Annotated in this window: 55 protein-coding genes and 3 pseudogenes (2 of these 58 only partly in view); 35 read left to right on the forward strand and 23 right to left on the reverse strand. The window is 63.2% G+C overall.

The features are described 5' to 3' along the window. Positions 1-757: the 3' portion of a formate dehydrogenase subunit gamma gene (locus tag AKN84_RS12880; protein ID WP_050421074.1), read on the forward strand. The gene continues 242 nt to the left of window position 1, outside the view; 757 of the gene's 999 nt are visible here — the last part of the coding sequence; its start codon lies off the left edge, out of view; its stop codon occupies positions 755-757. Positions 758-793: 36 nt separating this feature from the next. On the opposite strand, the gene AKN84_RS49945 is transcribed toward AKN84_RS12880, so the two are convergent. The 3 genes and pseudogenes from AKN84_RS49945 to AKN84_RS12890 all read right to left on the reverse strand — a co-directional run bounded on the left by AKN84_RS49945 (position 794) and on the right by AKN84_RS12890 (position 2,136). Then, on the reverse strand, positions 794-916 hold the full coding sequence (locus tag AKN84_RS49945) for a hypothetical protein (RefSeq protein WP_283805509.1): 123 nt from the start codon (positions 914-916) through the stop codon (positions 794-796). A gap of 530 nt (positions 917-1,446) precedes the next feature. Beyond that, positions 1,447-1,791, reverse strand: a pseudogene (locus AKN84_RS12885) (TolC family protein); the annotation flags it as partial. Positions 1,792-1,845: 54 nt separating this feature from the next. Next, entirely contained in the window at positions 1,846-2,136 is a 291-nt protein-coding gene (locus tag AKN84_RS12890) for a hypothetical protein (protein ID WP_128970724.1), read from the reverse strand. Positions 2,137-2,344: 208 nt separating this feature from the next. Between AKN84_RS12890 and AKN84_RS12895 the strand changes: the two genes are divergently transcribed. Then, entirely contained in the window at positions 2,345-3,121 is a 777-nt protein-coding gene (locus tag AKN84_RS12895; RefSeq protein ID WP_162240873.1) for an ABC transporter substrate-binding protein, read from the forward strand. On the opposite strand, the gene AKN84_RS12900 is transcribed toward AKN84_RS12895, so the two are convergent. From AKN84_RS12900 to AKN84_RS12915, 5 genes are all read right to left on the reverse strand, one after another. After that, on the reverse strand, positions 3,095-3,793 hold the full coding sequence (locus AKN84_RS12900; protein ID WP_050421129.1) for an ABC transporter permease: 699 nt from the start codon (positions 3,791-3,793) through the stop codon (positions 3,095-3,097). The genes AKN84_RS12895 and AKN84_RS12900 overlap by 27 nt on opposite strands. Positions 3,794-4,031: 238 nt before the next feature. Next, positions 4,032-4,799 (reverse strand): Qat anti-phage system TatD family nuclease QatD, encoded by a 768-nt coding sequence (gene qatD, locus AKN84_RS45140; RefSeq protein WP_128970726.1) that lies wholly within the window; start codon positions 4,797-4,799, stop codon positions 4,032-4,034. Next, positions 4,796-6,106, reverse strand: a complete 1,311-nt coding sequence (gene qatC, locus AKN84_RS12905) for a Qat anti-phage system QueC-like protein QatC (protein WP_050421078.1) — start codon at positions 6,104-6,106, stop codon at positions 4,796-4,798. The genes qatD and qatC overlap by 4 nt, the downstream gene beginning before the upstream one ends. Further along, complete coding sequence (locus AKN84_RS50975) at positions 6,103-6,867, reverse strand: hypothetical protein (protein ID WP_128970727.1); 765 nt, start codon at positions 6,865-6,867, stop codon at positions 6,103-6,105. Before AKN84_RS50975 ends, qatC begins: the two co-directional genes overlap by 4 nt. Before the next feature lies 1 nt (position 6,868). Further along, the gene (locus AKN84_RS12915) at positions 6,869-8,632 is read right to left on the reverse strand and encodes a KAP family P-loop NTPase fold protein (RefSeq protein ID WP_050421080.1); all 1,764 of its coding nucleotides are present in this window, start codon (positions 8,630-8,632) and stop codon (positions 6,869-6,871) included. A gap of 256 nt (positions 8,633-8,888) precedes the next feature. On the opposite strand from AKN84_RS12915, the gene AKN84_RS45150 reads away from it, so the two are divergent. Continuing rightward, complete coding sequence (locus AKN84_RS45150; protein ID WP_128970728.1) at positions 8,889-9,821, forward strand: helix-turn-helix domain-containing protein; 933 nt, start codon at positions 8,889-8,891, stop codon at positions 9,819-9,821. 484 nt (positions 9,822-10,305) lie between these two features. Here AKN84_RS45150 and AKN84_RS48645 read toward each other — a convergent pair whose 3' ends face one another. Genes AKN84_RS48645 through AKN84_RS12930 form a run of 3 tightly spaced genes read right to left on the reverse strand, consistent with a single transcriptional unit; the run spans position 10,306 to position 12,105 of the window. Then, positions 10,306-10,647, reverse strand: coding sequence for a hypothetical protein (locus AKN84_RS48645; protein ID WP_244485067.1), 342 nt, complete (start codon positions 10,645-10,647; stop codon positions 10,306-10,308). Then, a complete protein-coding gene (locus AKN84_RS45160; protein ID WP_128970729.1) occupies positions 10,644-11,273 on the reverse strand; it encodes a hypothetical protein in 630 nt (209 codons plus the stop codon). The genes AKN84_RS48645 and AKN84_RS45160 overlap by 4 nt, the downstream gene beginning before the upstream one ends. Further along, entirely contained in the window at positions 11,263-12,105 is an 843-nt protein-coding gene (locus AKN84_RS12930; protein ID WP_050421082.1) for a metallophosphoesterase family protein, read from the reverse strand. The genes AKN84_RS45160 and AKN84_RS12930 overlap by 11 nt, the downstream gene beginning before the upstream one ends. Positions 12,106-12,200: 95 nt before the next feature. On the opposite strand from AKN84_RS12930, the gene AKN84_RS12935 reads away from it, so the two are divergent. The 8 genes and pseudogenes from AKN84_RS12935 to AKN84_RS12970 all read left to right on the forward strand — a co-directional run bounded on the left by AKN84_RS12935 (position 12,201) and on the right by AKN84_RS12970 (position 18,662). Then, the gene (locus AKN84_RS12935; protein WP_050421083.1) at positions 12,201-12,908 is read left to right on the forward strand and encodes a helix-turn-helix domain-containing protein; all 708 of its coding nucleotides are present in this window, start codon (positions 12,201-12,203) and stop codon (positions 12,906-12,908) included. 316 nt (positions 12,909-13,224) lie between these two features. Next, a pseudogene (gene thyA, locus AKN84_RS12940) lies at positions 13,225-13,497 on the forward strand (thymidylate synthase); the annotation flags it as partial. Then, positions 13,497-13,982: a GNAT family N-acetyltransferase gene (locus AKN84_RS12945; RefSeq protein WP_050421085.1), complete on the forward strand. Its 486-nt coding sequence runs from the start codon at positions 13,497-13,499 to the stop codon at positions 13,980-13,982. The pseudogene thyA and the gene AKN84_RS12945, both read left to right, overlap by 1 nt. Next, a complete protein-coding gene (locus tag AKN84_RS12950; RefSeq protein ID WP_050421086.1) occupies positions 13,982-14,494 on the forward strand; it encodes a dihydrofolate reductase in 513 nt (170 codons plus the stop codon). Before AKN84_RS12945 ends, AKN84_RS12950 begins: the two co-directional genes overlap by 1 nt. 144 nt (positions 14,495-14,638) lie before the next feature. Further along, positions 14,639-15,780: pseudogene (gene hflK / locus AKN84_RS12955) on the forward strand (FtsH protease activity modulator HflK). Beyond that, positions 15,777-16,676: a protease modulator HflC gene (gene hflC, locus AKN84_RS12960; protein ID WP_050421087.1), complete on the forward strand. Its 900-nt coding sequence runs from the start codon at positions 15,777-15,779 to the stop codon at positions 16,674-16,676. Before hflK ends, hflC begins: the two are co-directional and overlap by 4 nt. Before the next feature lie 81 nt (positions 16,677-16,757). Continuing rightward, complete coding sequence (locus AKN84_RS12965) at positions 16,758-16,958, forward strand: DUF2065 domain-containing protein (protein WP_050421088.1); 201 nt, start codon at positions 16,758-16,760, stop codon at positions 16,956-16,958. Positions 16,959-17,165: 207 nt separating this feature from the next. Further along, on the forward strand, positions 17,166-18,662 hold the full coding sequence (locus AKN84_RS12970) for a Do family serine endopeptidase (RefSeq protein ID WP_050421089.1): 1,497 nt from the start codon (positions 17,166-17,168) through the stop codon (positions 18,660-18,662). 142 nt (positions 18,663-18,804) lie between these two features. On the opposite strand, the gene serB is transcribed toward AKN84_RS12970, so the two are convergent. Continuing rightward, positions 18,805-19,710, reverse strand: a complete 906-nt coding sequence (gene serB / locus AKN84_RS12975; protein WP_050421090.1) for a phosphoserine phosphatase SerB — start codon at positions 19,708-19,710, stop codon at positions 18,805-18,807. Here serB and miaA point away from each other — a divergent pair. The 8 genes from miaA (at position 19,709) to ilvC (ending at position 28,012) form a co-directional block, all read left to right on the forward strand. Beyond that, the gene (gene miaA / locus AKN84_RS12980; protein ID WP_050421091.1) at positions 19,709-20,638 is read left to right on the forward strand and encodes a tRNA (adenosine(37)-N6)-dimethylallyltransferase MiaA; all 930 of its coding nucleotides are present in this window, start codon (positions 19,709-19,711) and stop codon (positions 20,636-20,638) included. The genes serB and miaA overlap by 2 nt on opposite strands. Positions 20,639-21,066: 428 nt before the next feature. Beyond that, positions 21,067-22,842 (forward strand): acetolactate synthase 3 large subunit, encoded by a 1,776-nt coding sequence (locus tag AKN84_RS12985; RefSeq protein WP_050421092.1) that lies wholly within the window; start codon positions 21,067-21,069, stop codon positions 22,840-22,842. Between the two features lie 220 nt (positions 22,843-23,062). After that, positions 23,063-24,049, forward strand: coding sequence for a threonine dehydratase (locus AKN84_RS12990; RefSeq protein WP_050421093.1), 987 nt, complete (start codon positions 23,063-23,065; stop codon positions 24,047-24,049). Between the two features lie 21 nt (positions 24,050-24,070). After that, complete coding sequence (gene ilvN, locus AKN84_RS12995) at positions 24,071-24,613, forward strand: acetolactate synthase small subunit (RefSeq protein WP_016841057.1); 543 nt, start codon at positions 24,071-24,073, stop codon at positions 24,611-24,613. Between the two features lie 3 nt (positions 24,614-24,616). Beyond that, the gene (locus AKN84_RS13000; RefSeq protein ID WP_050421094.1) at positions 24,617-25,312 is read left to right on the forward strand and encodes a class I SAM-dependent methyltransferase; all 696 of its coding nucleotides are present in this window, start codon (positions 24,617-24,619) and stop codon (positions 25,310-25,312) included. A gap of 38 nt (positions 25,313-25,350) precedes the next feature. Next, complete coding sequence (locus AKN84_RS13005) at positions 25,351-26,226, forward strand: EamA family transporter (RefSeq protein WP_050421095.1); 876 nt, start codon at positions 25,351-25,353, stop codon at positions 26,224-26,226. Between the two features lie 7 nt (positions 26,227-26,233). After that, positions 26,234-26,842: a LysE family translocator gene (locus tag AKN84_RS13010; RefSeq protein ID WP_050421096.1), complete on the forward strand. Its 609-nt coding sequence runs from the start codon at positions 26,234-26,236 to the stop codon at positions 26,840-26,842. A gap of 150 nt (positions 26,843-26,992) precedes the next feature. Continuing rightward, positions 26,993-28,012: a ketol-acid reductoisomerase gene (ilvC, locus tag AKN84_RS13015; RefSeq protein WP_050421097.1), complete on the forward strand. Its 1,020-nt coding sequence runs from the start codon at positions 26,993-26,995 to the stop codon at positions 28,010-28,012. Positions 28,013-28,175: 163 nt separating this feature from the next. On the opposite strand, the gene AKN84_RS13020 is transcribed toward ilvC, so the two are convergent. Further along, complete coding sequence (locus tag AKN84_RS13020; protein WP_050421098.1) at positions 28,176-29,282, reverse strand: DUF2336 domain-containing protein; 1,107 nt, start codon at positions 29,280-29,282, stop codon at positions 28,176-28,178. A gap of 194 nt (positions 29,283-29,476) precedes the next feature. After that, complete coding sequence (locus AKN84_RS13025) at positions 29,477-30,496, reverse strand: adenylate/guanylate cyclase domain-containing protein (RefSeq protein WP_050421099.1); 1,020 nt, start codon at positions 30,494-30,496, stop codon at positions 29,477-29,479. A gap of 135 nt (positions 30,497-30,631) precedes the next feature. Here AKN84_RS13025 and AKN84_RS13030 point away from each other — a divergent pair, with 135 nt between their 5' ends. Further along, positions 30,632-31,030 carry a lysozyme inhibitor LprI family protein gene (locus tag AKN84_RS13030; protein WP_244485068.1) on the forward strand — a complete coding sequence of 133 codons (399 nt, stop codon included), beginning with the start codon at positions 30,632-30,634 and terminating at the stop codon, positions 31,028-31,030. A 28-nt stretch (positions 31,031-31,058) separates the two neighbouring features. Beyond that, positions 31,059-31,292 carry a hypothetical protein gene (locus tag AKN84_RS13035; RefSeq protein ID WP_050421100.1) on the forward strand — a complete coding sequence of 78 codons (234 nt, stop codon included), beginning with the start codon at positions 31,059-31,061 and terminating at the stop codon, positions 31,290-31,292. A 12-nt stretch (positions 31,293-31,304) separates the two neighbouring features. On the opposite strand, the gene AKN84_RS13040 is transcribed toward AKN84_RS13035, so the two are convergent. Next, the gene (locus tag AKN84_RS13040) at positions 31,305-31,925 is read right to left on the reverse strand and encodes a hypothetical protein (RefSeq protein ID WP_050421101.1); all 621 of its coding nucleotides are present in this window, start codon (positions 31,923-31,925) and stop codon (positions 31,305-31,307) included. A 170-nt stretch (positions 31,926-32,095) separates the two neighbouring features. Here AKN84_RS13040 and AKN84_RS13045 point away from each other — a divergent pair, with 170 nt between their 5' ends. Both AKN84_RS13045 and AKN84_RS13050 read left to right on the forward strand, forming a co-directional pair. Beyond that, positions 32,096-32,806: a TetR/AcrR family transcriptional regulator gene (locus AKN84_RS13045; RefSeq protein ID WP_050421102.1), complete on the forward strand. Its 711-nt coding sequence runs from the start codon at positions 32,096-32,098 to the stop codon at positions 32,804-32,806. Positions 32,807-32,963: 157 nt separating this feature from the next. After that, entirely contained in the window at positions 32,964-34,676 is a 1,713-nt protein-coding gene (locus tag AKN84_RS13050) for a sulfatase-like hydrolase/transferase (protein ID WP_050421103.1), read from the forward strand. Between the two features lie 113 nt (positions 34,677-34,789). Here AKN84_RS13050 and AKN84_RS13055 read toward each other — a convergent pair whose 3' ends face one another. From AKN84_RS13055 to AKN84_RS13065, 3 genes are all read right to left on the reverse strand, one after another. Next, positions 34,790-36,340: an ABC transporter permease/substrate-binding protein gene (locus tag AKN84_RS13055; RefSeq protein ID WP_050421104.1), complete on the reverse strand. Its 1,551-nt coding sequence runs from the start codon at positions 36,338-36,340 to the stop codon at positions 34,790-34,792. Then, the gene (locus AKN84_RS13060; RefSeq protein ID WP_050421105.1) at positions 36,337-37,125 is read right to left on the reverse strand and encodes an ATP-binding cassette domain-containing protein; all 789 of its coding nucleotides are present in this window, start codon (positions 37,123-37,125) and stop codon (positions 36,337-36,339) included. Before AKN84_RS13060 ends, AKN84_RS13055 begins: the two co-directional genes overlap by 4 nt. A gap of 169 nt (positions 37,126-37,294) precedes the next feature. Beyond that, positions 37,295-37,510, reverse strand: coding sequence for a hypothetical protein (locus AKN84_RS13065; RefSeq protein ID WP_021077148.1), 216 nt, complete (start codon positions 37,508-37,510; stop codon positions 37,295-37,297). 228 nt (positions 37,511-37,738) lie between these two features. On the opposite strand from AKN84_RS13065, the gene AKN84_RS13070 reads away from it, so the two are divergent. The 5 genes from AKN84_RS13070 to AKN84_RS13090 all read left to right on the forward strand — a co-directional run bounded on the left by AKN84_RS13070 (position 37,739) and on the right by AKN84_RS13090 (position 44,166). Further along, positions 37,739-38,575 (forward strand): hypothetical protein, encoded by an 837-nt coding sequence (locus tag AKN84_RS13070; protein WP_050421106.1) that lies wholly within the window; start codon positions 37,739-37,741, stop codon positions 38,573-38,575. 125 nt (positions 38,576-38,700) lie between these two features. After that, the gene (locus tag AKN84_RS13075; protein WP_244485069.1) at positions 38,701-39,411 is read left to right on the forward strand and encodes a hypothetical protein; all 711 of its coding nucleotides are present in this window, start codon (positions 38,701-38,703) and stop codon (positions 39,409-39,411) included. Positions 39,412-39,451: 40 nt separating this feature from the next. Further along, positions 39,452-39,724 (forward strand): DUF3551 domain-containing protein, encoded by a 273-nt coding sequence (locus tag AKN84_RS13080; protein ID WP_050421132.1) that lies wholly within the window; start codon positions 39,452-39,454, stop codon positions 39,722-39,724. A gap of 119 nt (positions 39,725-39,843) precedes the next feature. Continuing rightward, positions 39,844-40,113: a DUF3551 domain-containing protein gene (locus AKN84_RS13085; protein WP_050421107.1), complete on the forward strand. Its 270-nt coding sequence runs from the start codon at positions 39,844-39,846 to the stop codon at positions 40,111-40,113. 285 nt (positions 40,114-40,398) lie between these two features. Next, entirely contained in the window at positions 40,399-44,166 is a 3,768-nt protein-coding gene (locus AKN84_RS13090; protein ID WP_050421108.1) for a C2 family cysteine protease, read from the forward strand. A gap of 33 nt (positions 44,167-44,199) precedes the next feature. On the opposite strand, the gene AKN84_RS13095 is transcribed toward AKN84_RS13090, so the two are convergent. Then, entirely contained in the window at positions 44,200-45,123 is a 924-nt protein-coding gene (locus AKN84_RS13095; RefSeq protein WP_244485070.1) for a ketopantoate reductase family protein, read from the reverse strand. 170 nt (positions 45,124-45,293) lie between these two features. Between AKN84_RS13095 and AKN84_RS13100 the strand changes: the two genes are divergently transcribed. Beyond that, complete coding sequence (locus AKN84_RS13100; RefSeq protein ID WP_050421110.1) at positions 45,294-46,109, forward strand: ABC transporter ATP-binding protein; 816 nt, start codon at positions 45,294-45,296, stop codon at positions 46,107-46,109. Next, positions 46,109-46,894 carry an ABC transporter permease gene (locus AKN84_RS13105; RefSeq protein WP_050421111.1) on the forward strand — a complete coding sequence of 262 codons (786 nt, stop codon included), beginning with the start codon at positions 46,109-46,111 and terminating at the stop codon, positions 46,892-46,894. The genes AKN84_RS13100 and AKN84_RS13105 overlap by 1 nt, the downstream gene beginning before the upstream one ends. On the opposite strand, the gene AKN84_RS13110 is transcribed toward AKN84_RS13105, so the two are convergent. After that, entirely contained in the window at positions 46,815-47,732 is a 918-nt protein-coding gene (locus AKN84_RS13110) for a helix-turn-helix transcriptional regulator (RefSeq protein WP_128970730.1), read from the reverse strand. The genes AKN84_RS13105 and AKN84_RS13110 overlap by 80 nt on opposite strands. A gap of 92 nt (positions 47,733-47,824) precedes the next feature. Here AKN84_RS13110 and AKN84_RS13115 point away from each other — a divergent pair, with 92 nt between their 5' ends. Further along, positions 47,825-48,715: an SDR family oxidoreductase gene (locus tag AKN84_RS13115; protein WP_050421112.1), complete on the forward strand. Its 891-nt coding sequence runs from the start codon at positions 47,825-47,827 to the stop codon at positions 48,713-48,715. 19 nt (positions 48,716-48,734) lie between these two features. Next, complete coding sequence (locus AKN84_RS13120; RefSeq protein WP_202814683.1) at positions 48,735-49,460, forward strand: SDR family oxidoreductase; 726 nt, start codon at positions 48,735-48,737, stop codon at positions 49,458-49,460. Positions 49,461-49,578: 118 nt separating this feature from the next. Here AKN84_RS13120 and AKN84_RS13125 read toward each other — a convergent pair whose 3' ends face one another. Further along, complete coding sequence (locus tag AKN84_RS13125; protein ID WP_050421133.1) at positions 49,579-50,904, reverse strand: 4Fe-4S binding protein; 1,326 nt, start codon at positions 50,902-50,904, stop codon at positions 49,579-49,581. 302 nt (positions 50,905-51,206) lie between these two features. Next, positions 51,207-51,656: a cupin domain-containing protein gene (locus tag AKN84_RS13130; RefSeq protein ID WP_050421114.1), complete on the reverse strand. Its 450-nt coding sequence runs from the start codon at positions 51,654-51,656 to the stop codon at positions 51,207-51,209. Positions 51,657-51,838: 182 nt separating this feature from the next. Here AKN84_RS13130 and AKN84_RS13135 point away from each other — a divergent pair, with 182 nt between their 5' ends. The 3 genes from AKN84_RS13135 (at position 51,839) to AKN84_RS13145 (ending at position 54,718) form a co-directional block, all read left to right on the forward strand. After that, complete coding sequence (locus AKN84_RS13135) at positions 51,839-52,864, forward strand: ABC transporter substrate-binding protein (protein ID WP_050421115.1); 1,026 nt, start codon at positions 51,839-51,841, stop codon at positions 52,862-52,864. A 15-nt stretch (positions 52,865-52,879) separates the two neighbouring features. Beyond that, on the forward strand, positions 52,880-53,581 hold the full coding sequence (locus tag AKN84_RS13140) for a hypothetical protein (RefSeq protein WP_050421116.1): 702 nt from the start codon (positions 52,880-52,882) through the stop codon (positions 53,579-53,581). A 204-nt stretch (positions 53,582-53,785) separates the two neighbouring features. Continuing rightward, the gene (locus AKN84_RS13145; protein WP_050421117.1) at positions 53,786-54,718 is read left to right on the forward strand and encodes a division plane positioning ATPase MipZ; all 933 of its coding nucleotides are present in this window, start codon (positions 53,786-53,788) and stop codon (positions 54,716-54,718) included. Between the two features lie 7 nt (positions 54,719-54,725). Here the strand turns inward: AKN84_RS13145 and AKN84_RS13150 are convergent, their stop codons facing one another. After that, positions 54,726-55,093 carry the 3' portion of a RidA family protein gene (locus AKN84_RS13150; protein WP_244485071.1) on the reverse strand. 199 nt of this gene lie beyond the right edge of the window, so only the last 368 of its 567 coding nucleotides appear in the window; the start codon falls outside the window, past its right edge; it ends in the stop codon at positions 54,726-54,728.

The following is a 55,093-nucleotide window of genomic DNA, read 5'->3' on the forward strand; positions in this document are numbered from 1 at the left end:
GCACTGGATAGGCGGTATCGCCATTCTTGGCATGCTTGCGGCGTTGATCATCTTCTATCTGAGCCGCGGCATGGTGCGGCTTCAGAGCGGTCGTTCGGGTCGGACCCTTGTGCGTTTCAGCTCATTCGAACGCTTCGTGCACTGGATGACGGCGACCTGCTTCATCATTCTCGCGCTTTCGGGATTGAACATCACCTTCGGCCGTACGCTGCTTCTGCCCTTGATGGGTCACGAAGCGTTTTCCGAATGGTCGCAATGGGCGAAGTATGCGCACAACTATTTGAGCTTTCCGTTCACGATTGGCGTCGTTCTGATCTTCCTGATGTGGCTCGCTGGCAATCTCCCGAATAAGGTGGATGTCGCGTGGCTCAAGCGCGGCGGCGGCATCGTGGGTCACGACCATCCGCCGGCCTATCGTTTCAACGCCGGCCAGAAGGCAATCTATTGGGTCGTTGTCATCGGCGGGGGCCTGGTGGCAGCCACCGGATATGAGCTGATGTTCCCCTTCTATCTATCGGGTATCGAAGGGATGCAGCTCGCGCAGGTCGTCCACGCCACCGCGGCGATGCTGTTCATGGCTGTGATGCTGGCCCACATCTATATCGGCACGATCGGTATGGAGGGTGCGTTCGAGGCGATGGGTAGCGGCACCGTCGACGTCAACTGGGCGAGGGAGCACCATAGCCTCTGGCTCGAAGAGGAGAATGCGCGGACCGGCGCAAACGACGCGCGAACTCAGCCCTCTGCCGCGGAGTAGGTGGCGCACGCAGCCCGAGACGTTTAGCGCATCCCGCTAAAGCCGCACGCCCGTCGTTGCAAAGGCCTGTTGGACCGGCTCCTGTAGACCGTTTAGAACCGCGGCCGCGAGCACTGCCAAGACGATGGCGGCCGTGCAGGCGAGCAAGAAGGACTTCATCGCTGTTCTCCCAAAAGCCGGGATGTTGTGAGCTTACACAAAACGGCTCTTCGCGGATAGCGTTGTGATGCCATCAAGTAGTCCTGGCTCGAAACGGTCGTAGAACAATCCCGTCCTTGTGCAGGGCACAATGTGCGCACCGGCGAGATCAAAGCTGCTTCTTGTCGTTGACGGTATCGCAAGAATTCGAGTGCGATGGGCCATTTTGACTTCAGTCGCACAGCCGCTTAGTCGATTGCCTCCAATACTTCCCGAGTAGTGGGAACAGTCGCTACCGCGTGGTTTGGCGTAGGTTTGGGTGTGCCGATTCTACGCTTCCTTTCATCGCCGGGCACTCTCCAAAGCTATGACTTCCACTTAACCTGATCCGGGGCAGACTTTCATCCTGCTTCAGCCAGGTGAGTATTGTGGCGCATTGCAGCGTGCAGAAAGGTCGGAGGTCGGTGGACCAAAGCTTCAGTCGAAGGAAGGCGGCTCTTGGCGCAAACCAGACCTTCGGCCGGTGCCGTATGTCTCAGAAGGTGTCAATCGGCTTGCCCCGCCGCGATACGCGCCTCGCGCTTCCCGAACCATTCGAAGGCCTGGCTAATCTGGAGCGTGGTTTCTGCTGATTTCGTGCCGCGGTAGGGGCCGCTTCCGAAGGAATTGTCCTGCTCGTACGACAGATCGGGATTCAGCAGCGCTCCGGCCTGAATACGCTGGCCGGTGGCGATGCCCACGTCGCGGTCAGCGGCAGTTAAACGGGGGCTGGCGACGAGCGCGCGCGCCAGCGCGCCTCTCATCGTGAGGGTCTGCGAATACGACGCACATGCGAGCCACGGGCTGGCTAGAAATGCGGCCGCGCACGCAAGACGCGTGACTGTCTTGACGAACATGAAGAGCTACCTGACGAACCCAATCGATCGAGCGCTTGCGCTCCGAAGACGCGTTCAGACCAGGCGTTTGGGCGGTGGCGTGTCAAGCCGGGGATGGTCTTCCAGGACGAACATCGGCGTCGTAAAGGCCGGGGCCATTGGCTTCGCCTGCGGCGCCACGATCAGCACCAGTGCCGGCAGCAGGAGAGGCACGCAGGTGTAGCAATGATCGACTACGGTGACGGATTTCTTGGTCCCTGGGTCGGCCTTTTCCTGGGCAACGTCCGCAACGACCTGACCGGCGACTTCCAGCGTCTCCTCTGCACAGGAAATCTCTCCGCCAATTCCGACCAGGACATAGGCCATCGCGAGGAACCCTGTCAGGAACCCCCGCAGAACAGATAGTCTCCGCCCGCTTTTCCGCCTCATATGCTCACCGATAGCAAGGTTCGGCTGGTGGTACCATCATAAACATAGAGTTTTATGCGGCCGAACTGCTATCGCAGACGCGGAGTGGCTGGGGTCCAGGGAGAGCATGATTATGCGAATTGTCGTGATCGTTGCCGCGCTCGTCATGGGGCTTTTTGGCGGTGTCCAAGCCGAGGAGCGTTCGATCACTGTCGCATCGACGACGTCGACCGAACAATCAGGTCTGTTCGGGTATCTGCTGCCGCAGTTCTCGAAGACCGAGGGTATCAAGGTGAAGGTCGTCGCGGTCGGCACCGGCCAGGCGTTGGATATCGGCCGCCGGGGCGACGCCGACGTGGTGTTCGTCCATGATCGGCCGGCAGAAGACAAGTTCATGGCCGAGGGTGAGGGCGTGAAGCGCTTCGACGTCATGTACAACGATTTCGTCATCGTCGGACCGAAGGCCGATCCTGCGCACATCGCCGGCGACACGGACGTTGTCGACGCCCTACGCAAGATTGCAGCCGCAAGGGTACAATTCATCTCGCGCGGCGATCATTCCGGTACCCATGAGGCAGAACTGCGGCTCTGGAAACAGGCGGGGATCGATGTCGCCAGCAAGGGCGATTGGTATCGCGAGATCGGACAGGGCATGGGCCCGGCGCTGAACATGGCCGCCTCGTCAAATGCTTATCTGCTGTCCGATCGCGGCACCTGGTTGTCATTCAAGAACCGCGGCGATCTGGCAATCCTGACCCAGGCCGACAAGCGGCTGTTTAATCAATACGGGGTCATGCTGGTAAATCCGGAAAAGCATCCAACCGTGAAGGCAAAGGACGGACAAGCCTTCGTCGACTGGCTCATCTCACCGAAGGGACAAGAGACCATCGCCGGTTACAAGGTCGGCGGTGAGCAGCTATTTTTCCCCAACGCGTCCCATTAGGAGGAACGCGACCGTCGAGACTGCCACGCTAAGGGCCAGCAGGATCAATCCGAGCCCGAGCGCCAGCGGTAGATCGCCCTTGCTGGTTTCCAGCGCGATCGCGGTCGTCATTGTCCGTGTGAAGCCCCGGATGTTCCCGCCCACGATGATGATGGCGCCGACCTCGGCGATAGCTCGGCCGAAGGCGGCAAGAAAAGCCGTCAGCAACGAGGCCCGGCCCAGGGCGAACAGCAGGGCGACGCTCCGGACGATCGATAGACCGTCAATACGCGCCAAGTCGCCATATTCGGCCCACAGCAGCGTCGACGGCCGGTGTACCAGGGCGACTACGATCGGCGTCGCCAACAACATCTGAGCGATCACCATGGCCGTCGGCGTGAACAGTATGCCGGCTGACCCGAGCGGCCCCGACCGAGATAGCAGTAGGTAGAGTACGAGACCCACGACCACCGGCGGAAGGCCCAGGAATGCGTTGGTGAGCACGATGATGGCTTGCCGCCCCCGGAAACGAGCGATGGCTAACCAGGCTCCGATCGGCGCACCAATCAGCAATGCTACGACGCTCGCCGTCAGGCTGACGCGCAGCGATAGGGCAACGATACCGAGGAGTTCTGGGTCAGCCTCGCCAAATAGCGCCAGTGCAGCGGCTATGGATCGCGTGAAGTCGCTCATTTGCCGGGGCGTTTCAACGCGGTCCGTAGGCAACCGCGCCATCCGCGGCGGACCGAAGACTTCTGGGTGTGGTTTGGGGGAGGCCTTGGACGCAATTCATGGGTTGGAACCTACCACAGTCAGGAGCGGCCCGGTCGCGTTCCGTAAGCACGCGCCGGGCCTGACCAGACCGCAGGGTTCAGTGGTGCCCGCTCCTCAATCGAGTAGAGCTAAATTTTAACGGCCTTTTACCCAATGCCTAGCTTCCGAGGGCTGGCTCGCGCGACCCGCCTCTTGCCGCGATCGTCCCGATCTCCCTGAGGTTCGACGCCAGCCGATCCTGAACCTCTTCGGTCGTCATGCCCCAAACTCCAGCAAGGCCTGAAACGACTAATGGGATATCTGACGGTGTAAAAGGACGGCTGCCAATTTGCACGAAAGGACCATCGCTTTCAGTAAGAACGCGGTCACGCGGCAGCGCCGCCAATATGGCTCGTCCACGTTCAGAGCGGGTCATAGGCAATCCGACGGAAAACCAGCACCCTTGATCTGCTGCGCGCCGCATCTGAGAGGCGGAGCCAGTAAACCAATGAAGGACTGGAATCCCAGCATCGGGCTGCCGTGCAAGGCTTTCAAGGAGGGGCTCGACGGCAGCTCGGCTGTGGAGTGATAGCACCCGTCCGCCAGCTCTGGCTGACATAGAGAGCACGCTTTCGAAAACACGCTTCTGCACTGCAGAATGCATTTTGAATTCAGCACTTCCATCTAGACCTACTTCGCCGACGTAATCCGTTTCCGGCAAGAGGGCCTCGAATAGCGCCAACTCGCGATGCCGTTCGTGAGCGACCTGCGGATGCAGTCCGAGCGCAGTACGAATTCGGGAAGCTCCTTTAGCCAGACGCAATGTGTTTCGCCAGGCCTTTGGAGTTGTTGTGACAGATAGGACGTATGCGCGGCACAGCGAGGTCTGGCGAGTGACTTCGACTGGGTCAGGATAGAGGTCGAGGTGACAATGAAAATCGATCAAGGGAAGCCACTCGCGCGCAGAAAGTTGCCAAGCTCGCTGATACCACGCGTGAATACGTCGACGCACGCGAAACGTTCTTGCTCGTCTTCAGGCAGTGGTCCTGCTTGTATGACCCAAGGTTCCATTCGGGCGGTGCGCGAACGAGAGACTGCAGTCAAAACAGAGATGAGGTCGTCACGAATCTGCGGATCGTTTGCGATCTTCTCAAGATCTGGCTCGCGATAGTCCGTGTCATCAGCAATTGCGGCCGCGTGAAACGCAGCTCGACGGATCAGGCACGGTACGCAGTGACCACACTGCTTATTCTTCCGCTTCCATTTTCCGCATGAGACCGTGCCGGCAGCCGCTAGTGCGAAGTCAGCCGTCGTTGTTGCATGCCGTGCCATTATTTCTCCCTTCGTCTGATGCCGCAGCGGATTGCTGATGACGACGGGAAGACCGACCCCTTCCATGATGCGCTGGATCGCATTCAGAAAGAATGGGTGGGTAGTTCTCGTACTATGCGACCCGATGCGGCGTGGTGTCAAAGGGGGATTTAGTGCGATGTGTCCGTTTTCAGGAACAATCAGGTCGACGCGCGATAGTCCTCTGAATTCGGCGATGGCCGTAGCTGTCAGCGCTCCATAGGTCAGAAAATTGAGGCTTCTGGTGCGCATACTAATCTCGGTTGCACCACTCCAAGTCGGATGCGCGTTCGCTGCGAACCGGGGACACGAAGTCGGCAGGAAGGTTGCGACATTGGCTTGGTATTTCCGATCGCCCCTGTAGGCGTGGCTAACAAGCATTGGGCGACGGCCTTCGGAGAGCAGGTCGAGAACTCCAACGTAGCTGTCGAGGCCACCAGAAAAAAGGCAGGCGCATTCTGCCTTCGAAAGGTCGATAAAGATCCTTCGACGATCTCGAATGGCCTTGCTGGGAGGACGAGGACCACCGCGCTTGAACCGTAGGCTCCAGTGGTCTCCGCTCAAGAAATTGAGAGCGTGTTCGAGCATTGAACGTACGGCGTTCCATGGCCTGGGGTCGATCAGGGGAATTGTCAGCTCTAGGCGTCGGCACCACCTATCATCGGCATCGCTTCGGAGCACGAACGTGTCAGCGGCGGTTACCGCAAGACCGATGGTCAGGAAGTCGAACGCGTTGCTCCTGATTCCAAGTTTCAGTCGACTAATCGGATCGAGCAACATTGAGCCGATACGCGCGACCTTGGGCGGCATAGCTCCTTTCCCGTACAGGATGACGTGAACGTCTGAGGCTTTACGAGTAGCCGGCAGACCCGATGCGTCGGCATGGCAGATCACCTTCGTCATTCGAAAGTCTCCCATTCCCGCCAAACTTCCTGCATAGCATTGAGCTGCGCGCGCTCGACATCTACCTTCGACATCCTTCCGACGCCGTTTGCCAGTTTTGGACCTAATTGCCGATCCATCGCGATTTTGATCAGATCGAAAAGTTCATTCTCTGCTTCAATGGTCCGAGCTTCGGACGGGGACCTATTCCAAGCCGACCCGGCATCTTCCGTCACTTGATGAAAGAGAATACGTGCGAGATAATCGACAAGGACTTCTACGATTTGATCCGCGGATAAGGCGCTCGGGTCGAAGATCTCTTCGTCCACTAATACTTCGGTCATCGCCTCATTGATCGCAACAGCAACCCGGTCTGCATCAATGCCCTCGGGCGCCAAAGCCCGTGCAATCTCCTGAACTGCGAGCGTTAGAGGGCGTCCGACAAGCCTCGAGAGGTCCACTCCAACCGAGGCAGAGCCAGTTCCCCCGCCCTGCATCTCGCCGAGGAGCGCAAACAGATTACCGCCGGACGAGTAAGCGGGACCGAAGCGTCTCGGACCAACGCGAGCGCCACCAGTTGCTGTCCTAGCGTATCGGCCTAGCGCAGACTTTAGAAATGAGCCTTTTCCAATTCCTCTGGTATGGTGGCCAAACGCGATCCGAAAGGGCTGAAACCGATTAGGTTCCGGCGTTGGTACTGGCGCGCCAGGCGTGGCATCAGTACCGGCTGGAATGAGTGGTGACTTCCCACCAGCTCCCGCACTAGACGAAGAGGTACCCACGTTAAGCCTCTTTCGCTTTGCCGCTCATCATCGTCATCCATCGTGGTGGCTTCTCGCCGAGCGAACTCACAAACGACGCGAGCATCTTGCCGGCGTCCTCGTTCGCTCTCGCCAGCAGCACAGCACCGCGGAAGTCGTCCCGAGGACGCGACCACTCCGGATTCAACCTCATGCGCCTGATGAGAGCTTCCATAACGGCCCGCTCTTCGGTCGCGATAGATTCGATGGCAGTTTTGGCGGTCGGAGATGCTTCAGTTCGAACTTGTCGCAACACGTCGATTGCCCTCAGCGCGGCCTCTGACATTTTCGCGGCAGTCGCACGGAGCGGGACAGTTTCGCGCGCCAGATAAACAGCAGGCCTCAAGTCCACTTCGCTTAGCGTTGGTTCAAGCGCGGCCCAATCGCGGACGAAGTCAATGTGCTTCAAGATTTCCGGAGGGCATCCTTCGGTCACCTGATCGCCATCGATACGTCCGGATTCAAGAGTGGCAAGAAAGTCAGGTTTTCCTGCAGAGGCGTTGATTGCGGTGTGCAAAGCATCAACAGCCTTTGCATCGGTGCATCGCTCAAAGAGTGCCAACTTGGCGATGACGGATTCATCGAGCTCCATCTTTCGCTTTCGAGCGACCGACGCCCGCATGCGAACGACGTTCAGCATCCGTTTAATGATACGGGGATTGCCGTTGACGTTAGCGGAATACGCGAGAAGAGGAGCCATTCGGTCGGCGAGATCGAGCGCCGAGCGGAGCGTCGTCGGATCGTCCGGCTTGAGGATGGAGAGCACGTCATCGACACCAAATTTGGCATCTGGCTTCCAAGCTTGTCGCAGTTGATCAACGAGAAAAGCTCGGAGCTGCTCCAGCCTATCGCCTTTCGCTCCGGAGGCCTCAGCAAACAACAGCAGCATGTAGGCTCTGACGTCCTGGACGCCGAGCTTTGGGACCCTGATCGGCACCTGGATCAACTTATCGAGGTAGTCCTCGACCAGACGAAGCGATGGGTTCTTGAAATGCGTGGCGACGGCATGACGGACCATGTCCTCGTCTGCCGCGATAACGAAGGCAGTGCGTGGCAAGAAGAGGAAGAGACGTATGGCCTCTAGCGTGTGAATGGTATTCGGAGGCGTGCAGCGATCGATATTGTCGATCAAGACGACTAGGGTCTTGCCGAGACCCGACAGGACCTCGCCGAACTCCTGCCTAAAGGCTACGATCTCTTCGGGTGGACTTTTCTTAGTCTCTGGAGTGATCAAGCCTTCTGACTTGATCTTTGCATCTTTAGCACCTTCTTCGATAGCTTTGACGTCCTCTTCGTTGGCATCACCGGACAGAATGTCCCCGAGTCCTTCGACTCCCTTGCGGATCAAACCGAACGTCGGGACGCCCCAAAAAGCGGCTGCACCTTCAGCGGCATACCCGAGAACCCGGAGTTTGTTGGTGCGCTTGAATAGGCTCCGTGCCTTTTCGCGCAAGCCCTCGGGAGCTTCATCGAGCAACGCTTTTGCGATCACGGACATGAGCGCAGCCCGTGCGTCATCGTAATCTTGGTGTAACCAGGCATCAAACTCGACGAAGAGGAATTTATCCTTGTGCTGGGACAGCTCCCCCCTCATGAGGTTGAGCACAGTGGATTTTCCCGTACCCCAAGTGCCGAAAATTCCGAGGGAGAGAGGAAGCAAGCGCTCAGTCCCCACCATTTCGGCGGCGAGTTCAGCGACCTCGGAAAAATTCAAGTAGTCAACCTTGGCGTCTGCGTCAGCCCACATAGTCCCCTCGATGGGGACGATGTTCTTGATCGGACCTGGTTCATTGATCCGCCGCCTGGTGCCCCCTTTGGAACGAAATTAGTAGCCCAAGAGAGACCCGGCAATCATCGGTTGTGTCGCCTAGAACCAAAGTCTTGTTCAAAGCCGGATCTGTTCACGCGAGGGTCCGAAGGACCACTAAAAGATCGCACTCTTCCTTGAAATTACTTATTTAGTGTAATATAATAAATCAATGTATTACATTTTTGGAGCAACAATGATCACCCCTTCCCAATGCCGGGCTGCGCGAGCTCTCCTTGGTTGGTCCCAGGAAGAACTAGAGACAGCCGCGAGAGTGTCGAAGAAGACGATTGCCGACTTTGAGCGCGATCAACGCAATCAGCAGGCGCGAACCATTGATGCAATCGAAGTAGCCCTGAACTCGGCCGGCATCATTTTCATCCCGCAGAACGGCGGCGGCGAAGGTGTACGAAAGCGAGGAGCAATGCCTCGTCTTTTTCGACGCGATGACGTTGAGCATCGCGAATGGGTCGCCTTTGCGTTCGACTACAAACAGCAACGCTTTACCGGCTTCGTGAGCTATCAGGCGTTGGTAGGCATTGCGCTGTCCAACATCGCGCCGATCGCAGCCTTTGACCGGGACGTGGCGCGAATCCTGATAGCCGCAGCCGACAAGGTGGATAAATCTGACTTCGACCCCGAGGGTCGTGTGCTCTTAACTCGCAACGATCTGCCGCCGATAGAGTTCGACCCGAATGTCGCTCGAAAGACGATCGGCAGAACGAGGCTTCATCTTATCGGACGTCGGAGGTTCACGGCGGTTACCGGCGCGGTAGTGGATCCTATCGACTATAACGGCTTTCGCGTTCGGTTCGGTGACGGTAGCACCAAGACATACCTTAAGCTCCGCGCGGGCGACGGGGATCATGACGCTTTAGATGTTAGCGCCGAGATCGTTGCGGGCTTTTTCATTGTCAGCGAGCGCAACGACTGCCCCTTCTCGGTTGGAGACCGAGTCCGACTGATCCGCGGGCAACAGAGGCCGGAGATTAGTGCTGGCGACATCGGTACCGTCTGTGAGGTCGAGGACTATCCCATTATGATGGGTCCAGCACCTCGCATCCGGGTTGGATTTGGAAGTCACATCACAGCGTGGGAAACCCCGACGCAGTTTGAGATGGCAATTTAGTCGCGAGGCTCGCAAACTCATAGTTGGGTCGAGCTACCTAGCCGCTACCGCTCAGGGGAAGCGCGTCGAATGCTGCTTGCCGTTGTAGTCGGCGATCGGAGTATCGACGCCCAGTAGGTAACCGCTCCTGCCCATGAGCGCGTCATTCACCTCAACGGACTCCGAGGAGACACGAGCACAGCTATCCAGCTCGGATTGACTCAAACTGGACTCCAAGGGAACCATTACCCCTGGGCTGAACATCAAAACCATCTTGCGGCCAGACCGAGACCAAACGGAAACGACAGATCTAGCCAGGGTCTTTAGCGGATGCGTACTACTCGGCAACGCTAGGGGCCATAAGCCACGGCCGTTGCGCGATCCTGGAGGGATCGCTCGTACAGCGCAAATTGTACAACACGACGAGTGCAGCTTGGTGATTCGAGGAAGTTGGCCCGGCCAACCCGACTCTGGCCATAACGCTTGCGCCGGGTTGCCTGGATCATCATGTTGTCTTTGCAGCTTCCTCCGCAGCCCAGGCGGCGACCTTCGCGATAAGCTTCCAAACGGATGTGTTGCGTTCATGCCGAAGAACATGTCCGTCGCGAGTCCAAGGCGGTGTTCCTGCGATTGGGTTCTGTGCTTCAGTGACACGTATCGCATAGTCGCTTACCTCCGATAGGTCACTGATGTTTGCGATATTCGCGATAGCAATCGCGCGAGCGCGCGCCTGGTCGCCGCCTGGCCAGACTTCAATTTTTACGTGTAGCATTTGAGCCTCCGAAAGAAGTGCATGCTGCGTAGATTGGTTCGCATCTTTGTTTTTTTTGCCATAACGTCTGATCAATGACTCAGCCCGCCATGGTGGCGCTCACTCTGCGAAAGCAGCTCCTCAACGGAAATCTCGAGACCATCGGGGGGCACGTCGGCGAAGCAGTCGCACTCGCGATCGTATTGCCGGCATGATAGAATCTGGCGTTCTCCTCCTATCATTCCATGCACAACGCGAACGGCGGCGGCCTTACGTTTCCACGGCGCAGGCTTGCCCTTGCCGTGCCCGGTGCAGGCGGTGATAAGCCAACCCGCGCAGGTGTAGAGCCGTCCCTCGAATCCGCAGGATTCGCAGGTCTGTGCGGATTCAACATATGCACATTCTATCGCGCGTTCGACGGCAGTCCTGGTACACCCAGATAATGCACCTTCCCAAAAGATGTTGAGAACGCCGTACCTTTGCTTGATCAGAGTTACCTTGAGTACGTTGGTTGCATTTTCCTTGAGGGCAGCTCTAATTTCGCTGCAGGCTTGCTCTATCAAATGCCTCCATCCCTCTCCGCATTCTGGCAAGCCGCGCGGCGGGTCGAATAGTTCAGGATACGCCCGAGCGATGTCGGCTCTCCAATCGTCACGCCCTCCGTTTTCCAGATTCGGGTCGATCGCCGTGCAACGTATCGGGAGCCGCGACTCATCTTTCATTCTCAATCTCGATCACCAAGTTTGGGTTGAAGTTTCCGCCTTCGACAGGATTGCAGATCACGCGAGTTCGACCGAACTGATTGTCGAAGGGGGCGTGGACATGCCCGCATATCCAGACGTCCGGCTGGATATGTTCTGCTAACGTCGGAAGGATATCCGATGCGTAGAAGGCGGGGGCCCACCAAGGAGCGATGTTTCGATAGGCATCAACGCACTGACCCAGCGGCGGGTGATGCGTTACAACGACCGTCGGACCGTCGTGCGATGCAACGAGCTCGTCAAGCAGAACCGCCTTTTCACGCGCATGCTCCGCGACCGCATCGTACGGGGTCCATGCTCCTCGTTCGGTTGTTATCGCTCCATACTCACGGGGACGACTCCTCATGTGACTAGCCAGCGCCCGAGCGCGCGCCGGCCACTCGATATCGTTTGCGCCCTCCATCCAGCGACCGGCTAGTGCCCAATCACTCCAGAGCGTCAGTCCGATGAACCGCACTTGCTCGATCTCATGAACAGGATGGTCTGCGCTCAAGATAGTGACGATCTCGCTGTGCGCTTGCGCGTTATGACGATCTGCCTCCTGGCGCATGATTCTGAGGACATCGGAAACAGTGCGTCGGTCGGTAGCGACGCTATAAACGTCGTGGTTCCCTGGAACGATGATCGCAGGTTTGCCGCGCGCAAGTTCAACGATGCTCCGAACCGCCTTCTCAGGTTGCCCTTCCCAAACGTCGCCGGCGCAGATCAACAAGTCGAAGGATTCGTTGAGGGGCGGTAGTTCCCGTAACCCACGCCGTTCGAGGTGGATGTCTGAAATCGCGAGTACGTCCATGGCGGGACTCCGGCTGGGAACAAGCTTGACGGCGTCGCGCGCAGATGAAGGATTCCCACGCGTCCTCAAGAATCAGTGTCAGTTATACTTGACGTATGGTCGCAAACTCGACGCGCGTCAAATCCTCTTACCGCAGCGAGCAGATGCCGCCTCGTACTCAACAGAAGCAATTCGACGCAAGGCAAGCTGAGGAAATCGGCGAGCGTGTTCGAGTTGTTATAGGAAATCAGACGATTACGGGCTTCGCCGAGCAGCTTGGTGTTTCTCGGCAGTGGCTTTACGACATCCTGAATGGCCGAGTGTCTCGCGAAGCTTCTGTTGCGACATTGTCAAGTATAAGCGACACTCTAGGTTATAGCCTGGAGTGGCTTGTGACGGGGAAAGGGATGCCCAATGATCAATGGCAGGAGAGGACGACGCTCGTTGGACGCATCGCGCCCCAATCGGACGCGGAGGGCAAAATTAGTTTCGCCAGAATCGAGGGCGAGTTGGCCTTAGTGCCGGTCTATCTCTTGAGCGGCTTCAAGGCCGATATTGCCCAATTGGGTGTTCTCGCAGGAGACCGCGTCGATCTTGGCCCAATAATTGGCCGCTCGGACGAAATTCTTGTGGATTTGAAAGACCATAAGCTGGTCGATAAGGGTTTATTCCTCGCGCAGGTTGGGGACAGGCTGCTTGCATGTCGAGCGATCGAAGCCCGCTCCGTGTGGCTCTTGAGTCCAACCGAACAAATAAGTTCAGAGACACTGATTGAGGACCATCGAGTTCTGGGTCGCATTCGGCTCGTATGGAAAAGGGTTTAGCATAAGCTAATACGTCGCTTCGCGGCCGCTAAGTTGTATCGGCTCCGGGATCAGCACTTTTCGGCGGCTGCTCAATTTGCCCCCTCTGAGTGATCGCAGCTATTGAATGTGGCGAAGCCTGTCGCGCACGGCCGCTCGCTCGCTACGGCGCTATGTGGGGAGCGCGCTTCGCGAGCGACCTAACAAGCAGTATCGCACACGCTCAGTAGAGTGATCTTAATGCAGCTTTGCCGAACACTGATCGGAATGGAGTACTGACGAACAATCAGCTGGAAAGGTAATAGCGATTATGGCAAATCGGTATCATATGAGAAAACCCTTCAACATCGCCTCGTACGCGCTCCTGACCATGATGGTCGCGCAGGTGACCGGGCTGAAGCCCGGCGATTTCGTCCACTCGCTCGGCGATGCGCATCTCTATTCGAACCATCTCGAGCAGGCGCGGCTGCAGCTGACGCGGCCGACGCGGCCGTTGCCGACGATGGCGATCAATCCCGACGTGAAGGATATCTTCGCGTTCCGCTACGAGGATTTCAAACTCGAAGGCTACGACCCGCATCCGCACATCAAGGCTGAAGTCGCGGTCTGATGTCGCTGACCATCCGCCGCGCGCGGCCCGATGAGGCCGGACTGGTGTTCTCGCTGGTCCGCGAGCTCGCCGACTACGAAAAGCTGTTGCACGAGGTCCATGCCAGCGAGGCCGACATCGCCGAAGCGCTGTTCGGCGAAAGCCCGCGGCTGTTCTGCGACATCGCGGAATGGAACGGCGAGCCGGCCGGCTTCGCGGTCTGGTTCGTCAACTTCTCGACCTTCGCCGGTCGTCACGGCATCTACCTCGAAGACCTCTTCGTGCGTCCGGCGCTGCGCGGCAAGGGCATCGGCAAGGCGCTGCTGGTGCATCTGGCGCAGCACTGCCTCGCCAATGGCTGGTCGCGCCTGCAATGGGCGGTGCTCGACTGGAACGCGCCGTCGATCGCATTCTACAAATCGCTGGGCGCCGAGATGATGGACGAATGGACGATCTGCCGCGTCTCCGGCGAGGCGCTGTCGGCACTCGCGGAAGGGGTGCGCTGATGGAGATCGTGCTCCTCGTTGCGGTCGCCGAGAACGGCGTGATCGGGAGCGGAAACGCAATTCCGTGGCGGCTGAAATCCGATCAGCAGCGCCTCAAGGCGATGACGCTGAACAAGCCCATCGTGATGGGCCGCAAGACGTTCGAGTCCCTGCGCCGGCCGCTGCCGGGGCGCACCAACATCGTGGTGACGCGCGATCCGAACTACCGCGCGCGCGGAGCTATCGTCACGACGTCGCTCGAAAACGCCCGCGCAATTGCGCTTGGTGACGCGCTGCGGCGTTTCGCCACTGAAATTGCAATCATCGGTGGCGCCGAGATCTACGCGCAGTGGATGGGCATCGCCGATCGCCTGGAGATTACCGAGGTCCACGCCCGGCCGGACGGCGATACGCGGTTCGAAAGCATCGATGCGAAGGAGTGGGAGGAGGTCGCGCGCTTGCGAAATCCGGCAGGTCCGGACGACAGCGTCGACTTCTCCTATGTGACATATCGTCGGCGCGGCCAACGTTAACCAATGTTTGCATTGACAATTATGGCCCGGCGCATAGCTCGTCCGCTCAGGAAGCTTGCGTTGTAAGGGCCCTGGCGGTCCCCTATAACCGGGCCGGACATTCGAGCCCGGGCGTCCCGTCCGGACTTGCCGAGGAGATGTTTGATGCCGTGGAAAAATCAAGGCGGGGGGCCATGGGGCTCGGGTCCGAAAGGACCATGGGGCACCGGTCCGCAGTCGGCCGGGCCAAGGCCGCCGGATCTTGAGGATCTGCTGCGGCGCGGCCAGGACCGGCTGCAGCAGTGGCTGCCCGGCGGGCATTTCAGCGGCATGGGCATCGCGCTGGTGCTGGTCGCAGCGCTCGCGATCTGGTTCGCAACCGGAATCTTCCGCGTCCAGTCCGAGGAGCTCGGCGTCGTTCTGCGCTTCGGCAAGTATGACCGCGACGCGCAGCCCGGCCTGCGCTATCACCTGCCATATCCGATCGAGACAGTGCTGCTGCCGAAGGCGTTGCGCGTGAACACGATCTCGATCGGCATGACCCTGATCGACGATCCCGCGCGGCGCGGCCGTTCGATGCGCGACGTGCCGGAAGAGAGCCTGATGCTGACCGGCGACGAAAACATCGTCGACGTCGACTTCACCGTGTTGTGGCGCATCAAGCCGGGCGGGGCGGGCGCCTATCTGTTCAACATCCAGAATCCCGAGGCACCGTGAAGGCGGTTGCCGAAAGCGCGATGCGCGAGGTGATCGGCCGCTCGCAGATCCAGCCGATCCTGACCGGGGCGCGCAACGTCACCGAGCAGAACGTGCAGGAGCTGATGCAGAGAACGCTCGACACCTACAATGCGGGCATCCAGATCACCCAGGTGCAGATGCAGAAGGTCGATCCGCCGGCGCAGGTGATCGACGCATTCCGCGACGTCCAGGCGGCGCGCGCCGACCTCGAGCGCAAGCAGAACGAGGCGCAGACCTACGCCAACAGCATCGTGCCGGGAGCACGCGGGCGTGCCGCGCAGATCCAGCAGGCCGCCGAGGGCTACAAGGAGCAGGCGGTTGCCGAGGCCAAGGGCCAGAGCGCGCGCTTCCTCAAGGTTTATGAAGAGTACAAGAAGGCACCCGACGTGACGCGCGAGCGCATCTATCTGGAGACCATGGAACGCGTGCTCGGCGGCTCCGAGAAGCTCGTTTTCGACGGCCAGGGCCAGAACATCGTGCCCTACCTTCCGCTCGGCGAACTGACGCCGCGGCGTCCGCCGACGGCAGCGCCGGCCACCACCGGCCAGCAGCAGGGAGCCACCCGATGAGGTCCCCTGTCACCGGCATTCTGGCCCTGATCGTTCTCTTCATCGTTCTCGCCGTCGGCTACAGCTCGGTGTTCACCGTGCAGCAGACCGAGCAGACCATCGTCCTGCGGTTCGGCGAGCCGGTCGACATCGTCACCGAGCCCGGCCTGCACTTCAAGGCGCCGTGGAATTCGGTGATCAATGTCGACAAGCGCATCCTCGATCTGGAGAACCCGTCGCAGGAAGTGATCGCTTCCGACCAGAAGCGGCTCGTGGTCGATGCCTTCGCGCGCTACCGCATCAAGAATGCGCTGCGCTACTACACCAGCGTCGGATCGATCCAGGCTGCCAATTTGCAGCTGACCACGCTGCTGAACGCGGCATTGCGCCGCGTGCTCGGCGAGGTCAACTTCATCACGGTGGTGCGTGACGATCGCGAGAAGCTGATGTCGCGGATTCGCGAGCAGCTCGACAAGGAGGCCGACGGCTACGGCATCGAGGTCGTCGACGTCCGGATCCGCCGTGCCGACCTGCCGGAGCAGAACAGCCAGGCGGTCTACAACCGGATGAAGACCGAACGCGAGCGCGAGGCGGCCGAGTTCCGTGCGCAGGGCGACCAGAAGGCGCTGGAGATCCGCTCCAAAGCCGATCGCGAAGCGACCGTGATCGTCGCCGAGGCGAACTCGCTCGCCGATCAGACCCGCGGTGCAGGCGATGCCGAGCGTAACCGCCTGTTCGCCGAGGCCTATGGCAAGGACAAGGACTTCTTCGCGTTCTACCGCTCGATGACGGCCTATGAGAACGGCCTCAAGTCCAGCGACACGCGTTTCCTGTTGCGGCCGGACTCGGAATTCTTCAGATACTTCGGCAGTGCCAGCGGCAAGCCGGCTGAGGCGGCGGCTGCGCCGAAACAGTAAATTCACGACATGGCGGCGGCGCGGACAACGCGCCGCCGTCACTTGAAGAACAACAATCATCGAGCGGGAGGTTGCCATCCGATGAGGTCAATAGCGTTCGGCGACTTCCTCATCGGTCTGGGAATCCTGTTCGTGCTCGAAGGCATCCTGTTCGCGGCAAGCCCCGCCTGGATGCGCCGGGCGATGAAGAGCGCGCTGGCGACGCCCGACAACATCCTGCGCATCGTCGGCATCGGTTCGGCGGTCGCGGGGCTTGTTCTGATCTGGGCAGTGCGCCGCTGAGCCTTGCCTGTTCCATCGCGCAGATCGCGCCGGACTGAACACAATCGTGAGCCTTCCCCAGCCGGTTTTTCGCCGAAATGCCCGGGTGAGATGCTTGCGCCAAATGCCCGTTCGGGCGCACTCTCTGACCACGGGCGCACACCTGCGACCACGGGCGCACACTGCGACTAAGCTAATTTGAACCCGTTTGCCTGGAGAAATTCCGACATGATCGCTGCCAGACCAGCCCTGAGCCGTCGCCTCCGCATGATGGGGGCCGCGATCTCGATCGGTGCTGCGAGCATGCTGAGCTCCGTGCCGGCGTTCGCGCGCGGTCCCGAGGGCATCGCCGACATCGCCGAGAAGGTGATCGACGCCGTCGTCAACATCTCGACCTCGCAGACGATCGAGGCCAAGGACCGGACGATGCCGCAGCTGCCGCCGGGCTCGCCGTTCGAGGAATTCTTCGACGACTTCTTCAAGAACCGCCGCGGGCCGGGCGGCAAGGGTGGTGAGAAGGGCGGCGAGTTCCAGCCGCGCAAGACCAACTCGCTTGGCTCGGGCTTTATCGTCGACACCGCGGGTATCGTCGTCACCAACAACCACGTCATCGCCGACGCCGATGAGATCAACGTCATCCTCAACGACGGCACCAAGATCAAGGCCGAGGTGGTTGGGGTCGACAAGAAGACCGACCTCGCGGTCCTGAAGTTCAAGCCGCCGAAGCCGCTCACCGCCGTCAAGTTCGGCGACAGCGACAAGATCCGCCTCGGCGACTGGGTGGTCGCGATCGGCAACCCGTTCAGCCTCGGCGGTACGGTGACGGCGGGCATCGTCTCGGCCAAGAACCGCGACATCAGCCAGGGCCCGTATGACAGCTACATCCAGACCGACGCCGCCATCAATCGCGGCAATTCCGGCGGTCCGCTGTTCAACCTCGAGGGCGAGGTGATCGGCGTCAACACGCTGATCATTTCCCCGACCGGCGGCTCGATCGGCCTCGGCTTCGCGGTGCCGTCGAAGACGGTGGCCGGCGTCGTCGACCAGTTGCAGAAGTTCGGCGAGCTGCGCCGCGGCTGGCTCGGCGTGCGCATCCAGCAGGTCACCGACGAGATCGCCGACAGCCTCAACATCAAGCCGGCGCGCGGTGCGCTGGTTGCAGGTGTCGACGACAAGGGCCCGGCCAAGCCGGCCGGCATCGAGCCGGGCGATGTCGTCGTCAAGTTCGACGGCAAGGACGTCAAGGACCCCAAGGATCTGTCGCGCATCGTCGCTGACACCGCGGTCGGCAAGGAAGTCGACGTCGTCATCATCCGCAAGGGCAATGAGGAGACCCGCAAGGTCACGCTCGGCCGGCTCGAGGACAATGACAAGGTTCAGCAGGCCAACGCCAAGCCCAAGGACGACACCGCCGAGAAGCCGGTGACCCAGAAGGCGCTCGGCCTCGACCTCGCGGCGCTGAGCAAGGATCTGCGCACCAAGTACAAGATCAAGGACAGCGTGAAGGGCGTCGTCGTCACCGGCGTCGACAACGCCTCCGATGCGGCCGAGAAGCGGCTGTCGGCCGGCGACGTCATCGTCGAGGTGGCGCAGGAGGCGGTGTCCAGCGCCGCCGACATCAAGAAGCGCGTCGACCAGCTGAAGAAGGACGGCAAGAAGTCCGTGCTGCTGCTGGTCTCCAACGGCGACGGCGAACTGCGCTTTGTGGCGCTCGGCGTGCAGTGACGTGCAGTGAAGTGTCGTCCCGGCGAAAGCCGGGACCCATACGCCGCGGCCGTTCTTGTTGAGGAAGTGGTCGACGGCTTTTTGTAAGCAACCGGCATCGGTGGTTATGGGTCCCGGCCTTTCGCCGGGACGACGCCCAGGGTCACCCCTCGACAAACTCGTCCCGGCGATAGCCCTGCGCATAAAGCAGCGCGGTGAGATCGCCGTGATCGATCCGGACCGCAGCCGCGGCCGCGACCGCCGGCTTGGCGTGATAGGCGACACCGAGGCCCGCGGCCTGGATCATGCCGAGATCGTTGGCGCCGTCGCCCACCACCAGCGTATCGATATCGTCGAGGTCGAAGGATTCGGTCAGCTCGATCAGGGTGGCGAGCTTGGTGGCGCGGCCGAGGATCGGCTCGATCACTTCGCCGGTCAGCTTGCCGTTCTCGACCTGCAACTGGTTGGCGCGGTTCTCCTGGAAGCCGACCTTCTCCGCGACCACCTTGGTGAACAGGGTGAATCCGCCCGAGATCAGGCAGGTATAGGCGCCCTGCGCACGCATGGTCATGACCAGCTCGCGGCCGCCCGGCGTCAGCGTGATGCGCTTGTCGAGCACCACGTCGACGATGCTGACCGGCAGGCCCTTGAGCAGCGCCACGCGCTCGCGCAGCGCCGACTCGAACTCGATCTCGCCGCGCATCGCGCGCTCGGTGATATCAGCGACATGGGCCTTCAGCCCGGCGAAGTCGGCGAGCTCGTCGATGCACTCCTGGCCGATCATGGTCGAATCCATGTCGGCCAGAAAAAGCTTCTTGCGCCGGCCGATCCGAGGCTGCACGACGATGTCGATCGGCAGGTCGCCGCAGGCCCGGCGCAGGCGCTGTTCGAACGCCTTGATGTCGTCCCTGCTGGCGTCCTGGCGTTCAAAGGGAATGTCGACGGCGACCTCGTTGAACAGCCACTGCGCCGGGCCGGGTGAGGGCAGCACGGCCCGCGCACCGTCGACGATGGTGGAATCGAGCGCGGGGCTTGCAGGATTGCAGATCAGCGTGGCAACGAGGGACATGCAGGCGCATTCGGGATTGTTGGACAAGGCAGTGCTTATCGCAGGGCCGACCGCCAGCGGCAAGTCGGCCCTGGCGCTTGCGCTTGCGCAGCGGACCGGCGGGGTCGTGATCAACACCGATTCCATGCAGGTCTATCGCGACCTCCGGATCATCACCGCGCGGCCAACGACCGGAGAGGAGGCGCAGGTTCCGCACCGGCTCTACGGCCATGTCGACGCCGGCGTGAATTTCTCCGCCGGCGCCTGGGTGACTGACGCGGCGAGGGTGCTCGGCGAGGCGCGCGCGCAGGGACAGTTGCCGATCTTCATCGGCGGCTCGGGCCTCTATTTCAAGGCGCTGACGCGCGGCCTCTCGGCGGTGCCGCCGATCCCCCCTGATGTGCGCGACGCTGTGCGCGCAAGGCTGGAGCAGCACGGCGTCGAGGCGCTGCATGCCGAACTGGCGCAGCGCGATCCGGTGTCGGCCGAACGGCTGAAGCCGCGCGACCGCACCCGCATCGCGCGGGCGCTCGAGGTCGTCGAGGCCACCGGCCGCCCGCTGCCGGACTGGCATCGCGACGGCCTGCCGCCGCTGCTGCCGCAGGGCGAATTCGACGCGCTGTTTCTCGCGCCTGACCGGGAAAAGCTCTATGCGCGGATCGACGACCGGTTCGGCGCGATGCTCGATGCCGGCGCCCTCGACGAGGTTGCGGCGCTGGCAACGCGCCGGCTCGATCCGCTGCTGCCGGCGATGAAGGCCCATGGCGTGCCGGCGCTGATGGCGCACCTGAAGGGCGAAATCAGCCGGGAGGAGGCCGCCGAGATCGGCCGCGCCGACACCCGCCATTACGCCAAGCGCCAGTTCACCTGGTTTCGCCATCAGCTGCCGGAATTCGAATGGGTCGAGCCGGAGGCGGCGACGGCGTGGCTGGAGAGCCGGGTCGCGTAGCCCGGATGGAGCGTAGCGCAATCCGGGGACTTCCCCGGAGATGACACTGGTCCCGGATTTCGCTCCGCTTCATCCGGGCTACGGCTTACCGCCCGTCAGCCATGCGCGGTCGCCGGCGTAAAAACACTCGCCGAACGAGCGGAACCCCGGTAGAGTACGTAAATCGCGAAAGTGCTTGCCTTGCCTTGACATTCGGGCTTTGGCCGCTATGTTCGCGCAACCTTTGGGAAGACTGGGTCGTATCGTGCGCAACATTATTACCAAGCTGCTTATCGCCGTCGTACCCAGGCACACCGCCGGGGATGGCTAGCTGCCATCCAAATTCGGGCGGTGTGCATGGGGCCTCTGGGGCCCCTTTTTATTGCCCGAAGCCGAACTGACGAGAACTGACAAAAGCCGCGCAAAAACAAGCGCATCCGGAGCGAACCATGACCGACAAGAGCCACGATCCCAATCAGATGACCGGCGCCGCGATGATCGTGCGCGCGCTCATCGATCACGGCGTGCAGCATGTCTTCGGCTATCCCGGCGGTGCGGTGCTTCCGATCTACGACGAGATTTTCCAGCAGAGCGAGGTCGAGCACATTCTGGTCCGCCACGAGCAGGGCGCCGGCCATGCCGCGGAAGGCTATGCCCGCTCGACCGGCAAGCCCGGCGTGGTGCTGGTGACCTCGGGCCCGGGCGCCACCAACATGGTGACGCCGCTGACCGACGCGCTGATGGATTCGATCCCGCTGGTCTGCATCACCGGCCAGGTGCCGACCCACCTGATCGGCAACGACGCTTTCCAGGAATGCGACACCGTCGGCATCACGCGGCCCGCCACCAAGCACAACTGGCTGGTGCGCGACGTCAACGACCTCGCCAGGGTGCTACACGAGGCCTTCTATGTCGCCACCACCGGCCGGCCCGGCCCGGTCGTGGTCGACGTGCCGAAGGACGTGCAGTTCGCCACCGGCACCTATCATCCGCCGCGCAAGTCGGACGTGCACATCTCCTACACGCCGCGCGTGAAGGGCGACGCGACCCAGATCCGCAAGGCGGTCGCGCTGCTCGCCAACGCAAAGCGTCCGGTGATCTATTCCGGCGGCGGCGTGATCAATTCCGGGCCCGAGGCCTCGCAGCTGCTGCGTCAGCTGGTGGAGGCGACCGGCTTCCCGATCACCTCGACCCTGATGGGGCTGGGCGCCTATCCCGCGTCGGGTCCGAACTGGCTCGGCATGCTCGGCATGCACGGCACCTACGAGGCCAACATGACGATGCATGATTGCGACGTCATGCTGTGCGTCGGCGCGCGCTTCGACGACCGTATCACCGGCCGCACCGACGCGTTCTCGCCGGGCTCGAAGAAGATCCACATCGACATCGACCCGTCCTCGATCAACAAGAACATCCGCGTCGACGTGCCGATCATCGGCGACTGCGGCAACGTGCTCGGCGACCTCCTGCAGGTGTTCAAGGCGGAGGCGAAGAAGCCCGACATCAAGGCGTGGTGGCAGCAGATCGCGCAATGGCGCGCGCGCAACTCGCTGTCCTACCGTAAGAACAACGATATCATCCTGCCGCAATACGCGATCCAGCGCCTGTTCGAGCTGACCCGCGGCAAGGACACCTACATCACGACCGAAGTCGGTCAGCACCAGATGTGGGCGGCGCAGTTCTACGGCTTCGAGGAGCCGCACCGCTGGATGACGTCGGGCGGTCTCGGCACCATGGGCTACGGTCTGCCGGCCGCGGTCGGCGTGCAGGTGGCGCATCCGGACAGCCTGGTGATCGACATCGCCGGCGACGCCTCGGTGCAGATGACGATCCAGGAGATGTCGACGGCGGTTCAGTTCGAGCTGCCGATCAAGATCTTCATCCTGAACAACCAGTACATGGGCATGGTGCGGCAGTGGCAGCAACTGCTGCACGGCAACCGCCTGTCGCATTCGTACTCCGAGGCGCTGCCGGACTTCGTCAAGCTCGCCGACGCCTATGGCTGCGTCGGCCTGCAGGCGACCAAGCCGTCCGATCTCGACGGCGCGATCAAGGAGATGATTGCGATCAAGCGCCCGGTGCTGTTCGACTGCCGCGTCGCCGCGCTGGAGAACTGCTTCCCGATGATCCCGTCGGGCAAGGCGCACAACGAGATGCTGCTGCCGGAAGAGGCGACCGATGAGGCCACCGCGAAGGCCTTCTCCGGTGGCAAGGCGCTGGTGTGATGATGTCGAGTTCGCGGCAGGCACTCTCTCTTCACCTCGCCCCGCTTGCGGGGAGAGGTCGGATTGCGCGCAAGCGCAATCCGGGTGAGGGGGGGTCTCCGCGAATCCAACTCTCACCGTGTCCGCGGAGATTCCCCCTCACCCCAACCCTCTCAGAGCGAGCGAAGCTCGTCTCGGCCCCGCAAGCGGGGCGAGGGAGCAGACCGCAAGCGGGGCTACCATGTTCGACTTGAACGAACTCGAGCGCGCGCACAGGATCGTCGGCACCGCGGTGCCGGCGACGCCGGCGTATGCCTGGCCGTTGCTGGCCGAGCGGCTCGGCACCGAGGTCGTGGTCAAGCATGAGAACCACACGCCGACCGGCGCCTTCAAGGTGCGCGGCGGCCTGGTCTATCTCGAACGGCTGAAGCGCGAGCGGCCCGATGTCCCCGGCATCATCTCGGCGACGCGCGGCAATCACGGCCAGAGCCTGGCGTTTGCCGCGGGCCGTCACGGGGTGCCGGCGGTGATCTACGTGCCGCGCGGCAACTCGGTCGAGAAGAACCGGGCCATGCACGCGTTCGGCGCCGAGCTTGTCGAGCACGGCGAGGACTTTCAAGCCGCGCGCGAAGAGGCGGAGCGCCGCGCCCAGTTCGCCGGCCTGCACATGGTGCCGTCGTTCCACACCGACCTGGTGCTGGGTGTTGCGACCTATGCGCTCGAGCTGTTTCGCTCGGCGCCAAACCTCGACATTCTCTATGTGCCGATCGGACAGGGCTCCGGCATCTCCGGCTGCATCATGGCGCGCGACCTGCTCGGGCTGAAGACCGAGATCGTCGGCGTGCAGTCGACCGAGGCGCCGTCCTACGCGCTGTCGTTCGCGGCCGGGAAGATCGTGACCACCGAGACCAGCAACACGCTCGCCGACGGCATGGCGACGCGGATTCCGGATGCGGACGCGTTCGCGCTGATCCGTAAGGGCGCGTCCCGCATCGTGCAGGTCACCGACGATGAAGTCGGCCAGGCGATCCGCGCCTACTGGACCGACACCCACAATCTCGCCGAGGGCGCGGGTGCCGCGGCGCTCGCAGCCGCGCTGCAGGAAAAGACCAGGCTCGCCGGCAAGCGCGTCGGCCTGATCCTGAGCGGCGGCAATATCGATTTCGATCTGTTCCGGACCTGGATCGGGACGGATGCAGCGCCGGCCGCCCAGCGGGCGGTGGCGTGAATAGTATGTAAGGGGACGACCATGAACCAGCCCGCATCCGCCTACTTCCTCGAAGAGCGTCACGATCCCAACGAGACGCACACCCTGTCCGTGCTCGTGCAGAACGAGCCCGGCGTGCTCGCGCGCGTGATCGGCCTGTTCTCCGGCCGCGGCTACAACATCGAAAGTCTCACCGTCTCGGAGACCGAGAGCCAGAAACATCTCTCGCGGATCACGATCGTCACCACGGGTACGCCGATGGTGATTCAGCAGATCAAGCATCAGCTCGACCGCATGATCCCGGTCTACCGCGTCGTCGACATGACGCTGACCGGCAGCTCGATCGAGCGCGAGCTCGCGATGGTCAAGGTGCGGGGCGGCGGCGATCACCGCGTCGAGGCGCTGCGGCTCGCGGATGCGTTCCGCGCCCGGGTGATCGATGCCACGACCGAGAGCTTCGTATTCGAGATCACGGGCAATTCGTCCAAGATCAGTCAGTTCATCGACCTGATGCGCCCCTTGGGCCTGGTCGAGGTGTCACGAACCGGGGTGGCCGCGATCACGCGTGGGCCGGAAGGGATGTGAGTCATGTTGGCGCGCGACTGGTACTACACGCAACGGCGGCAGGTCGGTCTCGATACCGCGGTTGCCTCGATCTATGACGTCAGCGAGGACAGCGATGTCCGTGCCCGCCAGGCGCTGACCATGCTCGGCGTCAAGCCGGGCTGGCGGATCGCCGATATCGGCTGCGGCAACGGCGTGCTCGCGACCGAGGCGGCGCTGATGGGCGCCGAGGTCGACGCCATCGACATCTCGCCGGCGATGATCGGGCTTGCCGAAATCTACGCGCGCGACCGCAAGGCGAAGATCCGGACCCAGCCGGCCGGGCTGTTGTCCTTTGCCTATCAGCCGAATTCCTACGATCTCATCGTCAGCGAATTCACGCTGCATCATTTGCCGGACTTCTGGAAGGCAGTGGCGCTGTCGCGGATCTTCAACGCGCTGAAGCCCGGCGCGAATTTCTATCTGCGCGACATGGTGTTCGTCAGCATGCCCGACGGCGTCGATCGCGATGTCGAGGGCTGGGCTGATTTCTCGATCAAGAACCACGGCTTCGAGCGCGAAAGCGTGATGACCCATATGCGCGACGAATACTCGACCTTCGGCTGGGTGATGGAGCGCATGCTGACCGAGACCGGCTTCACGATGGTCGCCGCCGACTACCATGCGCCGCTGCACGGCACCTATCTGCTGCGCAAACCGAAGCCGGACGAACAGATCTAGACAACGCCACAGCCAGAACGAAACCAAAGAAGAAAACAATGAAGCCGGCCGATGTTGGCATCGCCGTCATGGTTGCGGTGATCTGGGGGCTTGCGTTCGTCGCAAGCCGGATCGCGCTCAATGAGTTCTCGCCGGAGCTCATGACGACGCTGCGCTTCGCCATCGCCGCGTTGCCCTGCCTGTTCCTGCGCAAGCCCGATGTCCCCTGGCCGCGATTGATCGCGATCAGCTCCACGCTGTTCCTCGGCCAGTTCCTCGCGCAGGCCTTCGCGATCGCGCATGGCGTCCCGGTCGGGCTTTCCAGCGTGGTGGTGCAGAGCCAGGCGCTGTTCACCATCGCGTTCGCGGCGATCGCCTTCGGCGAGATGCCGACGCGGCCACAGGTGATCGGCGTCGCGATCGCCGCGCTCGGCCTGTTGATGATCTGCGGCACGGTCGGCTATGACTTCAGCGTCGCCGCCTTTGCCATTCTGATGATCTGCCCGATCAGCTTTGCGATCGGCAATCTCCTGCTGCGGCAGGCGCACGCCGCGCCGATGTTCGACCTGTTCGCCTGGCTGTGCCTGTCGGCCGCGGTGCCGCTGGCGGTGCTGACCCTGATCAGCAACGGGCCGCAGCCGACCTGGCAGGCGCTGAGCCACATGTCGCTGACCGGCCTTGCTTGCGTGCTCTGCCTCGGCGGCATCTCGACCAGCATCGCCTACTGGCTGTGGGGCCGGCTGCTCCGGGATTACCCGGCGGCGCAGGTGGTGCCGTTCGCGCTGCTGGTGCCGTTCGTCGGCTCCGCCGCCTCCAGCATCGTGTTCGGCGAGACATTCGGGCCGCTGCGGCTCGCCGGCATGGTCACGGTGATCGGCGGCATTGCCGTGATGCTGCTGTCGAAGCGTCCAAAAGCTCTGCCGAAAGTCGCGTGAGGGCACCATGTCGAACTCGCTGCTGTTCGCCTTTGTCGTGTTTGCCGTCGTGATGTTCTTCACCCCGGGCCCCAACAACATCATGCTGCTGTCGTCGGGGCTGACCTACGGCTTCCGCCGCACGGTGCCCCACATCGCCGGCATCACGGTCGGTTTCGCCTTCATGGTCGGCGCGGTCGGCGTCGGGCTCGGGGCCGTGTTCATCGCCTATCCGGTGCTGCAGACGATCCTGAAATATGGCGGCGTCGCCTACCTGGTGTATCTCGCGGCGGTCATCGCCATGGCCGAGCCGCCCTCGGCCGACAAGGACGACAGGCCCGGCCGCGGCCCGATGACCTTCTGGGGCGCGGCCATGTTCCAATGGATCAACGCCAAGGGCTGGGTGATGGTGATCGGCACCATCACGGCCTATGCGGCGATTGCCGCCTTCCCCTGGAACATCGCGATCCAGGTCGGCCTCAGCCTGATCCTGGGGACGATGTCCTGCATCGTCTGGGCGCTGTTCGGCACCGCGCTGCGGCCGGTCCTGACCTCGCCCCGGGCGATCCGAGCCTTCAACGTGGTGATGGCCATCCTGCTGCTGGCCTCGCTCTACCCGGTCTTCATGGACGCATGATGCCGCACCGCGCCATGCGAGATGGGGGTTTCCCCTGAGGGGGAAAATGCTCTAGACAACGCCGGAAATTCGCGGGCGCCCGGCGGTTCTGACCTTCCGAAAGCCTGATTCATCGGCCGATTTTGGCCCCCTTCAAACGAGGAAACCACGATGCGAGTTTACTACGATCGCGATGCCGACCTGAACCTGATCAAGGGCAAAAAGGTCGCCATCGTCGGCTACGGCAGCCAGGGCCACGCCCACGCGCTGAACCTGAAGGATTCCGGCGTCAAGGACGTGGCGATCGCGCTGCGCAAGGGTTCGGCCTCGGCCAAGAAGGCCGAGAACGCCGGCTTCAAGGTGATGGAAGTCGCCGAAGCCGCCAAGTGGGCCGACCTCGTCATGATGCTGACCCCGGACGAGCTGCAGGGCGACATCTATCGCGAGCACCTGCACGACAACATGAAGAACGGTGCGGCGCTGGTGTTCGCCCACGGCCTCAACGTGCACTTCAATCTGCTCGATCCGCGCGCCGACCTCGACGTGCTGATGATCGCGCCGAAGGGCCCCGGCCACACCGTGCGTTCGGAATATCAGCGCGGCGGCGGCGTGCCCTGCCTGATCGCGATCGCCAAGGACTCGTCGGGCAATGCCCATGACCTCGGCCTCAGCTACGCCTCGGCGATCGGCGGCGGTCGCGCCGGCATCATCGAGACCACCTTCAAGGAAGAGTGCGAGACCGACCTGTTCGGTGAGCAGGTGGTGCTCTGCGGCGGCCTGGTCGAGCTGATCAAGGGCGGCTACGAGACGCTGGTCGAGGCCGGCTATGCGCCCGAGATGGCCTATTTCGAGTGCCTGCACGAAGTGAAGCTGATCGTCGACCTGATCTATGAAGGCGGCATCGCCAACATGAACTACTCGATCTCCAACACCGCCGAATACGGCGAGTATGTCACCGGTCCGCGCATCGTCACGGCCGAGACCAAGGCTGAGATGAAGCGCGTGCTCGCCGACATCCAGGGCGGCAAGTTCGCCCGCGACTGGATGCTGGAGAACAAGGTCAACCAGACCTCGTTCAAGGCGACCCGCGCCAAGCTCGCCCAGCATCCGATCGAGGAAGTCGGCGCCAAGCTGCGCGACATGATGCCCTGGATCAAGAAAGGCGCGCTGGTCGACAAGAGCAAGAACTAAGCGTGGTCTTGTAGGGTGGGTTAGCGAAGCGTAACCCACCGCTCTTTTCACAGCGGCACGCATAGTGGGTTACGCCTTCGGCTAACCCACCCTACGCATCGAAACAAAAAAGGGTGGGCGCGTTGCCCACCCTTTTTCTTCGTTGCGAAAAGGCCGGCGGCGATTATCCCGCCGCCATCGGCTGCTTCTCGATCCGGTTGTGCAGCTGCCAGAACCGCACCGTGCGCTGGGCGGTTTCCAGCGACAGGCGCCGGTAATCGCGCTGCGCGATTTCGAGCGTTGCGTGGTCGATGGCATGCGGCAGCGGACGCTTGCGCAGGATAGTTTCGACCGTCGGCCAGTTCAGCTTTGCCGAGCGGCACGGGATCAGCAGCAGGTCGGAGCGCAGCCCGAGCATCAGGCGCTCGATCATCGCGATCGGCATGTCGTTGAGCACGGCGAGCGCGACGGTGACCTCGTCGAACTTGTCCTGCTCGGCGAACTTGTAGACCGCTACATCATCGAGCTCGTTGAGCTGCTTCATCAGCTTGACCAGCTCTTCGGCGACGCCGTAGTTGCGGCGGGGGGCGGCGGCCTCTTCCTGCGCGATGTCGTTCAGCACCTGGCTGATCTCCTCGCGCGCCCTGGGCGATGCGATCGCGAGCAGGCGGGCGCGCACCGTCTCCTTGGCGCGCTGCAGCAGGTCGCGCAACAGCTTGGCCGGAATGTCGATGCGCAGTCCGAGGATCTCGACCAGCTCGTCGTCGCCTTCGGCGCGGGCGACGATGGTGGAGTAGCCCTTGTCGGAGAACTCCGCACCGGCGTTCTTGGCGAGGCGCCGGATCACCCTGTCCTCGCCGCGGTCGATGATCACGTCGGTGACGAATGCGGGCAGGTTTTCCCGCGCGGAGATCGCGAACAGATGGTCCTGGCCCTTGCTGCTGGCAATCTCGCGCAGTGCGGCGTTTGAGAGGCGGCTGGAGTGGGTCAGCACTTCGCCTGCGACGCCGATGTCGTCGTCCCAGGCAAGGTGATGAATCACATCAAACGGCGCGTAGTCGAGCGGCGCGAGCCGCTTGCTGAGCTCGGCCCGTGCTCGCGTCTCGACGCGCGCCACCAGGAGGCAGAGCACGTCGTCGAACACCTTGACCTGTTCATCGTTGAGGCGGTCGCCGTCGTTCAGGAACAGATCGGTGACCTGCCGCAGCGTCTGCACGCGTTTGGCCGATGTCCCGTCCCGGACCGCATCCTCGAGTTCGGCAATAATCGATTGTGACGCCTGTTGCGCCATCGATGGGCAACCTTGTTTTTGTTGAATGACACCTGTCCGGGCACCATGCAGGGCGCGGTCTTACACCTGCGTTAAGGTGGAACCCGGTGCAAATACGGGGTGCGTTGCCATCCTTAACGGGCCGCGACCAGACTTGAATCAATTCGTGCTTTCGGCGTAGCGGAAGTCGACGCCGATGCGCTTTAAGGAATTGTTCAGGACGATGCCCGGCGCGCGATGGAAAAGATGTCGATCGCTGCGGCGCGCCCGCGCAACTGCGTCGAGCCGAGCGGCTCGACGACAAAATCCTGTTGCGACGGCAGCAGGCGAAGCAGCTCGCCCGATACCAGCAGCGGCCGGCCGGCTTCCTTGCAATGGGCCTGCAGCCGCGCCGTGACGTTCACGGTGTCGCCGAAATAGGCGATCTGCCGCCGCGAGTCCCCGCATTCGGCGATGACGACCGGCCCGGCATGCATCCCGGCCCGAAATGCGGGCACCACGCCGAACGCCTTGCGATAATGATCAGCCCGCTTGGCGAGGCGGTCCTCGATCGCGAACACGCAGTCGAGATAGCGCCGCGACGGCTCGCCGGCATTGGCCGGCCAGGTCACGATCACTTCGTCGCCGACATAGGCGTGGACCTCGCCGCCATGCGCCACGATCGGCGCGTCGATGTCGGAGAAGAAGCGCGTCAACAGCTCCTGCACACGCAGCTCGCCCATCGCCTCGGCCATCGAGGTCGAGCCGACCAGATCGAGAAACAGCAGCACCCGGTCCTCGCGCGCCGGCTGGCGATAGCGTCCAAGCACGACGTTGAGCAGGGTCCGTCCGCCGATCATCCGCACCAGCTCGTAGATCGCTGTGATCGGGATCGACAGCAGCAGGGAGACGCCGATGATCTTCAGGAAGGTTTCGCGGAAAAATTTCGTGTCGATCCCGTGCTCGTTGAGCGCGACCTCCAGCACGATCGCGGCAACCGCGACGGTGACGGCGAGGATTACGGAGCGGGCAAGCAACTCGACGATGAGCGGCCGTTGCCGCAGCCAGCCACCACGCGCGGCCAGATAGAGGTGCGTGGCCCAGACGATCAGGGTGATGGCAGCGCCCTCAATGGCGCTACGCACGTAGTTCGCGACCGACGCCTCGTTGGGCCGATCGAAGGCATAGCGAAACAGCCCGCCGACGAGCAGGCCGACCACGGCCAGAACGATCACAGGCGTCAGGTAGCGCCGCATGGTCCCTCCACGCCCATGAAATATCCCGCGCGGGCGGGGAAGGCCAGCCGCGGCGCGGCCTGACGTGAACGGGATGCACTGCCGCCGCACTCATATATGGTCCGGCTATGGGATCGATCGGAAAGGGAAGGCGGCATGAAATCACCTCTCACGACAGGCGTGTGCAGGCTCGCTCCCCTGGTGGCGGCCGCTTTCATCATCGCCACGTCGCCGGCCTGGGCCGGCGATCAGGGCGATCCCGAGCAATCCTGCGACGGCAGCACCTACCAGATGGTCGAGTGCCTCAAGGGCAAGACTGCGCAGTGGGACAAGCGAATGAACGTCGCCTATCAGCAGGCGCTGAAGGATGCCGCCGGCGACAAGCAGCGCGAGCAGTTGCGCACCGCGCAGCGGCTGTGGATCCAGTACCGCGATGCCAACTGCCTGTATTACGACCTCGGCGAGGGCACCATCGCCCGGCTCGATGCCGGCGAATGCATGCGCAGCATGACCGAAGTCCGGGCCAAGGAACTGGAGAATCTCGGCCATCAGTGAGCCATCTTCCGGAGTCAGGACCGCGGTCATGACCGATGGGAAGAGCCAGGACGAATTGACCCAGCTTGCCGACGAGGCGCTGCGCGCGCAGCCCGGCTGCGAGACCGCGCGCGTGCCGGCGGTCACAGCGCTGCCTGACGCGCAGATCGGGCGCAACTGGGAGATTCCGAATGTCGTGCTCGGCGACAGCCTGATCAGCGACGTCGATCGCGCGGTGCTGTCGGTTCATCGCCGGCTCGGCCGCAAGTTTCATTTGGTGTGAGGCCGCCTGATGTCAGCCCACCTGCGCCTCGCGTGGCGCGGGCCGCGCGGCCATGCTGATCATCCTGAGCGCGAACACCGCGGCGAGCGGCACGAGAAACAGCGCGTAGAGCGGCATCTCCGGGATCCGCTTGCCGAACGAGACCATGAACTGCAGCAGCAGATAGTAGCCGCCGATCAAATGTAGCCTGCGCCAGGCGCGCGCACCGAGCAGCGCAGCCGTGCGGTCGAACGACGTCGCGGTCAGCGCGATGATCACGAGATAGCCGATGCCGCCGAAGATGTAGGAGACGGCGGAGGTCGCGGCCGCGAAGCCGGCCGGATCAAGCATCGCGAATGCTGAGATCGCGACCGCATGGATGGCGTGCGACGCCGCGAAGGTGACGCCGAGATAACGGCGGTTGCGGCGCTGCCAGTGCGTCCAGGCGCTCGGCCACAGCCGCGCCAGCGCTGCGGCGGAGAAGGCGAGGCAGAACAACAGCAGCGAGGTCCGCGCCGTGAAACGGATCACCATCCGCACGCCCTCGACCTCGAACTGGCGCATCGCGGCGATCCAGATCGAAAGCCCGATCAGGGTCAGCGTGAGCAGGCCGAACAGCCGCCAGCCCTCGAACCAGTGCCGACGCGTCGTCATGTCCTGCCTCCCGATGGTGATGTAATCACCAGTTACATTTCGGCATTGCGCGCGGTCAATCTTTGTAATCGGTGCTTACATTCACAAGCGGGTGATGCTAGGGAGCATGATCCGGAAAAGTGCGCAGCGGTTTTCCGAAAAGTCATGCTCAAACAAAGATCTAAAGCGAGATGCGCCGTCCCGCCAAGAGCCCGCCTGCCGGAGGCCGCCCCGCCAAGCCGCGTCCGGCCGTCGCGGCGCGGGTGCTGGCGGCTAAGCCGTATCATCACGGCGACCTGCGCCGCGTCCTGATCGATGCGGCCATGCAACTGGTCGGCGAGGGTGGGCCGGCGGCGGTCAGCGTGCGCGAGGCCGCCCGCCGCGCCGGAGTTTCACCGGGGGCGCCGTTCCGGCATTTCCCGAGCCGTGATGCCCTGATGAATGCGGTGGCCGAGGAGGCGCAGCGCCGCTTCCGCGCCGAGATCGAGGCGGCGCTGGCGGATGCGCCGCCAGGCGATCCGCTCGGCCGCTTCCGTTGCCTCGGGGTCGCCTATCTGCGCTGGGCCATGAAGAACCCGACCCATTTCGAGATCATCTCCAGCCGCCGCTTCTTCGACCACGACCGCTCGGCCGGGGTCTCCGGTGACAATGCGGAGTTGATCGGCCTGACCGAGCGCACGCTGGCGGAGGCATTTTCCGCCGGCCAGCTTCGGGCGCGCGACCTGAAGCAGGTCCAGATCGCCGGCCGCGCGCTGGTCTATGGTTTTGCGCGGATGCACATCGACGGCCATATGCCGCGCTGGGGCGTCGGCGAGGCGGAGGTCGAGCAGATGGCGGCCGATGTCGTCGACCTCTTCATCGCAGGCATCGCCGGCCCGGCTGTGCCTTCAGCCAAGGCCTGAGCCGCGCTGCGCCGGTGGGGCGGGCAAATTCATTGCGCGTTCATGACGATTCAATTACGATTTTATGACACGGCGCAGACACCGGCTGTGCCGTGTGCCTCCTGGCCTTTGCCAGTCAAGGCCGTGGCATTGCGCCGGATAGTATTGCGTCCCGCCCATGGCGCCCGCGCCTCAGCAAAACTCTTCGGTTGCCGCACTGGCCGGCGGTCTTGCCGCGATCGGCATCTGGCGGTTGATGGCGGTCGCCGCACCGCATCTCGGCGCCTTGATCCTGATGTTGCGGACCGAGACCGATTTCGGCTCGCGGCTCTGCTTCCTGCTGACCTGGGGAATCCTCAACTTCCTGTTCATCGCGCTGCTGCGCCGGCCGGCGCTGTCGGGCGCGCTGTCGCTGACGTTGGTCGTGGTGCTGGTGCTGCTGTCGCGGTTCAAGCACGATGTGGTGCAGATGACCGCGAACTTCGTCGACCTGATGGTGATCGATCGCGACACCGCGGCGTTCCTGCTGACGATCTTTCCGAACCTGCGCTGGTCGATCATCGGCGCCGGCCTGGTCACGCTGCCCTTGATGTACGCGTTGTGGTGGCTCGATCCGTTCCGCATCCGCCGCCTGCCGGCCGCGGCCGCCTGCCTTGCCTGCACCGCGGCGCTCTCAGCTTACGCCTTCGCCTGGCCGGATGAAGCCTGGCGCGGCTATTACGACGACGGCTATCTGTCGAAGTTCGCGCGCTCCGGCGTGACGGCGGTGTCGGACCTCGTCGCCTATGGCTTCATGGAGTCGGATCCCTCGGCGAGCGATCAGCTCAAGATGCCGTTGGTCGAAGCCTGCCATCCCGCCGGGCGGCGGCCGAACATCATCATGATCCATGATGAATCGAGCTTCGACATCCGTACCGCACCCGGCGTCAAGGTGCCGCCCGGCTATGGCAGCCAGTTCAAATCCTATGACGGCGTCGAGCGCAAATTCCTCGCCGAAAGCAATGGCGGGCCGAGTTGGTTCACCGAGTACAACGTGCTGGCTGGATTGTCCTCGCGCTCGTTCGGCCGGTTCGCCTATTTCGTCACCCGCATCGCGTCGGGCCGGGTCGAGCGCGGCCTGCCGCTGGCGCTGCGCCGCTGCGGCTACGACACGCTGTCGCTCTACCCGGCGTTCGGCGCCTTCATGAGTGCGCGCAGCTTCCAGACCACGACCGGCATCCAACGCTTCTACGACGCGCATGATCTGCATGCAAAGGATGTCGAGCCCGACAGCTTCTTCTACGACAAGGCGCTGAAGCTGATGGCTGAGCAGAAGACGCTCAGTGCGCCGCTGTTTACCTTCGTCTATCTCGCCGCCAATCATTTCCCGTGGGAGACGAAATTCCGTCCCGAGCTGCTGCCGGCATGGAAGCGGCCGGGTAACACGCCGTCGGTCGATGAATATCTGCGCCGGCAGACCATGAGCGCCGACGACTATGCCGGCTTTGTCGCAGCGCTGAAGAAGAAGTTCCCGGCGCAGCCGTTCCTGATCGTGCGCTACGGCGATCACCAGCCGGAGTTCTCGCCGCAGCTGCTCGATCCCGAGCTTGACGAGGCCGGCATCGGCAAGAAGCTGATGGACTACGATCCGCGCTACTACGCGACATACTACGCGATCGATGCCGTCAACTTCGAGCCGGTGAAGAGCCCGACGGTGATGGACACGATCGATGCGGCCTATCTGCCGCTGGTGATTCAGGAAGCCGCGGGCATTCCGCTCGATCCCTCGTTCGAGGAGCAGAAGGCGATCATGCTTCGCTGCAATGGCGCGTTCTATTCCTGCAAGGACGGCGCGGAAGCGCGCCGCTTCAACCGCCTGTTGATCGACGCGGGGATCATCAAGGGACTGTAAGGCGCAACACGCGTTCTCCGCCGTCATTGCGAGGAGCGTAGCGACGAAGCAATCCATCTCTCCTCGCATGCGGAGAGGTGGATTGCTTCGCTTCGCTCGCAATGACGGGGGTATTATTTCCCCCCGATCCTCTCCCACAGCCAACGCGCCACGGCGTCGGGCGATGATGCTGCATCATTGCCCGATGCGCGCAGGTTGGCCTCGCGCATCTCGGCGATGCCGATCTTGCCGAGCAGCGGCCGTAGCGCCGCCTTGAGCACCTCGTCGTCACGCCGCTTCGGCGACAGCAGTACGATGGCATCATAGGGCGGGATGGCGTGCCTGTCGTCCGCGAGCGTGACCAGGTCGTACTTTGCGATCAGCCCGTCGCTGGTATAGCCCGCGATGACGTCGACCTCGCCGGAGGCGACCGCGGCGTACATGAAATCCGGCTGCATCGTGCGTTGGGCGCGGAACGTCAGTCCATAGGCCTGCTGGATGCCGGCCCATTCCGGCCGCGAGAAGAATTCATAATCACCGGCGATCGACATCGTCGCGGCGCGCGAGGCGAGGTCGGCGATCGAATGGATGCCGAGCTGATCGGCGCGTTTCTTCGGCATCACCAGCGCATAGGCATTCTCGAAGCCGAGCTCGCCGAACAGCGTGATGTCCTGCTTTGCCAGCGTCGTCTTCAGCTCGCTCAGCAGTTCGGCGCGGGGCCTGATGTCGGCGTGGTGGAACTGGTTGGCCCACAGCGTGCCGGAATAGTCGACATAGACGTCGATATCGCCGGCTGCGAGCGCATCGAAGATCACGTTGGAGCCGAGGCCGGCGCGGGTCGTCGTCGGCAGTCCGGCCGCTTGCAGCCGATGCGCCATCAGCGCCGACAGCACATATTGCTCGGTGAACGTCTTGGCGCCGACCACGTAGCGCGCATGCGGACGTGCGAGCGCCGGAACCAGCGTCGCCGCGATCAGCACGGCAATGCCGAGGCCGCCGAGCGCGGCCCGGACGCGGCTGCGATTGCGCAGGCCGTTCTCGATCAGCGCCAGCAACTGGTCGACGACCAGCGCGAGCACCGCGGCGGCAAAGCAGCCGAACAGCACGAACACCCAGTTCTGGGTCTGCAGCCCAGCGAAGATATAGTTGCCTAAGCTGGTCTGGCCGATCGGCGTCGATAGCGTCGCGGTGCCGATCACCCACACCGCGGCGGTGCGGATCCCCGCCATCATCACCGGCAGCGCCAGCGGCAGCTCGACCATGGTGAGCGATTGCCGCGGTGTCATCCCGACGCCCTCGGCGGCTTCCAGCACTGCCGGATCGACGCCCGACAGGCCGGTGATGGTGTTGCGCAGCACCGGCAGCATCGAATAGAGCGCGAGCGCCAGCACCGCGGGCAGGAAGCCGAAGGCGGAGAAGCTGAAGCCCAGCCATGCCGCGGTCACGGCAGTGAGCGCCAGCAGCAGCGGATAGAACAGCGCGAGCAAGGCGAGACCGGGCACCGTCTGCACGATGCTGGCAAGCCCGAGCAGCGCGCCGCGCAGCACCGGCCGGTTGCGGGCGATGATCGCAAGCGGCAGGCTGATCAGAAGCCCGAGCGCCAGCGCGGCGACGCTGACCCGGACATGATTGCCGAGGTAGTCAGGCAGATGCGCAAGCGCCTCGCTCCAGCGTGGATCGCTCATGCCGTGGCGTCCCGGGGCAGCAACGCGCCGAGGCGCTCGGCCTGCCGCCGCGGCGTCCGCAGGAGTTCGCCGACATAGGCGTCGGTGTTGCGCGCAAGCTCCGCGGCGGTGCCCAGGGCGAGCAACCTGCCGCCGCGCATGACAGCGACCCGATCGGCCAGCAGCAGCGCCTCGGTCATGTCGTGGGTGATCATGACCGTGGTCAGGCCGAGCTCGCGATGCAGGGTTCGATAATCGTCACCGAGCGCGTCGCGGGTCAGCGGATCGAGTGCGCCGAACGGCTCGTCCATCAGCACGATGCGCGGCTTCGCAGCCAGCGCACGCGCGACGCCGACGCGTTGGCGCTGGCCGCCGGAGAGTTCGTGTGGCAGGCGGTCGCGATGTTGGGCGCGGTCGAGCCGCACGAGATCGAGCAGTTCGTCGACCCGCGCGGAGATCTCCGCCTGCGGCCAGCCGAGCAGTCTTGGCGTGATGCCGATATTGCCGGCGACGGTGAGGTGCGGAAACAGCCCGCCGCTCTGGAAGACATAGCCGATGCGGCGCCGCAGCAGGATCGGATCGACGCGGCTGACGTCCTCGCCCTCGACGGCGATCTGGCCGCGGTCGGCTTCGATCAGGCGGTTGGCCAGCCTGAGCAGCGTCGTCTTGCCGGAGCCCGAGCCGCCGACAACGGCCAGGAATTCACCCTCGGCGACTTCAAGCGAGACGTCGTCGACCGCCACCACGCGACCATTGTCAAAACTCTTGTCGACATGCGCGTAGGCGATCAGCGGCGTTGCGGGCATTCTCTGGCCATTGCTGGACGACCTCAGATCTCTCACCATCGTGAACGACAGTGATAGCCCATAAAATGGACTTTGACTTGAGGTGCACGCGCCTGCATCACGCGGTTCGCAGGCTGTTCCAGTTGGGCAGGCGAAGCGGGTCAGCCCCCTCGGGGGCTGTGAGCACACATCACACTTCGTTCTTGGGTACGTATTTGCCCATGATGCACTTATAGCTCTGCAAGCGCCAATCGTGATACGGCCCCTTGGCGAGCCAGTCGGCGATGCCGATTTGGGCATTCACGGCGCAGGCGCCCATGGTGATGCCGGATTGGTCGCTGTTGGTGACGACCTTTTCCATGCAGAGCTGAGCATTGCAGAGGATGGCGACGAGCGTAACGAGCATGATGGTGTTTATCCGTAGGATTAACCCGGTCTGAACCGAATCATGCACGGTTCATGCCATTATCAGCGACTTTGGTGCCGCAGCCGGCAAGACCGGGAAAGTACGGCTGAACGAATCGCGCGCCCGCCAACGCGTAGCCGCACGCGCGCAGATACGCTATAATTGCTCCCCAACTACGACGTGAGATCGGGGCGAGTGAGGAACGTTGCGCGGTCGGGGGCTGCATCGATGATGACGTTACCTGAGTTGGCGGCAGGTGCTTTGGAGAAGTTTCTCGCCACCCATGTCAGCCGCACCTTCGGGGCCTCGCAGGCCCGGTTCGGCGAACTGCTGCCGGCTGCCGCGCGCATCGCGCTGGAATGCATCGGCAACAGCGATGCGCTCTACCACAATGTCGAGCATACGATGCTGGTCACGCTGGCCGGGCATGACATCATCCGCGGCCGCGCGCTGCATACCCATGTCACCGCGGAGGATTACACCCACACCATCATCGCCTGCCTGACGCACGACATCGGCTATGTGCGCGGCCTGCTGAAGGGCGATGGACCGGACGGCTACGTCATCGATGCCTCCGGCAACAAGGTCGTGCTGCCGCGCGGCTCGTCGGATGCCGGCCTGATGCCGTATCACGTCGACCGCTCGAAGCTCTATGTGCTCGACCGGCTCGAGGCGGTGCTGCCGCTCGATCGCGAGCGCGTCGCGCGCAACATCGAGGGCACGCGGTTTCCGTCGCCCGAAGGCCAGCAATATGATGACGAGGCGGCGATCGTGCGGGCGGCCGATTTCATCGGGCAACTCGGCGATCCCAACTACATCAGGAAAGCCAACGCGCTCTATCACGAGTTCGAGGAGGTCGGCATCAACCGCCAGCTCGGCTATGAATCGCCGGCTGATATCGTCGACCGCTATCCGCAATTCTACTGGAATATGGTTGCGCCGCACATCCAGGGCGCCATCAACTGCCTGAACATGACGGCAAGCGGCCGTCAGTGGATTGCGAACCTCTACAGCAACGTGTTCCGCGCGGAGCGCGAGGTCACTCTGTCCGGCCCGCAAATCTGACGCAAGGCGCGAGCGCCGCGGCCTTTCAGCACGGCTTGTCCTGCGTTCCCCCGTCGATTGCGGGGCTTCCACATTTAGGCCTGCTTCTTCGTTGCACAGTCCGTGGAAATCGGCGACCTTGCGCCATGGACCTCTCCAACGACCGTGTTCTCGACCGTTTCAGCATGATCTCCCGTTTCGCTCAATTGATTGCGGTTGCCGTCGTCTGCTGGCCTGCGCTCGCGGTGGCCGCCGGCCCGGTCTACGACGTCGACCTGTATGCATTGATGTCCGGCACCTGCCGCAACGTCACCGTCGCCGGCCGCAACTATACCTGCAAGGCGGTGGCCTATTTCCACACACTGCGCGGCCGCTCCGAATTCACCGTGGTGCTCGACGATCCCGCCGACAAGAGCCACATCGTCTCGTTCTCCGGCGAGAGCACCGAGCGCACCCAGGACAATCTGTTCGAGCTTGCGGTCGACCGCATGTTGCTGAAGTCGAGCGACCGTCCGCGTGTCGATGGACTGCCGGTGCCGCTGGTCGAGATGTCGACAGGCTCCTGCCGCCAGGTCGGAAGCTTCGTCACGCGGCAGGTGTCGACCGTCACTTGCGCTGCCACCGACCAGAACGGCAGGAAGTACGATCTCAGTTTCGAGTCGGACGGCTCGCCGATGACGCTGCGCCGGTTGCGGCAATCGACACTGCCGTCGGAGCGGCAGCGGGCACGCCAGATCGCGCAGCTCGAATGCCGGCTCAAGGCGCGTGCCGCGCAGGTCCTGCCGCGGGACACGACGGCCTTCATGATCCGCTGTCTGGGTGAAGACGACGGCAAGCCGGCCGGCGAACAGCGATAGCCGGGCTCGCGCGGTCCGCACCAAGCTGGAGGAGCATTCGATGCGCTTGAAACTCACCATGCTCGCCGCGATCGGCGTTGGCATCGCCGGGCCCGCCGCCGCACAAATGTACGATCCGAATTATCCGGTGTGCATGGAAGTCTATGGCGGCCGGCTGACGCCCGAATACATCGATTGCAGCTTCACGTCGCTCCCGCAATGCCAGGCGACGGCCTCGGGACGATCGGCGACATGCTCGGTCAATCCCTTCTACAAGGGCCCGAGAACGCAGCCCAGGGAGCGGGTCAAGCGACACCGCCAACCGGCCAACTAGCGCGCTCGCGCATCGGCACGTCATCATCGTGCGATGGTCTGCATGGCCGTCGCACCGCCCGCGATGTTGACTAACTCCGGCAGTTGTGGGGAACCTCCCGCCACGACAAGGAGAGACCGATGCGCCTGAAACTGTTCGCGATCGCCGCAGCTGCGGTCGCCCTGGCCGGACCTGCCGCCGGGCAAGCCTACGATCCGAACTATCCGGTGTGCATGCATGTTTATGAGGGCCGGCAGGGCGGAAACTACATCAATTGCAGCTTCACCTCGATCCCGCAGTGCCAGGCCACCGCCTCGGGCCGGAGCGCGATCTGCTCGGAGAATCCCTTCTTCGCGCCGCCGCCGCCCCCGAATCGCCGGGCGTACCGCGGACGGCATCACGCGCGCTGACGCGGGCCGCTCCGGGCACGTCGAACACCGGCCGCAGCACCCGGCCGCTATCCCCCGTCGCGGGCGCCGTATCAGGCAGGCATTAACGAATCTTCACGATAATGCGGGTTCCCATGGTTGACGGCCGCGTTCGGCAAGATCGACACACGCCTCGAATTCGGCCACAACTAACGCGATAGTTACATATTTCATTGCTGGATTCGTCTCGACGGGACGCATGCACCCTCGCCAGGATCGGCCTGGTCGGCAGCAATCAGATCGCGTCAAGACTTGCGAAGGAATTCCATGACTGCAAGCTGGGTCTATTCCCTGGTCGACAGCGGCATCAAGTCCGACATGCTCAACTTTGCTGCGGACGGGGTTTTCACTTACGCCGAAGCCTATGACGTGCTGGCCGATGTCGCCAATCGCGGCAGCGTGACCGCCAATGAGCTGAACTCGCTGCAGGTGATCGCGGCCAATCTGAACAGCGGTCTTTCCACATCGGACTATGTCTCCCATCTTTTCGTCCAGCTCGTTGACGGCAATCCGGCGAACGCCACCTGGACGGGGGGCAGTACGGTACATGTCACGCTAGGCAATCTGCAGGTCGGCACGACGTCGACGCAGATGTCCGAGCTGATCGGAAAGTGGTTCTTGGGAACCGATCTTCCGGATCCGACCTTGCCGCCGGATGCGAACGGCTGGACATTGCAGGGCTACAGCACGGTTGTCGGGCCGTTGTATTCTTCGGCAGGCGCAGCCACCGTCAACGACATCTGTCAGGGAGCCGACGGCGATTGCGAACTGATGTCGGGATTGATCGACGCCGTCGTCTTTCATCCCCAGGTCATGAGTTCCATGATCGTGGACAACGGAAACGGCACCTATGGCGTGCGCTTCTATGTCAATGGTCAGGAGACATGGGAAACCGTCAACAGCGTGTTTCCGATCGTCAGTGGGACCGAACTCGACTATGCCCACAACTACAATGAGCAACCCACTGCAATGTGGGTTGCCTTGGTGGAAAAGGCGTACGCGCAGCTCAGTGCAACGGGGCAGATCGGGCACCCGGCGGTCAACAGCTACAACAACATCTCCGCGGATCCTCCGACCAACGTCCTGGAGAATCTGACCGACGCGATGAGCGTCACCTATTACATGAGCAGCGCGTCCGATTGGTATAGCAACAAGTCCGTCTATATCGCGGCGCTCGCCAGCTACGATGACGTCATCCTCGAGATTCCTTCGACGTCGCCGTACACCTATGACAGCGCCGGAAATATCCAGCTGGTCCCGGATCACGCTTTCGGAGTCGTCGGCTATGACAGCGCGACCGGCAATTTCATCGTTCGCAATCCGTGGGGCAACAGCTATCCCGGCCAAAACTGGGATGTGCAATTCGAAGTATCACTCACCCAGATCGCCAGCGAGGATGGCGACTTCGTCATCGACAATTCCGGCGCCGTCGATGTTGCGCCGACGGTGGTCGTATCCAACATCACCGGCCGCGTGCAAACCTCGCTTGCAGCATCGTCCATCTTCTATGTGACGAGCGGCGGCCTGCCGGTGACCGAGTATGCGCTTTGGGACTCCACCGGTAACGGCCACTTCACCGTGGGCGGAGTGGCGCAGGCGAACGGGGTCGAGATCGACGTCGCGGCCTCGCAGTGGTCCAACATTGCCTATCAGTTCGGTCCCGCGAGCGACCAGCTGTGGGTGCGGGCGTTCAATGGCGTACTCTGGAGCGCCTGGACCCAATTCACGGCAATTCCGGAAGGGCCCGTCGAGACGGTCGCAAACGTGACGGCAGCGCACGGCCAGAGCTTTGCCGTGTCGTCGCTGTTCACCTATTACGACCCGTTCGGCCTCGCAGCCACCGAATACGATGTCTGGAACTCCGGGACCGGAGGCGGCCACTTCGTTCTGAACGGGGTGGCGCTTGCCGCCAATCAGGACAACTACATCACGGCCGCGCAGCTGTCGTCACTGACCTATCAATCGGGCTCGGGCGCAGACAAGCTCTGGATCCGCACCAACGATTCGACGGTGTGGGGACAGTGGTCGAACTCCTTCACCGTCACGGCTCCGGTCGACAGCGGTCCCGTCGCGGCGGTGTCGAACATCGTCGCGCCCCACGGCCAGAGCTATGCGGGCTCGTCTCTGTTCACCTACAGCGATCCGTTCAACAGCGCGGCGACCCAATATGACGTCTGGAACACCGGGACCGGAGGTGGGCACTTCGTCCTGAACGGCGCGGCGCTGTCGGCCAATCAGGACAACTACATCACGGCCGCGCAACTGGCGTCGCTCAGCTATCAATCCGGCTCCGGCATCGACACGCTCTGGATCCGCGCCAATGACGGCACGGTGTGGGGCGCGTGGTCGAGCGCTTTCACCGTCAATGCTCCGGTCGACAGCGGCCCCGTCGAGGCGGTGTCGAACATCATCGCGCCGCACGGCCAGAGCTATGCGGTCTCGGCGCTGTTCACCTACAGCGATCCGTTCAACAGCGCTGCGACCCAGTATGACGTCTGGAACACCGGGACCGGAGGCGGGCACTTCGTTCTGAACGGCGCGGCGCTGGCGGCCAATCAGGATAATTACATCACGGCCGCGCAGCTGGCGTCGCTCAGCTATCAATCCGGCTCCGGCATCGACACGCTCTGGATCCGCGCCAATGACGGCACCGTGTGGGGGGCGTGGTCGAGCCCCTTCACCGTCAATGCTCCGGTCGACAGCGGTCCCGTCGAGACGGTATCGAACATCGTCGCGCCCCACGGCCAGAGCTACGCGGTCTCTTCGCTGTTCGCCTACAGTGATCCGTTCAACAGCGCCGCGACCCAATACGACGTCTGGAACACGGGCACGGGAGGCGGGCACTTCGTTCTCAACGGCGCGGCGCTGTCGACCAATCAGGACGATTACATCACGGCCGCCCAGCTGGCGTCGCTCAGCTACCAGTCCGGCTCTGGCGCGGACACGCTGTGGGTCCGCGCGAACGACGGCACCGTCTGGGGAGCATGGTCGAAAGCCTTTACCGTGACTGCGCCGCTCGATAGCGGGCCCGTCGAGACGGTGTCGAACGTCATCGCGCCGCACGGCCAGAGCTATGCGGCCTCGTCGCTGTTCACCTACAGCGATCCGTTCAATAGCGCTGCGACCCAATATGATGTCTGGGACACGGGCGCAGGTGGCGGGCACTTCGTTCTGAACGGAATGGCGCTGTCGATCAACCAGGACAATTACGTCACGGCCGCCCAGCTAGCGTCGCTGAGCTATCAATCCGGTTCGGGAGCGGACACGCTGTGGGTCCGCGCGAATGACGGCACCGTCTGGGGAGCGTGGTCGAGTGCCTTCACCGTGACCGCGCCGGTCGATAGCGGTCCGGTCGTGACGCCGACCAATTCAAGCGCGCTGTCCGTTCAGGGTCAGACATTCGCGGTGTCCTCGCTGATCACCTATTCGGATCCGTTCGGCAGTGCCGCGACATCGTATGATGTCTGGAACAGCGGAGGCGGGAACGGCTACTTCACGCTGAACGGCGTTGCACTCGGAGCAAATCAGGACAACATCGTCTCGGCCTCGCAGCTCTCCCAGCTTGCGTATCACGTCGGATCCGGCACTGACACGCTCTGGATCAAGGCCAGTGACGGGACCGTCTGGGGCGCCTGGTCCAGCGCCTTCACGATCAGCGATCCCTCGATCATTCCGGCCGGACAGACCCTCGAGCTTGCCTCAGCGAGCGCGGCTCACATCTCCTTTGCATCAGACTCCGGGACGCTCAAGATCGACGACCCCGCCAGCTTCACCGGCACCGTCGCCGGCATGACGGGAGCCGACGCGATTGATTTCGCCAACATCGATTTTGCGGGTGGGCAGACCGTGGGCTTTGCCGGCAACAGCGCGGGCGGATCGGTCACGGTCTCGGACGGCGTCCACGCCGCCAGCATCGCCTTGCTCGGAAACTACATGGCATCCACCTTCGTCGCCGCGAGCGATGGACATGGCGGCACGGCCATCACCGTGCATCCCGATCAGGTCGCCACGCTCGCCCCGCCGCAACATGCGTGAGCAGATCTGCGGCTGCAACGCGCGGCCGCCTGCCTACGCAGGTGTGCCCATCGCATAGGGCTTCAGCACCGCATAGAGGAAATCGTGCGTCGGGGTCGGCACGCCGAGCTTGCGGCCGAGCTCGACCACCTTGCCGTTCAGCCAGGGCAGTTCGAGCCGGTTGCCGCGCTCGAGATCGAGCGCCATCGACGCCTTCATCGCCGGCGGCGCGTGTCCGATGAAGTCGAGCACCTTCGCGAGCGGGTCCGGCGGCAGCGTGATGCCGCTGGCGTTGGCGATGGCGATGATCTCCTCGCAAGCCGATACGAAAAGCGGGCGCAGATCGGGATCGTCGCGCAGCCTGCCGATCGGCTGGCGCGTGACCGCGGTCATGCCGGCATTGGTGGCGAGGCCTACGAACTTCATCCAGAGCTCGGTGTTGATCTGCTCGCTCAGCGTCGCATCGAACCCGGCCTTCAGGCAGAGCTCGAGCAGCGCCTTGCCTCGCGGCGTGATCCGGCCGTCGAGCTCGCCGAAGATCATGCGCATGAAGGTGCCGACCTGGTTGATCACGCCGGGCTTGATGATCGAGGCCGAGATCTGCGCCACGCCGCCCATCACGGCGTTGCGGCCGAGGATCGGGCTCAGCCGGTCGGGCGCGTCGATGCCGTTCTGCAGCGGGATCACTGCGGTATCGGCACCGACCATCGGCTTGATGTGCGCGCCGGCGCTTTCGACGTCCCACAGCTTGACGCAGAACAGCACGATATCGACCGGGCCGACGCTTGCGGGGTCGTCGGTCGCTTGGGTCGGGACCAGATGGGATTCGCCGCGGCCGCCCTGTATCTTGAGGCCTTCGCTGCGCATGGCGGCGAGGTGGGCGCCGCGCGCGATGAAGGTGACGTCGGCGCCGGCATGTGCGAGGGCCGCACCAAAGCCGCCGCCGACACCCCCGGCGCCTACCACTGCGATCCGCATGATTGTCTCCTTGTCTACCGCGTTGGCCCGCAGCCTCGACGATGTTGTTGCAATGCGCAACCCGATTTGCGTGAAAACCGCGTGACCACGGCCTGCGCCATCTTCATGCGTTGAACTTGCCGGCCCGAACCGGTAAGCCATCTCCGAAAATTTCGGGAGGAATCGTGGCGATGACGGAGCCGACGGCGGTCGCGCTTGACGGTGCGACGGTGGCGTTTCGGTTGGCGGATGGACGGGTCTATACCGCGGTCGAGCAGGCCAATCTTGCGGTCGATCATGGCGAGTTCGTTGCCATTGTCGGGCCGACCGGATGCGGAAAGTCGACGCTGCTCAACGTCACCGCGGGGCTGTTGAAGCCCGCCGCAGGAACGGCGCGGATCTTCGACAAGCCGCTGAACGGCCTCAACCGCGACGCCGGCTACCTGTTCCAGGCCGATGCACTGTTCCCCTGGAAGACCGCGATCGACAATGTCGCGATCGGGCTCGAGATCCGGGGCACGCCGCGCACTGAGGCGCTCGCGCGGGCGCAGAAGTGGCTGACCTCAGTCGGGCTCGGCGCGTTCGCGGGCCGGTATCCGCACATGCTGTCCGGCGGCCAGCGCAAGCGCGTGGCGCTGGCGCAGGTGTTGATCCGCGATCCGAAGATCCTCTTGATGGACGAGCCGTTCGGCCCGCTCGATGCCCAGACCCGGCAGATCATGGGCAATCTGCTGCTGGAATTGTGGACCGCCGACCGCAAGGCGGTGCTGTTCGTCACCCATGATCTCGAGGAGGCGATCGCGCTGGCCGACCGCGTCGTGATCATGTCGGCCGGCCCCTCCGCGCGCATCATCGGCGACTGGCCTATCACGCTGCCGCGGCCGCGCGACATCGCCGAGATCAGGATGGAGAAAGATTTCCACGCCCTGCATCGCGAGATCTGGGGCGTGCTGAAGGACGAGGTGATGAAGGGCTATGTGCAGTCGACGCAGGCGGGAGCCGCCTGATGTCGCGCGTCACATTGATGGCCCTGCAGGTCCTGGTCGCGGTCGTCACGCTGGCGCTGTGGCAGGTCTTTTCCACCGTGCCGGTGTTCGGCAAGGTGCTGCTGCCGCCGTTCTTCTTCTCCAACCCGGTCGACGTCTTCAGCCAGATTGTAAAGTGGTTCTCGACAGGGGTGATCTGGAAGCATCTTGCGATCACGCTGTGGGAATCGATCCTCGCCTTCGTGATCGGCTCGGCCGGCGGCATCCTGGTCGGCTTCTGGTTCGCATGGCAGCCGCGCGTCGCCGCGGTGTTCGATCCCTATGTGAAGATGGTCAACGCGCTGCCGCGCGTGGTGCTGGCGCCGATCTTCGCGCTGTGGTTCGGGCTCGGCGTCTGGTCCAAGGTCGCGCTCGGCGTGACCCTGGTATTCTTCATCGTGTTCTTCAATGTCTATCAGGGCGTCAAGGAAGTGCCGACCACGGTGCTCGACAATGGCCGCATGCTCGGCATGAACGAGCGGCAGCTGATGCGCCACGTCTACTGGCCGTCGGCGCTGTCCTGGATGTTCTCCTCGCTGCACACCTCGGTCGGCTTTGCCGTGGTCGGCGCCGTGGTCGGTGAATATCTGGGCTCCGCGGCAGGTCTCGGCTATCTGATCCAGCAGGCCGAAGGCGTGTTCGACGTCGCCGGCGTGTTCGCCGGCATGTTCGTGCTGTCGGCCTTCGTCATCCTGATCGACATGGCGGTGACGGCGGTGGAGAAGCGGCTCCTGGTGTGGCGGCCGACGGCAGCAGCGCGGGACTAGGCCTTCGCAGGCGCAGCTCCATCAGCCCGCGGATCTTCTCCGTCACCTCGGGGTCGATCGGATTGTAGACGATCATGCTGAGGTCGGATCGGCCGTCGACGGCGAAGGCCGAATATTCGAACTTGACCGGGCCGAGGATCGGGTGCCGGAGCTGCTTGACGCCCTCGCCATGGGTGCGCACGTCGTTGTCGCGCCACAGCGCCGCGAATTCCGGGCTGAGCCGGCAGAGTTCGTCGACGAACGGTTGAACCTCCGCCGCAGCGCCGGCACGCATCGCGTCGACCCTGAAAGCGCCGACCACGAAGCGCGCCACGCTGGCCCAGTCGTGTTGCGCGGCACGGACGCGCGGATCGAGGAACATGAAGCGCAGCACGTTGCGCTCGCGCGGCGGCAGAGCGCCGTAATCCGTCAGCATCACCGTCGCGGCCCGGTTCCAGGCGACGATGTCCCAGGTCGCGGTCCTGATCACCGCGGGGCGCGGCTCCAGCGCATCGAGCACGCGTTGCAGTCGCGGCGTGACGCCTTCGCTTCGTTGATAGCGCGCCTCGGGGGTGCGGCCGAGGCCGAGCAGGAACAGGTGCTCGCGCTCGACATCCGTCAGCATCAGCGCCCGCGCGATGCGGTCGAGCACGTCGGCCGACGGCGCGCCGCCGCGGCCCTGTTCGAGCCAGGTGTACCAGGTCGCTGAGATGTTGGCGCGCTGCGCCACTTCCTCGCGGCGTAGCCCCGGGGTGCGTCGCCGCTCCGGCGGAAAGCCGAAGGTCGCCGGATCGAGCTTGCTGCGGCGGTCCTTCAGGTAGGCGCCGAGCAGGTTCTCATGCGCGAGCGGTTCGCTCATCCTGTTAGTCGTTATACCATGATAAGGTCACTACTTTACCAGGATAGCGCGGCGGCCCAGATTTGTCTCCAGCAAAACCTGGAGACTTGCTGATGCGCGTGTTTGTCACTGGAGCCACCGGCTGGGTCGGCTCGGCCGTTACCAATGATCTGATTGCCGCCGGCCACAAGGTGCTCGGCATGACCCGTTCCGACAAGGGTGCGGAAGCGCTCGCCGCCGCCGGCGCCGAGGTGCATTACGGAACGCTGGAGGATCTCGACAGCCTGCGCAGCGGCGCCGGGCAGGCGGATGCGGTGATCCACTGCGCGTTCAATCATGACTTTTCGAAGTTCGCGCAGAACTCCGAAGATGACCGGCGCGCCATCGAGGCGTTCGGCGCCGTGCTCGAAGGATCGAACCGGCCGCTGATCACCACGTCGGGCGTCGCGACCATGGCGCAAGGCCGCGTCGCCTCTGAGGAGGATGCACCGCATCCGCCTTCGCCCGCTCTGCCGCGCATGACCGAAGCGGCCACTTCAGCGGTAGCCGCGCGTGGCGTGCGTGCAGGTGTCGTCCGCCTCGCGCCGTCGGTGCATGGTCACGGCGATCACGGCTTCGTGCCGCGCCTCATCGCCATCGCGCGTGAGAAGGGGGTCTCCGCCTATGTCGGCGAAGGGCTCAATCGCTGGCCGGGCGTGCATCGTCTCGATGCGGCCCGCCTCTATCGTCTCGCGCTCGAACGCGGCGTCGAAGGCGGCCCGTTCCATGCCATCGCCGATGAGGGCGTGCCGTTCAAGTCGATCGCCGAGGTGATCGCGCGCCGCCTGAATATTCCGCTGGTGTCGAAGTCGCCGGAGGAGGCGCTCGATCATTTCGGCTTCCTCGGCAGGTTTGCCGGCGCCGACGTGCCGGCCTCGAGCGCGCGGACGCGGTCGCGGCTCGACTGGCAGCCGCAGCAGGCGGGGCTGCTCGCCGACATCGATCACCCCGCTTATTTCGCGTAAGGCGCGGCGGAGCACGACCATGACAGACGCCATGATGTCGCTCGCCGGCAAGCGCGTGGTTGCAGTCGGAGGAACGTCGGGGATCGGCTTTGCTGTCGCCGCGCTCGCGCGGGAGCGCGGCGCTGACGTGGTGATCGCCTCCAGCAATGCGGCCAATGTCGATGCGGCCGTCGCGCGGCTGCCGGGATCATCGGGCCGCACCGTCGATCTGCGCGACGAAGCCGGAGTGTCGCGCTTCTTCGAACAGGTCGGCGGCTTCGATCACCTTGCGGTCACGGCGGGCGATCAGGGCCTCCCGGCATTCGGCGCCGTGCGCGATCTCGATCTTGGCGTCGCGCGCGAGGCGCTTACCCTCCGCTTCTGGGGTTCGCTCGCGGCGGTCAAGCACGGCAGCCGTGTGATCGCGCCGAACGGATCGATCACTCTGACCGGCGGCCTGCTGGCGCATCGTCCGCAAAGGGGCATGCCGTTCGTGACCGCGGCGGCGGGCGCGATGGAGAGCCTCGCCCGCGGCCTTGCCGTCGATCTCGCGCCGGTCCGCGTCAACGCCGTGTGCCCGGGACTCATCCTCACCGAGCGCGTCAGGCAGATGCCGGAGGAGAGGGTGCGCGGCTATGTGGCAGGCTTGCCGTTGCCGCGTGCGGCCTCGCCGGAGGAGGCGGCCACGGCTTATGTCTATCTGATGTTGAATGGCTACATCACCGGGCAGACGCTTGCGGTGGATGGCGGCGGCCTGTTGGTGTGAGCGGCGCGCTCGGAGCGAGAAGAGATCGTAGGGCGGATTAGCGCAAGCGTAATCCGCCGAAGTCGCGCAACGAAGATGGTGGGTTACGCCTTCGGCTAACCCACCCTACGCACGTTGCTCAGAGCGGGAAGCACCGCATGTAGGCTGCGAACAGTTTTTCGTCGCTGCAGCTCACCAGTCCCGAGGCGATCGCATCGGCAAGATCGAGGTCGCGGTTTTGCACGCGCAGCCAGGCCTGGCTGTCGGCGGTGACGGTCAGGGCCGCCTCTCCGACATGACGCCCCGGCACCACCTGCAAATCCCGGCCCTTGATCGCGACCGTCATGTCCAGCGCGCTCGCCCCGGTGAAGCGCAGATGCGTGACGAAATCCAGGCCGCGCGCCCGGCCGCGCTGAAATCCGAGCGAGAGCGAGAAGATGTAGGCCTGGATGCTGCCGGTATGCCGGCCGGACGTGACATGCTGCATCTTCTTGTGCGGAAAGCGCCGCGTCACCGTGTCCTCGGCGTCGGTATCCGGGAGCACGTAGACGAACTCGTCCTTGTCGATCAGCGGCTGCACCACCTCAGCGAAATGCGCGTCGCGATCGCTGAGGAAGGGCCCGATCACATCTTCGCCGGCCGGACAGGCCGAGATGCAGTAGGCCGCCTTGTAGCCCGGCTTGAACGACAGCGATTGCCAGATGTTCAGCGTCTCGGTGCGGGGCACGCGGGCGCGATAATCCCTGGCGTCCTTCGAATCCGCGACCTTCTCCACCCACTGGGTGAAGTTGCCGAGAAAGTCGTGATAATTGTGGGTGTGGCAGGACAGAAAATCGAAGCCGCCGTCCGGCTTGATGGCGCCGACCGGGCAGGCGGCAACGCACAATTTACATTCCAGGCACGGATTGTAGTCGATCGGATGGTCGTGGGCGTCCACCTCGCATCCGAGCAGGACGGTGCCGAGCAGGACGAAGCTGCCGAATTTCGGGTGGATCACGCTGCGATGGATTCCCATCCGGCCGAGCCCGGCTTCGACCGCGATCGGCTTGTGCTGGACCATCATGATCCTCGGCAGGTCCATCTCCATCGGGAAGGCGGCGACTGAATTGCAGGCCGGGATGCCGTGCTCGTCGAGCGCGCGAACGATGGCACGGGCGGTCTCGTTGACGTGATCGTAGGTGCCGTGGAATTCCTCGTTGGCGACCGAGCGCGACGGCGAGCGCACCGGCTCACGGTTCATGTGGCAGGCGATCGCGAGCAGCGAACGCGTCCGGCCATAGACCTTCCGAATGAAGTCGCGCTGCGGCGCGATGGCTGCACGGTCGAACTCGATGATGCCGACATCGTCGGCGCCGCACTCCCGCGCAATCCGCTTGAGCAGTTCCGATGACACCGGGACGTCGTGGACGTGCTGGCCGCTGCGCGCCCGCACAGCCCTGACCGTGGGGTGATCGTCCAGGCTCATGGTCCTGATCTCCATGAAATGACGATCGTAATATTATGGAGTGACAAGGCGTGAAGCAAGTAAATTATCTGTCGGTCGTCATGTAATGGAACCGGGCGTGCGCTGGCGGCGGCTCACCGTCATTGCGAGCGAAGCGAAGCAATCCATCCCTCGGCATGTGCGGACCGATGGATTGCTTCGTCGCTTCGCTCCTCGCAATGACGGCAGAACTGTAGGGCGGGTTAGCGAAGCGTAACCCGCCGATTTGGCGTGACGCAGGAAGGCGGGTTACGCCTTCGGCTAAACCGCCCTACGCAGCTTGATCAATCCAGCAGCTTGGTATCGTCGGGCGCCTGCGGCGGCGTCTTGATCGCGATTGCCTTGAACGGGCGGCCGTTCGGCTTGGTGCCGCCATGCGGCGTGCCCTTCGGGATCACGATCAGGTCGCCCGGCTTCACCGTCACTTCCTTGTCGCCGAGCCACACCGTGCCGGTGCCCTCGAGGATGAACTGCATCTCGTTGGTGTTGGGATGCATGTGCTTCGGCACATTGCCGTCCTGGATCGACACGGTGGCGCCGTCGGCGGAGACGAATGTCTTGGAGCGGAAGCCTGTCTTGTTGGCATCGCCGAGCCTGTCGCCCTCCATCTCGCCGGTGTGGATGACCTGCGCGGTGATGCTCTCGGCCGCGAGCGCCGGCCGCAGCAGATGGGTGACAGTACAGCCGGCGGCGAAGGCGGCGGCGAGCGACAGCGCGGTTGCAATACGATTCATGAAGGCCTCCCTTGGTGTTTCCCTTGAAGTATTCTTGGTGGTTCTATTCTTGGTGCTTCTTCGGCGTTTTCCTGTATCCACGATGCTATGCCGTGGCCGCAGGCTTGACCAGATACCGGAAAGTCGCCTTCTCAAGGCAGGCCTGCTCCTCTATCTTGCCGGCCAGTCGAACGGAGGACGTCATGAACAAATGGCTTGGCAAACTTGCCGGAACGCTGCTGGCGCTGACCCTGACCACGGGCCTTGCCGCGGCGCAAAGCAAGATCACCATCGCGGTCGGTGGCGGCGCCTGCCTGTGCTATCTGCCTACCGTGCTGGCCAAGCAGCTCGGCGAATATGACAAGGCCGGGCTCGCGGTGGAGCTGGTCGACCTCAAGGGCGGCTCGGACGCGCTGAAGGCCGTGCTCGGCGGCAGCGCCGACGTCGTTTCCGGCTATTTCGACCATTGCGTCAATATCGCCGCCAAGAAGCAAGAGATGCAGGCCTTCGTGGTCTATGACCGCTATCCCGGCCTCGTGCTGGTGGTCTCGCCGAAGCACACCGGCGAGATCAACTCGGTCAAGGATCTCGCCGGCAAGAAGGTCAGGGTCAGCGCGCCCGGCTCCTCGACCGACTTCTTCCTGAAATATCTGCTGAAGAAGAACGGCCTCGATCCGTCCGGCACCGCCGTGATTGGCGTCGGCCTCGGCGCCACCGCGGTGGCTGCGATGGAGCAGGGCCAGATCGATGCCGCTGTGATGCTCGATCCCTCCGTCACCGTGCTGCAGGGCAGCCACGCGGACCTCAAGATCCTCAGCGACACGCGCACCCAGCACGACACGCTCGCGGTGTTCGGCGGCGAATATCCGGGCGGCGCGCTCTATTCGACCACCGCCTGGGTCAACGGCCACGACAAAGAGGTGCAGGCACTGACCAATGCGATCATGGCGACGCTCGCTTGGATTCATTCGCATTCCGCCGAGGACATCATGGCCAAGATGCCGGAAGACCTCGTCGGCAAGAACAAGGAGCAATATCTGGCCGCGCTGAAGAACACGATCCCGATGTACTCGGAAACCGGCAAGATGGATCCCAAGGGCGCCGAAGCGGTGCTCGCGGTGTTCAGCGAGGGCTCGCCCGAGGTCGCGAAGGCCGGTATCGACGTCACCAAGACCTACACCAACAAATTCGTCGATCAGGTCAAGAAGACGACCGGAAACGCGAAGTAAACGCGCACGGACCATATGGAGTCTCCACTCATTTGCCGCGTCACTGCGCTCGACCTCGCATTGGCGCGGCGTGCCTGGCCGTTCGCCGACGAGCGGCGCGCCGAGATCGACGCGCATTTCGCCGAACAGCAGCGGCTGAACCCGAACCTGTGGAACGGCCGCGTCCTGCTCGGGCGCGATCCGGTGTTTGCCGGTGCGCGGCTCAGTGCGAGCTATTTCGAGACCGATTTCGCAAGCTTCCTGGCCTGGCGCGATTGGGGCTTTCCGGACAAGGAGGTCTTCAACGGTTTCGGCATGGGCGCGCTGCTCTCGAGCGACGGCGCCTTCGTGTGCGGGGTGATGGGCGAGCAGACCGCGAATGCCGGACGGATCTATTTTCCCTCCGGCACGCCCGATCTCGACGACATCAGGGGCGACACGGTCGACATCGCGGGCAGCGTGATGCGCGAGCTCGAGGAGGAGACCGGGCTCAAGCCGTCGGATTGCCGCGGCGATGCCGACTGGCACTGCATCTACACTGGCGTCGCGCTCGCGATGATGCAGATCCTGCGCGTCGACATGCAAGCTGACGCGCTACGCGCAAAGATCGAGGACAACCTTTCGCGCCAGCAAAATCCCGAGCTCGCCGGCATCCATCTGGTGCGCAGTCGCGCCGATCTCACCCCCGCCATGCCGCGCTTCGTCACCGCGTTCATCGAGACGCAGCTGCCGGCATAGCCTTGGCCTCCGCTGCTGGAGGCAGGCCGAACATCGCAAGAGCACGTCCCAAATCGACGCAAATGACCTGAGCCGGACCAACCGGATCACGAGTTCGAATCTGTCCGGACGCCATTTCGGAACTTTTGCCACGGCTCGATTGGAACGGAGCGCCGTTTATCGCATTCATTTCTCAGTGGTAATTGCAGACTTGCCAGGCTTGTGATGCTGTACACGGCACCGATCGCAGTGCCGGGGGCGCCACACGTGATCGTCATCGGGAATGAGAAGGGTGGCTCAGGAAAGACGACGATCGCGATGCATCTGGCTGTCGCGCTTCTGAAACAGGGTCAGCGGGTCGGCACCATCGATCTGGACAGCAATCAAAGGGCTCTAACGCGCTACATCGAAAACCGGCGCATCTGGGCCAACCATCGGCGGATCAAACTCGAAATTCCGCTGCATCGTTGCGTCCGGCGTGCCGAAGGCGCGAAGCTGGACGACAATGAGGCTGCCGAATTGGCGGCTTTCGGGGAGGCGGTCTCCAGCCTCAGGGGATCTCTCGATTTCCTGGTGATCGACACCCCTTCAACGGATACTTACCTGATGCGTCTCGCCCACCTCGTGGCGGATACGCTGCTGACGCCCGTCACCGACAGCTTTCTTGACCTCGGCACGCTGGCCTCGACCGATCCCATCACGCACGAGGTGACGGGAACCGGTCACTATGCGGAGTTGGTCTGCGACGCCCGCAGGCGACGCCTCCAATTTGACCGGAGCCATACCGATTGGGTCGTCATCCACAACCGCTCATCGGCGCGCCGGCTGGTGCGGCGGAGTCTTTCCCAAGCAGGAACCAGGCTGGCGTTCAGGCATCTCGGAGGTTGTTCCGAGCGAAACGTGTATCGCCGGTTCTCCGCTTCCGGGCTCACCGTCCTCGATGCACTGGACGAAGCAATCCTCGGTGAGCGGCCGGATCGGTCGCACCGATTGGCTCAACAGGAGATGTGTCATCTCATCGAGATGTTGAGGCTGCCGATCAGCGAGCGCGCACGCCGGAGGGCCGCGGCGCGCGCGGAGTGGTTTGTGTCGGCACATACGCCGCTTGATACCGGGGACCTGCTGGTTGATGAAATTGCCGATCCACTGCCGGAGTAACGGCGGATCATTCGGCCACTTCAACGACCATCTCGACCTCCACGGCGTTGTTGAAGGGAAGACCAGCCATCCCGACAGCAGATCGCGCGTGTTTGCCGGCTGCCTCGCCGAAGACCTCCACCATCAGATCGGAAAAGCCGTTTATGACTTTCGGCTGATCTCCAAGGCCGTCGGCGGAATTGACCATCCCGAACACCTTGACCACGCGCTTGACGCGATCGAGGCTTCCAAGTGCGACGCGTACCTTCGCCAACATGATCAGGCCGACCTGGCGGGCGGTGTCATAGCCTTCCTGCACGGTGAGGTCCTTGCCAACCTTGCCCTTGTACTTCCAGTCCGCGGCCGGAGTGTTCCCTGCGAGGAAGAGCAGATTGC

Source organism: Bradyrhizobium tropiciagri (assembly GCF_001189845.1).
Classification (GTDB): domain Bacteria; phylum Pseudomonadota; class Alphaproteobacteria; order Rhizobiales; family Xanthobacteraceae; genus Bradyrhizobium; species Bradyrhizobium tropiciagri.

What these genes read in the sequence shown, in the direction of transcription:
- AKN84_RS13010 (WP_050421096.1), top strand. Translation starts at nt 26,234, where the DNA reads ATGTCGAACTCGCTGCTGTTCGCCTTTGTCGTGTTTGCCGTCGTGATG.
- miaA (WP_050421091.1), top strand. Translation starts at nt 19,709, where the DNA reads ATGCAGGCGCATTCGGGATTGTTGGACAAGGCAGTGCTTATCGCAGGG.
- AKN84_RS13075 (WP_244485069.1), top strand. Translation starts at nt 38,701, where the DNA reads ATGGACCTCTCCAACGACCGTGTTCTCGACCGTTTCAGCATGATCTCC.
- AKN84_RS13070 (WP_050421106.1), top strand. Translation starts at nt 37,739, where the DNA reads ATGATGACGTTACCTGAGTTGGCGGCAGGTGCTTTGGAGAAGTTTCTC.
- AKN84_RS13005 (WP_050421095.1), top strand. Translation starts at nt 25,351, where the DNA reads ATGAAGCCGGCCGATGTTGGCATCGCCGTCATGGTTGCGGTGATCTGG.
- AKN84_RS13085 (WP_050421107.1), top strand. Translation starts at nt 39,844, where the DNA reads ATGCGCCTGAAACTGTTCGCGATCGCCGCAGCTGCGGTCGCCCTGGCC.
- AKN84_RS13030 (WP_244485068.1), top strand. Translation starts at nt 30,632, where the DNA reads ATGAAATCACCTCTCACGACAGGCGTGTGCAGGCTCGCTCCCCTGGTG.
- AKN84_RS13050 (WP_050421103.1), top strand. Translation starts at nt 32,964, where the DNA reads ATGGCGCCCGCGCCTCAGCAAAACTCTTCGGTTGCCGCACTGGCCGGC.
- qatC (WP_050421078.1), bottom strand. Translation starts at nt 6,106, where the DNA reads ATGACGAAGGTGATCTGCCATGCCGACGCATCGGGTCTGCCGGCTACT.
- AKN84_RS45160 (WP_128970729.1), bottom strand. Translation starts at nt 11,273, where the DNA reads ATGAAAGATGAGTCGCGGCTCCCGATACGTTGCACGGCGATCGACCCG.
- AKN84_RS49945 (WP_283805509.1), bottom strand. Translation starts at nt 916, where the DNA reads ATGAAGTCCTTCTTGCTCGCCTGCACGGCCGCCATCGTCTTGGCAGTG.
- AKN84_RS13145 (WP_050421117.1), top strand. Translation starts at nt 53,786, where the DNA reads ATGCTGTACACGGCACCGATCGCAGTGCCGGGGGCGCCACACGTGATC.
- AKN84_RS13000 (WP_050421094.1), top strand. Translation starts at nt 24,617, where the DNA reads ATGTTGGCGCGCGACTGGTACTACACGCAACGGCGGCAGGTCGGTCTC.
- AKN84_RS12935 (WP_050421083.1), top strand. Translation starts at nt 12,201, where the DNA reads ATGGTCGCAAACTCGACGCGCGTCAAATCCTCTTACCGCAGCGAGCAG.
- ilvC (WP_050421097.1), top strand. Translation starts at nt 26,993, where the DNA reads ATGCGAGTTTACTACGATCGCGATGCCGACCTGAACCTGATCAAGGGC.
- AKN84_RS13110 (WP_128970730.1), bottom strand. Translation starts at nt 47,732, where the DNA reads ATGAGCGAACCGCTCGCGCATGAGAACCTGCTCGGCGCCTACCTGAAG.
- hflC (WP_050421087.1), top strand. Translation starts at nt 15,777, where the DNA reads ATGAGGTCCCCTGTCACCGGCATTCTGGCCCTGATCGTTCTCTTCATC.
- AKN84_RS13065 (WP_021077148.1), bottom strand. Translation starts at nt 37,510, where the DNA reads ATGCTCGTTACGCTCGTCGCCATCCTCTGCAATGCTCAGCTCTGCATG.
- AKN84_RS12945 (WP_050421085.1), top strand. Translation starts at nt 13,497, where the DNA reads ATGTCGCTGACCATCCGCCGCGCGCGGCCCGATGAGGCCGGACTGGTG.
- AKN84_RS13080 (WP_050421132.1), top strand. Translation starts at nt 39,452, where the DNA reads ATGCGCTTGAAACTCACCATGCTCGCCGCGATCGGCGTTGGCATCGCC.
- AKN84_RS13135 (WP_050421115.1), top strand. Translation starts at nt 51,839, where the DNA reads ATGAACAAATGGCTTGGCAAACTTGCCGGAACGCTGCTGGCGCTGACC.
- AKN84_RS12990 (WP_050421093.1), top strand. Translation starts at nt 23,063, where the DNA reads ATGTTCGACTTGAACGAACTCGAGCGCGCGCACAGGATCGTCGGCACC.
- AKN84_RS13025 (WP_050421099.1), bottom strand. Translation starts at nt 30,496, where the DNA reads ATGCGGCGCTACCTGACGCCTGTGATCGTTCTGGCCGTGGTCGGCCTG.
- AKN84_RS13115 (WP_050421112.1), top strand. Translation starts at nt 47,825, where the DNA reads ATGCGCGTGTTTGTCACTGGAGCCACCGGCTGGGTCGGCTCGGCCGTT.
- AKN84_RS13020 (WP_050421098.1), bottom strand. Translation starts at nt 29,282, where the DNA reads ATGGCGCAACAGGCGTCACAATCGATTATTGCCGAACTCGAGGATGCG.
- AKN84_RS13120 (WP_202814683.1), top strand. Translation starts at nt 48,735, where the DNA reads ATGACAGACGCCATGATGTCGCTCGCCGGCAAGCGCGTGGTTGCAGTC.
- ilvN (WP_016841057.1), top strand. Translation starts at nt 24,071, where the DNA reads ATGAACCAGCCCGCATCCGCCTACTTCCTCGAAGAGCGTCACGATCCC.
- AKN84_RS13100 (WP_050421110.1), top strand. Translation starts at nt 45,294, where the DNA reads ATGACGGAGCCGACGGCGGTCGCGCTTGACGGTGCGACGGTGGCGTTT.
- AKN84_RS13090 (WP_050421108.1), top strand. Translation starts at nt 40,399, where the DNA reads ATGACTGCAAGCTGGGTCTATTCCCTGGTCGACAGCGGCATCAAGTCC.
- serB (WP_050421090.1), bottom strand. Translation starts at nt 19,710, where the DNA reads ATGTCCCTCGTTGCCACGCTGATCTGCAATCCTGCAAGCCCCGCGCTC.
- AKN84_RS13045 (WP_050421102.1), top strand. Translation starts at nt 32,096, where the DNA reads ATGCGCCGTCCCGCCAAGAGCCCGCCTGCCGGAGGCCGCCCCGCCAAG.
- AKN84_RS12965 (WP_050421088.1), top strand. Translation starts at nt 16,758, where the DNA reads ATGAGGTCAATAGCGTTCGGCGACTTCCTCATCGGTCTGGGAATCCTG.
- AKN84_RS12970 (WP_050421089.1), top strand. Translation starts at nt 17,166, where the DNA reads ATGATCGCTGCCAGACCAGCCCTGAGCCGTCGCCTCCGCATGATGGGG.
- AKN84_RS13095 (WP_244485070.1), bottom strand. Translation starts at nt 45,123, where the DNA reads ATGCGGATCGCAGTGGTAGGCGCCGGGGGTGTCGGCGGCGGCTTTGGT.
- AKN84_RS12950 (WP_050421086.1), top strand. Translation starts at nt 13,982, where the DNA reads ATGGAGATCGTGCTCCTCGTTGCGGTCGCCGAGAACGGCGTGATCGGG.
- AKN84_RS12985 (WP_050421092.1), top strand. Translation starts at nt 21,067, where the DNA reads ATGACCGACAAGAGCCACGATCCCAATCAGATGACCGGCGCCGCGATG.
- AKN84_RS13130 (WP_050421114.1), bottom strand. Translation starts at nt 51,656, where the DNA reads ATGAATCGTATTGCAACCGCGCTGTCGCTCGCCGCCGCCTTCGCCGCC.
- AKN84_RS45150 (WP_128970728.1), top strand. Translation starts at nt 8,889, where the DNA reads ATGATCACCCCTTCCCAATGCCGGGCTGCGCGAGCTCTCCTTGGTTGG.
- AKN84_RS12900 (WP_050421129.1), bottom strand. Translation starts at nt 3,793, where the DNA reads ATGAGCGACTTCACGCGATCCATAGCCGCTGCACTGGCGCTATTTGGC.
- AKN84_RS13140 (WP_050421116.1), top strand. Translation starts at nt 52,880, where the DNA reads ATGGAGTCTCCACTCATTTGCCGCGTCACTGCGCTCGACCTCGCATTG.
- AKN84_RS13125 (WP_050421133.1), bottom strand. Translation starts at nt 50,904, where the DNA reads ATGAGCCTGGACGATCACCCCACGGTCAGGGCTGTGCGGGCGCGCAGC.
- AKN84_RS13055 (WP_050421104.1), bottom strand. Translation starts at nt 36,340, where the DNA reads ATGAGCGATCCACGCTGGAGCGAGGCGCTTGCGCATCTGCCTGACTAC.
- AKN84_RS12895 (WP_162240873.1), top strand. Translation starts at nt 2,345, where the DNA reads ATGGGGCTTTTTGGCGGTGTCCAAGCCGAGGAGCGTTCGATCACTGTC.
- AKN84_RS12890 (WP_128970724.1), bottom strand. Translation starts at nt 2,136, where the DNA reads ATGGCCTATGTCCTGGTCGGAATTGGCGGAGAGATTTCCTGTGCAGAG.
- AKN84_RS13105 (WP_050421111.1), top strand. Translation starts at nt 46,109, where the DNA reads ATGTCGCGCGTCACATTGATGGCCCTGCAGGTCCTGGTCGCGGTCGTC.
- AKN84_RS13060 (WP_050421105.1), bottom strand. Translation starts at nt 37,125, where the DNA reads ATGCCCGCAACGCCGCTGATCGCCTACGCGCATGTCGACAAGAGTTTT.
- AKN84_RS13040 (WP_050421101.1), bottom strand. Translation starts at nt 31,925, where the DNA reads ATGACGACGCGTCGGCACTGGTTCGAGGGCTGGCGGCTGTTCGGCCTG.
- AKN84_RS12915 (WP_050421080.1), bottom strand. Translation starts at nt 8,632, where the DNA reads ATGTGGGCTGACGCAGACGCCAAGGTTGACTACTTGAATTTTTCCGAG.
- AKN84_RS12930 (WP_050421082.1), bottom strand. Translation starts at nt 12,105, where the DNA reads ATGGACGTACTCGCGATTTCAGACATCCACCTCGAACGGCGTGGGTTA.
- AKN84_RS13035 (WP_050421100.1), top strand. Translation starts at nt 31,059, where the DNA reads ATGACCGATGGGAAGAGCCAGGACGAATTGACCCAGCTTGCCGACGAG.